The 57,671-nt window shown below is 40.7% G+C and carries 60 protein-coding genes and 1 other RNA gene (1 of these 61 running past the window's edge); 15 read left to right on the plus strand and 46 right to left on the minus strand.

Translation table 11 applies throughout. From position 1 onward, the window contains the following. Positions 1-81: 81 nt before the first annotated feature. The 13 genes from FFM66_RS07470 to FFM66_RS07530 all read right to left on the minus strand — a co-directional run bounded on the left by FFM66_RS07470 (position 82) and on the right by FFM66_RS07530 (position 11,788). The gene (locus FFM66_RS07470; protein WP_137605500.1) at positions 82-273 is read right to left on the minus strand and encodes a hypothetical protein; all 192 of its coding nucleotides are present in this window, start codon (positions 271-273) and stop codon (positions 82-84) included. Positions 274-361: 88 nt separating this feature from the next. Then, on the minus strand, positions 362-982 hold the full coding sequence (locus FFM66_RS07475; RefSeq protein WP_137605501.1) for a GyrI-like domain-containing protein: 621 nt from the start codon (positions 980-982) through the stop codon (positions 362-364). A 42-nt stretch (positions 983-1,024) separates the two neighbouring features. After that, positions 1,025-2,689 carry a phosphoenolpyruvate carboxykinase (ATP) gene (locus tag FFM66_RS07480; RefSeq protein ID WP_137605502.1) on the minus strand — a complete coding sequence of 555 codons (1,665 nt, stop codon included), beginning with the start codon at positions 2,687-2,689 and terminating at the stop codon, positions 1,025-1,027. A 98-nt stretch (positions 2,690-2,787) separates the two neighbouring features. After that, positions 2,788-3,288: a methylated-DNA--[protein]-cysteine S-methyltransferase gene (locus FFM66_RS07485; RefSeq protein WP_137605503.1), complete on the minus strand. Its 501-nt coding sequence runs from the start codon at positions 3,286-3,288 to the stop codon at positions 2,788-2,790. Positions 3,289-3,439: 151 nt separating this feature from the next. Continuing rightward, on the minus strand, positions 3,440-4,906 hold the full coding sequence (locus FFM66_RS07490) for a PH domain-containing protein (protein ID WP_137605504.1): 1,467 nt from the start codon (positions 4,904-4,906) through the stop codon (positions 3,440-3,442). Continuing rightward, positions 4,899-5,390 (minus strand): PH domain-containing protein, encoded by a 492-nt coding sequence (locus FFM66_RS07495; protein WP_048604178.1) that lies wholly within the window; start codon positions 5,388-5,390, stop codon positions 4,899-4,901. The genes FFM66_RS07490 and FFM66_RS07495 overlap by 8 nt, the downstream gene beginning before the upstream one ends. A 130-nt stretch (positions 5,391-5,520) precedes the next feature. After that, the gene (gene dtd / locus FFM66_RS07500) at positions 5,521-5,964 is read right to left on the minus strand and encodes a D-aminoacyl-tRNA deacylase (protein ID WP_137605505.1); all 444 of its coding nucleotides are present in this window, start codon (positions 5,962-5,964) and stop codon (positions 5,521-5,523) included. 6 nt (positions 5,965-5,970) lie between these two features. Continuing rightward, positions 5,971-8,175, minus strand: a complete 2,205-nt coding sequence (locus FFM66_RS07505; protein WP_048603799.1) for a RelA/SpoT family protein — start codon at positions 8,173-8,175, stop codon at positions 5,971-5,973. Positions 8,176-8,273: 98 nt separating this feature from the next. After that, positions 8,274-8,933, minus strand: a complete 660-nt coding sequence (locus FFM66_RS07510; protein ID WP_137605506.1) for a beta/alpha barrel domain-containing protein — start codon at positions 8,931-8,933, stop codon at positions 8,274-8,276. Between the two features lie 5 nt (positions 8,934-8,938). Then, complete coding sequence (locus FFM66_RS07515; protein WP_137605507.1) at positions 8,939-9,691, minus strand: 16S rRNA (uracil(1498)-N(3))-methyltransferase; 753 nt, start codon at positions 9,689-9,691, stop codon at positions 8,939-8,941. 2 nt (positions 9,692-9,693) lie between these two features. Next, the gene (gene prmA, locus FFM66_RS07520; protein ID WP_137605508.1) at positions 9,694-10,638 is read right to left on the minus strand and encodes a 50S ribosomal protein L11 methyltransferase; all 945 of its coding nucleotides are present in this window, start codon (positions 10,636-10,638) and stop codon (positions 9,694-9,696) included. 45 nt (positions 10,639-10,683) lie between these two features. Next, positions 10,684-11,166, minus strand: coding sequence for a DUF3013 family protein (locus FFM66_RS07525; RefSeq protein WP_048603795.1), 483 nt, complete (start codon positions 11,164-11,166; stop codon positions 10,684-10,686). Beyond that, a complete protein-coding gene (locus tag FFM66_RS07530; protein ID WP_137605509.1) occupies positions 11,159-11,788 on the minus strand; it encodes a DNA-3-methyladenine glycosylase in 630 nt (209 codons plus the stop codon). The genes FFM66_RS07525 and FFM66_RS07530 overlap by 8 nt, the downstream gene beginning before the upstream one ends. A gap of 162 nt (positions 11,789-11,950) precedes the next feature. On the opposite strand from FFM66_RS07530, the gene FFM66_RS07535 reads away from it, so the two are divergent. From FFM66_RS07535 to FFM66_RS07555, 5 genes are all read left to right on the plus strand, one after another. Then, positions 11,951-13,249, plus strand: a complete 1,299-nt coding sequence (locus FFM66_RS07535; RefSeq protein ID WP_137605510.1) for a replication-associated recombination protein A — start codon at positions 11,951-11,953, stop codon at positions 13,247-13,249. Between the two features lie 75 nt (positions 13,250-13,324). After that, positions 13,325-13,519, plus strand: a non-coding RNA gene (ssrS, locus tag FFM66_RS07540) — 6S RNA. Positions 13,520-13,661: 142 nt separating this feature from the next. Continuing rightward, the gene (locus FFM66_RS07545) at positions 13,662-13,934 is read left to right on the plus strand and encodes a hypothetical protein (RefSeq protein ID WP_048603792.1); all 273 of its coding nucleotides are present in this window, start codon (positions 13,662-13,664) and stop codon (positions 13,932-13,934) included. A 72-nt stretch (positions 13,935-14,006) separates the two neighbouring features. Beyond that, positions 14,007-14,477, plus strand: a complete 471-nt coding sequence (locus FFM66_RS07550) for a universal stress protein (protein ID WP_048603791.1) — start codon at positions 14,007-14,009, stop codon at positions 14,475-14,477. A gap of 148 nt (positions 14,478-14,625) precedes the next feature. Then, on the plus strand, positions 14,626-15,147 hold the full coding sequence (locus FFM66_RS07555) for a GNAT family N-acetyltransferase (protein ID WP_048603790.1): 522 nt from the start codon (positions 14,626-14,628) through the stop codon (positions 15,145-15,147). Positions 15,148-15,468: 321 nt separating this feature from the next. Here the strand turns inward: FFM66_RS07555 and FFM66_RS07560 are convergent, their stop codons facing one another. Next, the gene (locus tag FFM66_RS07560; protein WP_137605511.1) at positions 15,469-16,929 is read right to left on the minus strand and encodes a peptide MFS transporter; all 1,461 of its coding nucleotides are present in this window, start codon (positions 16,927-16,929) and stop codon (positions 15,469-15,471) included. Between the two features lie 321 nt (positions 16,930-17,250). Next, the gene (locus FFM66_RS07565) at positions 17,251-17,598 is read right to left on the minus strand and encodes a DUF6054 family protein (protein WP_137605512.1); all 348 of its coding nucleotides are present in this window, start codon (positions 17,596-17,598) and stop codon (positions 17,251-17,253) included. Positions 17,599-17,787: 189 nt separating this feature from the next. Between FFM66_RS07565 and FFM66_RS07570 the strand changes: the two genes are divergently transcribed. The 3 genes from FFM66_RS07570 (at position 17,788) to FFM66_RS07580 (ending at position 20,830) form a co-directional block, all read left to right on the plus strand. Further along, positions 17,788-19,401 carry an FAD-dependent oxidoreductase gene (locus FFM66_RS07570; protein ID WP_137605513.1) on the plus strand — a complete coding sequence of 538 codons (1,614 nt, stop codon included), beginning with the start codon at positions 17,788-17,790 and terminating at the stop codon, positions 19,399-19,401. Between the two features lie 99 nt (positions 19,402-19,500). After that, positions 19,501-20,010 (plus strand): type 1 glutamine amidotransferase domain-containing protein, encoded by a 510-nt coding sequence (locus FFM66_RS07575; protein ID WP_137605514.1) that lies wholly within the window; start codon positions 19,501-19,503, stop codon positions 20,008-20,010. Positions 20,011-20,140: 130 nt separating this feature from the next. After that, entirely contained in the window at positions 20,141-20,830 is a 690-nt protein-coding gene (locus FFM66_RS07580) for a YoaK family protein (protein WP_048603785.1), read from the plus strand. A gap of 54 nt (positions 20,831-20,884) precedes the next feature. On the opposite strand, the gene FFM66_RS07585 is transcribed toward FFM66_RS07580, so the two are convergent. The 8 genes from FFM66_RS07585 to FFM66_RS07620 all read right to left on the minus strand — a co-directional run bounded on the left by FFM66_RS07585 (position 20,885) and on the right by FFM66_RS07620 (position 28,175). Next, on the minus strand, positions 20,885-22,102 hold the full coding sequence (locus FFM66_RS07585; RefSeq protein WP_137605515.1) for a DUF1015 domain-containing protein: 1,218 nt from the start codon (positions 22,100-22,102) through the stop codon (positions 20,885-20,887). Next, a complete protein-coding gene (locus FFM66_RS07590; RefSeq protein WP_137605516.1) occupies positions 22,102-23,283 on the minus strand; it encodes a phosphoglycerate dehydrogenase in 1,182 nt (393 codons plus the stop codon). The genes FFM66_RS07585 and FFM66_RS07590 overlap by 1 nt, the downstream gene beginning before the upstream one ends. Further along, positions 23,270-24,358: a 3-phosphoserine/phosphohydroxythreonine transaminase gene (serC, locus tag FFM66_RS07595; protein ID WP_137605517.1), complete on the minus strand. Its 1,089-nt coding sequence runs from the start codon at positions 24,356-24,358 to the stop codon at positions 23,270-23,272. Before serC ends, FFM66_RS07590 begins: the two co-directional genes overlap by 14 nt. 174 nt (positions 24,359-24,532) lie before the next feature. Beyond that, positions 24,533-24,835, minus strand: coding sequence for a hypothetical protein (locus FFM66_RS07600; protein WP_048603777.1), 303 nt, complete (start codon positions 24,833-24,835; stop codon positions 24,533-24,535). 14 nt (positions 24,836-24,849) lie between these two features. Further along, entirely contained in the window at positions 24,850-26,376 is a 1,527-nt protein-coding gene (locus FFM66_RS07605; protein ID WP_137605518.1) for an ABC-F family ATP-binding cassette domain-containing protein, read from the minus strand. Between the two features lie 296 nt (positions 26,377-26,672). After that, the gene (locus tag FFM66_RS07610; protein WP_048603775.1) at positions 26,673-26,972 is read right to left on the minus strand and encodes a hypothetical protein; all 300 of its coding nucleotides are present in this window, start codon (positions 26,970-26,972) and stop codon (positions 26,673-26,675) included. Positions 26,973-27,009: 37 nt separating this feature from the next. Beyond that, positions 27,010-27,582 carry a TMEM175 family protein gene (locus FFM66_RS07615; protein ID WP_048603774.1) on the minus strand — a complete coding sequence of 191 codons (573 nt, stop codon included), beginning with the start codon at positions 27,580-27,582 and terminating at the stop codon, positions 27,010-27,012. Between the two features lie 89 nt (positions 27,583-27,671). Then, entirely contained in the window at positions 27,672-28,175 is a 504-nt protein-coding gene (locus tag FFM66_RS07620; protein ID WP_137605519.1) for a GNAT family N-acetyltransferase, read from the minus strand. A 192-nt stretch (positions 28,176-28,367) separates the two neighbouring features. Here FFM66_RS07620 and FFM66_RS07625 point away from each other — a divergent pair, with 192 nt between their 5' ends. Next, positions 28,368-28,895 (plus strand): VanZ family protein, encoded by a 528-nt coding sequence (locus FFM66_RS07625; protein ID WP_048603772.1) that lies wholly within the window; start codon positions 28,368-28,370, stop codon positions 28,893-28,895. Between the two features lie 146 nt (positions 28,896-29,041). After that, complete coding sequence (locus tag FFM66_RS07630) at positions 29,042-29,452, plus strand: Ohr family peroxiredoxin (protein ID WP_048603771.1); 411 nt, start codon at positions 29,042-29,044, stop codon at positions 29,450-29,452. Between the two features lie 101 nt (positions 29,453-29,553). Here the strand turns inward: FFM66_RS07630 and FFM66_RS07635 are convergent, their stop codons facing one another. The 6 genes from FFM66_RS07635 to FFM66_RS07660 form a co-directional block, all read right to left on the minus strand. Then, positions 29,554-29,808: a hypothetical protein gene (locus FFM66_RS07635; protein WP_048603770.1), complete on the minus strand. Its 255-nt coding sequence runs from the start codon at positions 29,806-29,808 to the stop codon at positions 29,554-29,556. A gap of 156 nt (positions 29,809-29,964) precedes the next feature. Beyond that, positions 29,965-30,831, minus strand: coding sequence for an AraC family transcriptional regulator (locus tag FFM66_RS07640; protein WP_137605545.1), 867 nt, complete (start codon positions 30,829-30,831; stop codon positions 29,965-29,967). A gap of 78 nt (positions 30,832-30,909) precedes the next feature. Next, positions 30,910-32,280 carry a gluconokinase gene (locus tag FFM66_RS07645; RefSeq protein WP_137605520.1) on the minus strand — a complete coding sequence of 457 codons (1,371 nt, stop codon included), beginning with the start codon at positions 32,278-32,280 and terminating at the stop codon, positions 30,910-30,912. A 79-nt stretch (positions 32,281-32,359) separates the two neighbouring features. Next, the gene (locus FFM66_RS07650; RefSeq protein WP_137605521.1) at positions 32,360-33,778 is read right to left on the minus strand and encodes a glycoside hydrolase family 1 protein; all 1,419 of its coding nucleotides are present in this window, start codon (positions 33,776-33,778) and stop codon (positions 32,360-32,362) included. A 56-nt stretch (positions 33,779-33,834) separates the two neighbouring features. Beyond that, positions 33,835-35,142: a PTS sugar transporter subunit IIC gene (locus tag FFM66_RS07655; RefSeq protein ID WP_048603767.1), complete on the minus strand. Its 1,308-nt coding sequence runs from the start codon at positions 35,140-35,142 to the stop codon at positions 33,835-33,837. Between the two features lie 240 nt (positions 35,143-35,382). Then, positions 35,383-36,075 (minus strand): FadR/GntR family transcriptional regulator, encoded by a 693-nt coding sequence (locus FFM66_RS07660; RefSeq protein WP_082147256.1) that lies wholly within the window; start codon positions 36,073-36,075, stop codon positions 35,383-35,385. Between the two features lie 382 nt (positions 36,076-36,457). Here FFM66_RS07660 and FFM66_RS07665 point away from each other — a divergent pair, with 382 nt between their 5' ends. Both FFM66_RS07665 and FFM66_RS07670 read left to right on the plus strand, forming a co-directional pair. After that, positions 36,458-36,940, plus strand: a complete 483-nt coding sequence (locus FFM66_RS07665; protein WP_137605522.1) for a DUF2975 domain-containing protein — start codon at positions 36,458-36,460, stop codon at positions 36,938-36,940. A gap of 9 nt (positions 36,941-36,949) precedes the next feature. After that, the gene (locus tag FFM66_RS07670; protein WP_048603764.1) at positions 36,950-37,165 is read left to right on the plus strand and encodes a helix-turn-helix domain-containing protein; all 216 of its coding nucleotides are present in this window, start codon (positions 36,950-36,952) and stop codon (positions 37,163-37,165) included. A 45-nt stretch (positions 37,166-37,210) separates the two neighbouring features. On the opposite strand, the gene celB is transcribed toward FFM66_RS07670, so the two are convergent. The 15 genes from celB to FFM66_RS07745 all read right to left on the minus strand — a co-directional run bounded on the left by celB (position 37,211) and on the right by FFM66_RS07745 (position 52,655). Then, positions 37,211-38,467, minus strand: a complete 1,257-nt coding sequence (gene celB / locus FFM66_RS07675; protein ID WP_371851515.1) for a PTS cellobiose transporter subunit IIC — start codon at positions 38,465-38,467, stop codon at positions 37,211-37,213. Between the two features lie 268 nt (positions 38,468-38,735). Then, a complete protein-coding gene (locus tag FFM66_RS07680; protein ID WP_048603762.1) occupies positions 38,736-39,449 on the minus strand; it encodes a GntR family transcriptional regulator in 714 nt (237 codons plus the stop codon). Positions 39,450-39,575: 126 nt separating this feature from the next. Next, a complete protein-coding gene (locus FFM66_RS07685; protein WP_137605523.1) occupies positions 39,576-39,893 on the minus strand; it encodes a PTS lactose/cellobiose transporter subunit IIA in 318 nt (105 codons plus the stop codon). 5 nt (positions 39,894-39,898) lie between these two features. Further along, a complete protein-coding gene (locus FFM66_RS07690; protein ID WP_137605524.1) occupies positions 39,899-40,222 on the minus strand; it encodes a PTS sugar transporter subunit IIB in 324 nt (107 codons plus the stop codon). 14 nt (positions 40,223-40,236) lie between these two features. Further along, positions 40,237-41,655, minus strand: coding sequence for a glycoside hydrolase family 1 protein (locus FFM66_RS07695; protein ID WP_137605525.1), 1,419 nt, complete (start codon positions 41,653-41,655; stop codon positions 40,237-40,239). A gap of 214 nt (positions 41,656-41,869) precedes the next feature. Beyond that, on the minus strand, positions 41,870-42,517 hold the full coding sequence (locus FFM66_RS07700; protein WP_137605526.1) for a PepSY domain-containing protein: 648 nt from the start codon (positions 42,515-42,517) through the stop codon (positions 41,870-41,872). Between the two features lie 153 nt (positions 42,518-42,670). Further along, on the minus strand, positions 42,671-44,170 hold the full coding sequence (locus FFM66_RS07705) for a helix-turn-helix domain-containing protein (protein ID WP_048603757.1): 1,500 nt from the start codon (positions 44,168-44,170) through the stop codon (positions 42,671-42,673). Between the two features lie 175 nt (positions 44,171-44,345). Continuing rightward, positions 44,346-46,814 carry a hypothetical protein gene (locus tag FFM66_RS07710; RefSeq protein ID WP_246038429.1) on the minus strand — a complete coding sequence of 823 codons (2,469 nt, stop codon included), beginning with the start codon at positions 46,812-46,814 and terminating at the stop codon, positions 44,346-44,348. Then, entirely contained in the window at positions 46,789-47,121 is a 333-nt protein-coding gene (locus FFM66_RS07715; RefSeq protein WP_069959633.1) for an LPXTG cell wall anchor domain-containing protein, read from the minus strand. Before FFM66_RS07715 ends, FFM66_RS07710 begins: the two co-directional genes overlap by 26 nt. Positions 47,122-47,131: 10 nt before the next feature. After that, positions 47,132-48,163, minus strand: coding sequence for a WxLIP family cell surface protein (locus FFM66_RS07720; protein ID WP_137605546.1), 1,032 nt, complete (start codon positions 48,161-48,163; stop codon positions 47,132-47,134). A gap of 64 nt (positions 48,164-48,227) precedes the next feature. Beyond that, the gene (locus tag FFM66_RS07725; RefSeq protein WP_048603754.1) at positions 48,228-48,911 is read right to left on the minus strand and encodes a WxL domain-containing protein; all 684 of its coding nucleotides are present in this window, start codon (positions 48,909-48,911) and stop codon (positions 48,228-48,230) included. Positions 48,912-49,090: 179 nt separating this feature from the next. After that, positions 49,091-49,753: a tRNA (guanosine(46)-N7)-methyltransferase TrmB gene (gene trmB / locus FFM66_RS07730; protein WP_048603753.1), complete on the minus strand. Its 663-nt coding sequence runs from the start codon at positions 49,751-49,753 to the stop codon at positions 49,091-49,093. A 46-nt stretch (positions 49,754-49,799) separates the two neighbouring features. Beyond that, a complete protein-coding gene (locus tag FFM66_RS07735; protein ID WP_048603752.1) occupies positions 49,800-50,579 on the minus strand; it encodes a phosphotransferase family protein in 780 nt (259 codons plus the stop codon). Positions 50,580-50,707: 128 nt separating this feature from the next. Then, positions 50,708-51,919 (minus strand): ABC transporter permease, encoded by a 1,212-nt coding sequence (locus tag FFM66_RS07740; protein WP_137605527.1) that lies wholly within the window; start codon positions 51,917-51,919, stop codon positions 50,708-50,710. Continuing rightward, positions 51,912-52,655: an ABC transporter ATP-binding protein gene (locus tag FFM66_RS07745; protein ID WP_137605528.1), complete on the minus strand. Its 744-nt coding sequence runs from the start codon at positions 52,653-52,655 to the stop codon at positions 51,912-51,914. The genes FFM66_RS07740 and FFM66_RS07745 overlap by 8 nt, the downstream gene beginning before the upstream one ends. Positions 52,656-52,797: 142 nt before the next feature. Here FFM66_RS07745 and FFM66_RS07750 point away from each other — a divergent pair, with 142 nt between their 5' ends. The 3 genes from FFM66_RS07750 (at position 52,798) to FFM66_RS07760 (ending at position 54,720) form a co-directional block, all read left to right on the plus strand. Then, entirely contained in the window at positions 52,798-53,223 is a 426-nt protein-coding gene (locus FFM66_RS07750; protein WP_137605529.1) for an HIT family protein, read from the plus strand. Continuing rightward, entirely contained in the window at positions 53,224-53,598 is a 375-nt protein-coding gene (locus FFM66_RS07755; RefSeq protein ID WP_048603748.1) for a YtxH domain-containing protein, read from the plus strand. Positions 53,599-53,709: 111 nt separating this feature from the next. After that, the gene (locus FFM66_RS07760) at positions 53,710-54,720 is read left to right on the plus strand and encodes a peptidylprolyl isomerase (RefSeq protein ID WP_048603747.1); all 1,011 of its coding nucleotides are present in this window, start codon (positions 53,710-53,712) and stop codon (positions 54,718-54,720) included. A gap of 104 nt (positions 54,721-54,824) precedes the next feature. Here the strand turns inward: FFM66_RS07760 and FFM66_RS07765 are convergent, their stop codons facing one another. Together FFM66_RS07765 and FFM66_RS07770 are read right to left on the minus strand one after the other, a co-directional pair. Continuing rightward, entirely contained in the window at positions 54,825-57,371 is a 2,547-nt protein-coding gene (locus tag FFM66_RS07765) for a WxL domain-containing protein (protein ID WP_137605530.1), read from the minus strand. After that, positions 57,368-57,671: the 3' portion of a hypothetical protein gene (locus FFM66_RS07770; protein WP_137605531.1), read on the minus strand. It continues 44 nt past the right edge of the window; 304 of the gene's 348 nt are visible here — the last part of the coding sequence; its start codon lies off the right edge, out of view — the gene reads right to left on this strand; its stop codon occupies positions 57,368-57,370. The genes FFM66_RS07765 and FFM66_RS07770 overlap by 4 nt, the downstream gene beginning before the upstream one ends.

The following is a 57,671-nucleotide window of genomic DNA, read 5'->3' on the forward strand; positions in this document are numbered from 1 at the left end:
AATAACAAAAAAAGAGAACACCGGAATGCTCTCTTTTCCAGATTTAATTCAAAACAACACTATTTGACAAAGAGCCATTATTTATTGTTTCGGGCGTAATTGATCTGCAGCGGCAGCAGGCGTGTCCTCTAAGACATCTTCCAACATCGACTTATCCTCTGTTTCTTCGTCTAAATTCAGCTCTTTCTCCATCTCATCAATTTTATCAAACGGGTCTTCTTTTTTAGCTTGTTTGGCTAATCTTTCCAACTTATCATCTAAATCTTTTGGCATAGCGAAAGCGCCTCCTTTCCTTTATGATTTAAGCTTATCATGCTTCGCCAAAAGAAGCGAACCAGACACACTTTTCAAAAGGAGAAACTTATTTTGTAACGTCTACCCGCAAAATTGTTTTTAGTTTTTCTGGTGCGGTTTTTCGCGGGTCGCTCAAATAGATTTCTTTGTGGTCCTTTGAAAGTCGTCGATGACCAGATGCCGCAATAAATTCTTCCAATTGAGCGAAAGTTGCAGGTTCATCATCATAACTGCCGAGATGAAGGATTTGTGCCACTTCTTTTTCAGGAATCGTTTCAAAACGAATCAGCGGAAATAATTCCTCCGGGATTTTCGTTTTTGCCCGTGCTAACGCTTCTGCTGCAATTTCTGGCGTCACGAATGCCGGTTGTTTAATCATCATCGTGTAAGCAAAATGATCTTTCACCAACTGGGTTTCTCCATAATATTTTTCTTGGATCGTCCAGTGACCTTCCAAAGGATACACAGTGAAAAGCTGAAAATCAGGAATCTGCCAAGCATTTTTTTGACTCATGCGAATCGTATAAGCAACTGGATAAAGTGCGGCTACTCGTTGTTGAAAATCTTCTTTATTGGGATCACCGATGCCATCGATCATAAAATAATTTTGTGGGGGCAAGGTCAAAAGCTCTGGTTTTTTCTTTGCTTTATACCAAGGCTCTTTGCGCCATTCTAATTTTTCATCCATTTCTTCTTCCTCCAGTTGCCCTATCCTTGCCACGACAATCGATTAATTTTGCTGCAATGTTTCCAGCTCCATGATCAAATGTTGAATCAACAATGACGTTTCTTCCGGCAAGGCATTATAGCCTTCATTGGCTTCTTTTTGCGCCAAAATAAAGTCTAAGCGGCTTTCCATTCGTTTTTTCAATTGACTAATATAGTCCTTGTTTTCCAAGTCTACCTCATAACCTTCGATCGGTAAATAACACATCGCCGTCATTGGACCAAAATCACGAAAATCTGCAGTGCCTTCCACAATTTTTTCAATTGCTCCCAATGTAACCTGCGGTGTGACTTTTTTCGTACCAAAAAACCCGGTATTCAAAATATAGCAGGCAGTATCTTTTTTCGCAAACAAATCACGAAAATCTGCATAATCCTGCCCCAATGGATAACAGCGGAAAGGATTGGCAAACGGTTCGATTACCAATTGATCCAAGTTGACTTTGCCAACGATATTTTCTGCCGTTGAGCGTTTTGTCGCCAAGGTCAATCCAAAAACAGCAGCCAATACTGGATCGTCGATCTTCACAACAGGCGGTAAACTGTCATCCTTCATAATCCAAAAGATTGCGTCGATTTTTTCCGACAAATGATCCACCCGATTTGGCGTCACGTAGCGGGATTTTACCGTTCGTCCATTACCATTACGAATATCTTGGGTCACGATGACTTTTTTATTTTCTTCATCGACTGTCACTCCAACGTTTTGACAAGTCAAGAAATAATCGACTGCCTCATTGGTCAACGGATAATCTTGGGTTTTATCAAAATAAGCCGGCTCCAGCGCCGTGGTAGTGCCGCCCTCTTTACTAATGACAAACGCATCATCATGCAGCACATCTACCTTGTATTTGTCCCCATGTTTGGCAAGAGTAATGGTCGATTTCCCTGATCCTGATAAACCAAACGCCGCCATCGTATATTGTTTGTCTTCCAAATGGTACTGTTTCATCCCACCATGACAAGCGACAAAGCCATTGCGGTGGGCCGTTGCCCATGCCATTGTCAAGGTCGCTTTTTTTAATTCGCCAAAATAGCGCAACCCTAAAATCGCCGCTACATTATGTTCAGGATCAAATAGCGCCAACCCGTTTGGAAAATCTGGATGGGTCCAGTAAGGATCTGCGTAAAGATAAAGATCGTTTTCAGGATAAACATAAGAATTTTGGTAGACATCCATGATTTCCTGGGTAGCGATTTGAAAGTTCAACAAATAAGAGTAGAAATTCATTTCAAAGCCTTCAGGGACCATCAAGTGACTTTGAACCATAAACTCAGGATCCAAGCCTACCACCACGTTACTGGCATAAAATTTCCGATGCGTACCTTGATACAGCGCTTCTCGTAAAATTCCCTGATAATAGGTCGCATCAATTCCCGGTTGACCGATGATGCGGCGAGCCGCCGCTGTTCGTCCAACGATCTTTCCATCATTTGCCACTAACACTTTTGCATCTGTTGGCAAACCCAATTCTTTCGTGTGCAGAACCGGCATATCGGTAACGACCGTCCCCGGCGCTTGGCTTGCAAGCTGATACGCTTCTTGCAACTCACTGATTGTTTGCACATTATTGCCGTAAAAAGCCGATTCGATCATTGTCTTAAAACTTGAGAATAATGGATTTTTCGGTGAAATACTTGGTCTTGAAAATGTTTTGACAGTTGCCATGGTGTAGCCTCCAATCAAATAGTTTATTAAAATAAAAGCGCTTACTTAATGCATTCATTATAATACAATTGGAGAATTCTGTCTTGTATTCTCTCGAGCTACTCTTTGATTGTCGTTACTCCTTCATGGGCTAACAGACGTTTTTTCAGGGGAATTCCGCCACGATACCCAGTGAAGGTGCCGTTTTTTCCAACGATTCGATGACAAGGAACAACCACCATCAGCGGATTGCGACCCACTGCATTCGCCACTGCCCGCACTCCTTTTTCATTGCCGACTTTTTTTGCCAACTCGCTGTAGGTTTCCACTTTTCCAAAAGGGACCTGTACTAATTCCCGCCACACTTTTTGTTGAAAAGATGTACCGACAAAGTCGTAGATCAAATCAAAATTTTGGCGCTCTCCAGCAAAATACTCCGTTAATTGCTGAATTGCTGCTTGGCTGTGCCCCGCTTCTGGAATTGCTTGATAGCCTTTGAAAAATTGAGCCAATTCTGCGATATCTTCTTCCAGTCCAAGATAGGCTACGCCTTTTTCGGTGGAGGCCACGAGATAGTTTGTTTCCTCAATTGGAAATATTTCGTAAAATAATTTATTCATCCTGCTCTCCTTCTTCTATTGCCATCCGCTTTTTCTAAGAGGATAATTTTCTTCAATATGCTTGATTGATTCCATTATTATATACGAAAAAAAAGAAATTCGATTGAAAAGAGTACAAAAAAAACCGACAATCGCCGGTTTTTCAGATTTTTTAGTAACGATTAATCGATTTTTCCTTCAAAAAGAGTTGTTTCATTTCATCAATTGCTGACTTATCAAGAAAACTTAGGGAAACTTTTTCCGGTGCGGTTCCCGTTTTCAACCAGAAACTGACATGCCCGATTTTTTTCCGATACAGCCAACGAGTGGTTCGTTCGGAAAAGGCTTGGATTTTTCTTCGTTCCACAAAGGTTTGGGTTTTTGAAAAACCAGTAAAGGTCTGCACACACAAGCGGGTATCGGTTTGCAGCGCGTACCCTTGATAGTAGGCTTCCAGCCAAGCAATCAACAATAAAAATATTGCAAGCACTGTTCCTCCTACCGCAAACCAGCGATTAAAGTAGCTGCCGATTCCAATCGCCGGCACTGCCACCAATAAAATCCAGCGCCAAAAGTACCCTATTTTTCTACGGGAAACATATTGAATCTTTGGTGGGTTAAAAGCCCATTCCGGCAATAAGAAATCAAGACTGTCATACAGTTGTGCATCAGAAACAATCGGTAAGAAATAAAGTTTTTTACTGACATTGTTTTCCTCTTCCTGACCACCGGCCAACAACAATTCCACCGAGGAAATACCAAATAATCGCCGTAAAATTTGCTGCCGGATTTTGATTCCTTGGATTTTTTGCAAAGGAATTTTTTGAATCCGCCGCTCCAATAAGCCGCTTTCAATCGTCAGAGTCTTTCCCTGTCTGCTGACTTTAAAGTTGTAATACTGCAAAAAATTCTTGGCAATAGAAACCGCCGCCAACAACAATAAAAGAATCAGTGCCACTGCCAACAGTAAAATCCAGCCAGCCCGCAATAAACTTTCGGAGGTGGATACAGCTTGATTGATCCAATCATCGGGAATAAAATCATCCAGAAAAACAATCAAGGTTGCCGCCGCTGCTAAAATACTCAAATCAGTTAAACCGAACAAAAAGATTTGTCCATTGGTGATTTGATAGACGTAAGAAGGTGCCGGTTCTGCATTAACACTTGTTGGTTTTTCCCCTTCCGAAACGGAATCATCTCCTGCTTTTTCTCGAATACGATAGCCTTCGATTACGTGAACCAAGGATTCATTAACTGCCGGTAAGGAAGCTTCCGCTTTGCCGGCTTCTCCTCCCGCGGTTTCGATCAGCAGTTGAACTACATGAAAGGGCTGGAAAAAGAACCATTGCCGTTGCTTGACGGTTTGGATTCGATCATAGGGAATATCAATTTCGTGTTTCCGAAAAATTCCCTGATAAATTATGATTTTTTCCGAGGAGATTTGATAGGCTTGAGAAAAATAATTTGCCACAGCCGACCCAACGATCAACACCACCATTGCTGCTGCCGCCAATTTTCCATAAAGAGTAGAAATACCGCCGTTGATGACCAGCAAAACCAGTAAAAAGAACCACGTCCGGATTCCCTGCAACAAAAAAATCAGCAATGCCAGCGGATGAAATCTTTTTTTCTCAGACATCCTCTTTCGCCGCCTTTACTAACTCAATGATTTGCTGCCGCAAAGCCATTGCCTCTTCCACGTCCAAACCAGCGATATGATGGCTGGTTGCCGCCGTATGAATTACAATTTCCATTAGATTTTCCTGTCTCAAAAAAGGCCCCTGTTCAGTCTCCACATGTTGGATTCGATTCATAGGAACATAGGTGATTGAACGGAAAATAAATCCATTTTGAAAGGCAATGTCCTCTGTGGTGATCTCGTAGCGATGAAATGTATAACGATAAGGAATCAGCGCCATCAATAACGCAAAAATCAGTGCAAGGATAACAAAATAACCAAGGAGAATCCATCCGCCAACGCCTTTTAATTGATCAAACCAGACCAAAGCTGCAGCTCCTGCAATCCCCACGAAGAAAAAAATTCCCATTGTTACATAATTGCTTTTACGCCATACCGCTTTGATTCGCTGCGGCATTTGTTTCGGTAATAAAGGATAGTCCATCGTTTTTCCCACATTTCTTTTTTTCATTTTTATACTAATTTTCCCTTTGTTCATAGTACCGCGAAAAGGTTCCCATCGTCTACTCCCAAAAACAGAAAATGGAACCTCAAATGAAGTTCCATCGTTTTTTCTATTCCTTTGTGTCAATGATGATCGTCACCGGACCGTCATTGACCAATGCGACTTGCATGTCGCCACCGAATACCCCGGTAGAAATTGGGATACCCGCAGCGGCGATTCCTTGATTGAAGCGTTCGTATAACGGGATTGCCTGTTCTGGTCGTGCTGCCTGAATAAAGCTGGGGCGGTTGCCTTTTTTCGTTTCAGCAAACAGCGTAAATTGGGAGATACTCAAGACACTTCCTTGAACTGCAGCAAGATTCCGGTTCATTTTCCCTTCCCCATCTTCAAAGACCCGCAGCAAGGAAATTTTACGCACGAGATAATCTACATCGGCTTCGGTATCCGTTTCGTGAATGCCCAACAAAATAACGAATCCCTTTTTGATTTCGCCAACCACCTTCTCTTCAATACTTACACTGGCTTGGCTGACCCGTTGAATAACTGCTCGCACGTTTCTCTACCCCTTCATTCGTCGGACACTGTAAACTTCCGGTACTTGTTTGATTTTATCGACGATTGTTTTTAAGTGTTTGACATTTTGAATTCCAACCGTCAAACGAATCGTTGCCATTTTGTCTTTATTGGTTTTAGCTTCGACACTTTGCAGTTTTTTTGTCATGGAATTGACCGTTTGCAACACATCGTTCAACAAACCGGAACGATCGTAGCCGTAGATTTCCAAATCAGCATCGTATTCCTTCGATGAATTGGAAGTATCTTCCCATTCCACTTCAATCAACCGTTTTTCAGCATCCTCTGATTGAACATTTGGACAATCACTGCGGTGGATGGAAATCCCACGTCCTTTGGTAATATATCCAACAATTTTATCTCCGGGAATCGGATTACAGCAACGGCTGATGCGGATCAACAGGTTGTCCACCCCTTCGATCACAATTCCACCTTCATGACGAACCTTCATTTTTTCTTCTTTTTTCGGTTGGTTCATCAATTCTTTCACTTGCTGCTTTTGTTTTTCTAATTGTTTCTCTCGACGTTCTTCTTCTGTTAAACGATTTGCAACAGTCGTTGGACTGACTTCGCCAAAACCTACTGCTGCGTACAAATCATCTTCTGTTTGATAATTAAACCGTTCCAGTACCTCCGTCAATTTATTCTTCGTCAAAATATCTTTTGGAACAAAATCCATCTCCTGCAAACATTTATAAACAGAATCATGGCCTTTGTTGATATTTTCTTCCCGGTCTTGGGATTTAAAGAACCGTTTGATTTTATTTTTTGCTTTGCTGGTGGCCACCAGCTTCAACCAGTCACGGCTAGGTCCAAACGAATTTGGTGAGGTCATAATCTCAACGATATCGCCATTTTTTAATTTGTAATCCAGCTGTACCATTTTGCCGTTTATTTTAGCACCGGTTGTTTTATTTCCTACATCGGTATGGATACTATAAGCAAAATCTAGCGGTCCGGATCCTTGCGGCAGTTCGGTAACATCGCCTTTTGGGGTAAAAACATACACTTTGTCGCTGAAAATATCCCCTTTAACGCCTTCCATAAATTCGGAGGCATCATAGCTATCGTCCTGCAATTCTAAAATTTCTTTGAACCAGCCTACTTGCTGGGTCATTTTATCTGGTTTGACTTTTTCCGTCTTACCTTCTTTATAAGCCCAGTGTGCTGCAACCCCGAATTCGGCGATTTCATGCATTTCATGGGTCCGAATTTGAATTTCCACAGGATTGCCATAAGGGCCGATTACAGTAGTATGCAGGGATTGGTACATATTGGCTTTAGGCATGGCGATATAATCTTTAAAGCGACCAGGCATGGGTTTCCATTTGGTATGGATCGTTCCCAAAACCGCATAACAATCTTTGATAGAATCCACCAGCACTCGGATTGCCAGCAAATCATAAATTTCATTGAATTGCTTTTTTTGATCCTTCATTTTGCGGTAGATAGAATAAATATGTTTGGGGCGTCCATAGATTTCCGCAAAAATATCCAATTCTTCAGTAGCTAAACGAATTTCTTCTACTGCCGTTGAGATATAAGCTTCTCGCTCTTCCCGTTTAGACTGCATCAAATGAACGATACGGTAATATTGTTGCGGATTCAAATAACGCAATGCCGTGTCTTCCAGTTCCCACTTCACGCGACTGATCCCTAAACGATGGGCAAGAGGGGCATAGATTTCCAGCGTTTCTTTGGCGATACGGCGTTGCTTGTCTTCTCGCAGATGTTTCAATGTCCGCATATTGTGAAGACGATCTGCCAATTTAACCATGATTACCCGCAGATCCTGTGCCATTGCCAACAGCATTTTCCGGTGGTTTTCTGCTAATTGCTCTTCATGGGATTTGTATTTGATTTTTCCTAATTTTGTCACGCCATCTACCAGCATGGCCACGTCGCCGCCGAATTCTTCACTAAGATCCGCTAAGGTGACCTCCGTATCTTCCACAACATCATGCAAAAAACCCGTGGCAACAGTGTGCGGGTCCATGCGCAATTCAGCTAAAATCCCAGCAACTTGAATGGGATGGATAATATACGGCTCACCAGATTTTCGAAACTGGTCTTTGTGGGCCTCGGTTGCATAATCCAACGCTTTTTTTACAAATGCCACATGTTCGTCACTCATATAATGTCCGACCAATTTGATCACACCTGGTCCTGACATAATTACTTCTTTTGACATCCTGTAAGCCCCCTTTTGACAAGAAAAATAAAAGTACCACTAATCAGCGGTACTGCGCAAATTATTATCGTCATTATACAATAGTTTTACTTCATTTTTCAATGTTCCTCTGCTTTTTGAATGGCTAAAGACAAATCTGCTAAATCCATTTGGCGAACCCCGAAATAATCGATTCCTTGTTGAACTAATTCTGTGATTATCGCCGGATCTGCTTTTTCTACATTGATTTGAAGAATCAGTTGTTTGCCGCCATCGTATTCAAAAATTGTAGCATTATGCACCGCTTCTTCTATCGTGGAAGCTTCGCCAAGGACCACATACCGCCAGCCTAATTCCTTGATTCGTTGTGCACATTCAATCTTCGTCAATTCTTTCATTCCTGTCGTATCCAATTGCAGGCGAATTTCACCCCATGCTACGGCAAGTGCCCGCAACGCGTCAGACAATTCTTCCGCTTCTGCTCCCAATAAAATGACGGGGCTGATGGTCAATTCCAAAAAATCTGCACCATCCCGAAAAGCTTGCCCCACTTCAAAGGCTTTTTTGCCGGTCGTCCCGACACCAAGCGGGTAATCAATCACGGTACCGATTTTTATATCCGTAAAGGACAGCAATTGTTTGGCACGTCGCAAATAACTTGGCAAAACAACGATTTCTTTGATTTTTTCTTCCGAAAGCTGTAAAAGATAGTCTTTAAAATCCCAGTCGGTCATTGCAGCATCAAGAATCCGCAAGCTGATTCGTTCCCGTAAAAGCATTTTTTTCACTCCCTTGATAATAGTTCCAATTGATAACTGGCTGCACTCAATAAATACAATGGCGCTGTTTCGGTTCGTAAAATTCTCGGACCTAACCCACAAAGAATCCCGCCGGCTTCCGTTAATTTTTCAATTTCTTTCGGCAAAATTCCGCCTTCCGGTCCGAATACCGCTAACAATCGTTGTCCGGTTTTCATTTTTTGCAGCACTTGTGCCAAATGGGCTAGCTCGCCTTCTTTTGCGGCTTCTTCATAGGCAATCACGAGCACATCATACTCTCCAAGTGTAGCAAAAAAAGAGGACCGATCCATCAGCTCAACGCTTGGCAAAACTTGTCGTTGCGACTGCTCGGCGGCTTCTTGGGCAATCTTTTCTAAACGCTGCTGTTTTTTTTCACGTTTTTTTTGATCCCATTTCACCACAGAGGCTTCTGCGGGAAAACCGATAAATCCGGCTGCACCCAATTCTGTTCCTTTTTGAACGATCCATTCCAACTTATCTCCCTTCGGAAATCCGCTGGCGATGGTGATTGCAACGGGCAATTCTTTTTGCTGTTCTTCTTTGCGTTTTTCCTCAAGAAAAACCGAATTCTCGGTGATCTCGCTGATTTCAGCAACGATTGTCACTTGATTGCGAAAAACCAGATACACTTGATCTCCTGCCTGCATCCGCATCACTCGAACGATATGATGGTAGGGTTCCCCAGTCAATTCGATGGTAGCCATTGGGTACGTTTCATCTAAAATATATCGTTGCATGGCTATTCCTCGGTCTTCTTCAAGAGAATTGCATACCAATCTTTTTGAGAAAAGATTTGATCGACAAAAAAGCCGGCTTCCGTCATTTTATCAATCACTAATTGCTTCTTCTCTTCGATAATTCCAGAAACAATCAAGGTTCCCTCTGGTTTCAATAACCGATAAGCATCTGGGATCAACAGCAAAATAATATCGGCTAAAATATTGGCGACAATCACATCTGCCGACACAGTGATTCCTGCCAACAAGTTATTGGCGGACACAGTGGCATCTGCTGCAATCGGATTTAATGCCATATTTTCCTTCGCAGAACGGACAGCTACTTCATCCAAATCAAAAGCTTGAACCGTTTTTGCGCCGAATTGTTTACTGGCGATACTTAATACCCCCGAACCAGTTCCCACATCCAAGACGGTTTCTCCGCCTCGCAGTGCAACTTCCAACGCTTGCAACGTCAAGCGGGTCGTTGGGTGGGTTCCTGTTCCAAATGCCATTCCCGGATCAAGAGTGATAATTTTTTCATCCTTATGAACCGGTTGATATGTTTCCCAACTAGGCACAATCGTCAGATATCGGCTGATTCTCACTGGATGATAATATTTTTTCCAGGCAGTCGCCCAGTCTGTATCTGAAACTTCGCTGACCGTCACCTTATTTTTACCAATAGCCAACCCATAATTTGGGAGTTGACGGATGGTTTCCTTGATAGCGGGCAGAATCTCCGGTAAAAAAGTGGTCTCTGGAAAATATGCCTTTACCAGTGCCCCTTCCTCTAAACTCGTGTAGGTAGCCGGATCAAGAATTTCACCGTATGGATCGCTTTGAAAATTTGCGACGTCTAAGGCATCTTCAATGGCTACTCCGCTGGCACCAGCTTCCATTAGACAGTTGGCAACTGCCTCTACCGCCTCACTGGCAGTTTCCACTTTTACTTCATTCCATTTCATCGGTTTGCTCCCTTGTTCGTATTTAGTCTGCTTCTCATTTTTTTGTTAATAGCTAGGATAAGGAACGTATAGGGCTTGCTCCTGTGGGTATTTTTCGATTGCTTCAAGAAATTTTTCCTGCTCCCAAACCAATTCAAAAACCTCCTGGTCTTCGTCCGTTAAAAAGTCCAACAAATCACTTTGTCCTTGATCCAATACATCCTTCAAATAGGCAACCATTCCTTTTAATTGAGCCTTTGACGCACCTTTTTTCCCTTCATAAGGAATCACTGTCAAATACTCTTCCTCATCAACAATTGATTTTTTTGGATCATACAGTAAAATACCGTCTTCAAATTCAATGATTGCTTCTTCTGACGCCACGCCTTCTGCATCATCAATCGTCAAATGAGCAGGGTTTTCCGCAAAAAGCCGAATTACTAACTCAATCGTATGGTTTTTCATATCCCAATCCAGTGCCACCTCATAGTCATTCAAGTGTTTCGTCAACTGTTCGTTTAAATAATCCAACATAGTCAGTTTAGCCATTTTTCCATCCCCAATCCGTTTCGATTTGTGCTTTCTTTTGTTGTGAGATAAACGGATTGCCCTTGACGGCAAAACGCAGCGGCATCTCCGTCCAAATTCCTTTATTGGGAATCCCGATCCGAGGCAACGCCAAAATCTCTTTTGGTTCTTTTTTCTTTTCTGGTAAAAGATGTAAATCACTGGTAAAAATAGAACGTCCATAAAAATCGGGCGTGATTCCTAATGCCGCCACTAATTTCCCGGGACCGTTAGCAAGCTCTGCCCCTTGCCGTCCGCCTCGATTCTCACTCATTTGGAGCAACCCTTCGGCTGGTTCTAATCCTCGGATCATCACTCCTTGAGGTGTTCCTTCCGGTTGTGTAATCATGTTCAAAATTAAATGGGTGTGCATCGTATATAAATAAATCGTGCCGGGCTTTTCATACATCGCTCGAACTCGCGGTGTTCGACGCATGCCAAAACTATGGGCAGCTTGATCGTCTGGTCCAAGATAGGCTTCACAATCAACGATGTAGCCGCCGATTTTTCCTTGTGGCGTATCATGTTCCAAATACATCCCTAGCAAATAGCGGGCGATTTCCGGCGTTGATCTTGTATTAAACAGTTCAATCGTTTTTTTCATTTTCCTCACCCCATCTATTTTACACAATTGTAGCGGCAGTTGCTACGTCTGGCGCCTAATGTTAAGAAATAAGCACTCTTTTTTTGGCAATTGTGCTATGCTTGGTATAATGAAAACAAAAAACAATAGGAATTTTTAATCCATTAAACGAGGAGAAAAACCATGCAAAAACCACTTGCCTATCGTATGCGGCCACGAAATTTAGATGAAGTGGTCGGACAACAGCATTTAGTTGGACCAGGAAAAATCATTCGGCGAATGGTCGAAGCAAAAATGTTGTCCTCAATGATTCTTTACGGTCCACCGGGCACTGGAAAAACCAGTATCGCCAGTGCGATCGCCGGCTCTACAAAATATGCCTTTCGAATGCTGAATGCCGCAACCGATACAAAAAAAGATTTGCAGATTGTTGCCGAAGAAGCCAAAATGAGCGGTACCGTTATTTTATTATTGGATGAAGTTCATCGTCTGGATAAAACAAAACAAGATTTTTTGCTGCCTCACTTGGAAAGCGGCAGAATCATTTTGATTGGTGCCACCACCGAAAATCCCTACATCACTATCAGTCCTGCCATCCGCAGTCGAACCCAAATTTTTGAAGTAAAGCCGTTGGATGAAGAAGATATTTTGCACGCCATCGACTCTGCGTTAGCTGACAAAGAACGGGGATTAGGGGATAAACAAGTTGTCATCGATGAGAATGCCCGACTGCACCTTTCTCGAGCCACCAACGGAGATTTGCGCAGTGCCTTGAATGGGCTGGAATTGGCGGTTCGTTCCACCCCAAATGAGGACGGCGTGACTCACCTTACCCTGTCAATTATCGAAGAGTGCATCCAACGAAAAGCGCTGACCCATGACAAGGATGGCGATGCCCACTATGATGTAATCTCTGCCTTTCAAAAATCAATTCGCGGCAGTGACGTGGATGCAGCCTTACATTATTTAGGAAGATTAGTGGAAGCCGGAGATTTAGCAATTATTTGCCGTCGATTGATGGTGATTGGCTATGAAGACATTGGCTTGGCGAATCCTCCCGCAGCCGCTCGAACGGTGGATGCTGTACTGGCGGCAGAACGCTTAGGTTTGCCGGAAGCCCGTATTCCTTTAGCAAATTCTGTGGTGGACTTGTGTCTTTCGCCGAAATCTAATTCTGCGATGATGGCGCTGGATGATGCAATTGCTGATATCCGCAGCGGAAAAACCGGTGATGTGCCGGATCATCTGCGAGACAGCCATTACAAAGGCGCTGCTACATTGAATCGCGGTGTCGGCTATCAGTACCCCCACAACTTTGAACATGCGTGGGTAGACCAACAATATTTGCCGGATAAAATCAAACATGCTTCCTACTACCATCCAAAAGCAACCGGAAAATATGAACAAGCGTTAGGACAACAGTATCAACGAATCCAAGACTGGAAAAAGCAAGGCGGCAAGACACCAAAAATCGAGAAATAGCCGAGCGAGATAGCGGTTTCAAAAACACAATCATTCTTGTTGCTACTTTTTCTGTCACGTGCTATTATTGAGATGGGAATTCTGTGATGTACGAGTTATCCCTTTTGTGTGTTGACCGAACATTTTTATTGATATCTTGGGATCCGTCCTGTGTCAAAGTTGGTAACAAGCCTTTTCTTTTGGTAGTTCGAGACTTAGACCATGGAACCCACCTGCTAGAATTTGCGGGATCAATACTACGGGACGAATAACGGCATCAACGGATATTACCCCATTCTTCTTTTAGAATGTGCAACCTGTCTTTTGACAGGTTGTTTTTTTATGTTCTAAAAGAACTTTTCCGAGAAGCGTTTGCTATTATGACTCCCTTTCCTTATACTTTAGTTAGAAAAAAATGTAAGGAGCGTTTTTAATGATCACTGGATTGGTTCTCGTTGTTTCTTTGGTTTTATTTGCCGTCAGCTATTTTTTATTGAAAAAGCAGGAGGTCTTCTTTGCTTTAATCGAAGAAAAGGAAGAAAATCAAAGCTTTTTTCAAAGTTTTGGTCTGGCATACGGCTTTTTAGGATTGTTAGGGGTTTTTATCGCCTTTTTCAATCATACATTCGTTACGCTGATGTTTTTGTTAGTGATGCTGCTTTTGGCGGCAGTGTTTGGCATTGCTCTTGCGAAAAAGATGAAGTAGTCCTTGCCTAAATCCTTTCCCTTTTTTTCGAAGTGTTCTACAATAAAGAAAAGGGCAAGGAGAGTGATTTGTATGTTACAACAATATAAGACGATTATGGTTGCCGTTGATGGCTCTAGTGAAGCAGAACTGGCATTTAAAAAAGCGGTAAACGTCGCCAAACGTAACCAGGCAAAATTAGTGATCGCCCACGTTATCGACACGCGTGCCTTCCAAACCGTCTCATCCTTTGACGGTATGCTGGCAGAACAAGCAACAGAAATGGCTAAGAAAACACTGGATGATTACGTTAATTTCGCTAAAGGACAAGATTGTACCGATATTGACACAGTCATCGAATACGGTTCGCCAAAACCGATTATTGCCAAACAGTTGCCGAAAGAACACCATGTTGATTTAATTTTACTCGGTGCTACCGGCTTGAATGCTGTGGAACGATTATTCATCGGTTCCGTTTCAGAATACGTAATTCGCAATGCGGCGTGTGATGTATTGGTGGTACGGACAGATTTAAACAATAAGGTAGTAAAAGAAGACGAATAAAAGAAACCGAGTCGTCTCTGTCAAATAAATAAAAAATAAAAGCGGATGGATTATTAAAAGTAATCTAACCGCTTTTTTGTGTGCCTATGTTTGTACAAAAGGCATATGCTATAATTTAAAATAAAAAAATAAATATATGGAGTTAGACATGGAAACCGAACGTTTATTAATAAGACGATTTACACCTGATGACTGGCAGGATTTATACGCATATTTATCACAAGAAGTAGTAGTGAAATACGAGCCATATGAAGTCTTCACAGAAGCTTCCAGCAAGCAGGAAGCAATAAAACGGTCTGAAGATAACAACTTTTGGGCGGTATGTCTGAAGGATACCGAAAAACTGATTGGCAATCTATATTTATCCAACCAGAAATTTGATACATGGGAACTAGGCTATGTTTTCAATGCAGATTATCATGGAAAAGGTTATGCTGCGGAAGCTACGCGAGCAGTTGTTAATGATATCTTTAAAAATCATAACGCACGCCGAGTTATCGCCATGTGTAATCCTCTAAACAAAGCTTCATGGAAGTTGCTTGAAGGATTAGGAATGCGCAGGGAAGGACATTTGCACCAGAATATTTATTTCAAGAAAGATTCCGCTGGATGCCCTATCTGGCAGGACACATATGAATACGGCATATTAGCCGAAGAATGGTTTAAATAATTATGAATGCAAAACTATCTAAAAATCAGGGGGCTTAACTTACAAGAAAAAATATAGTTATGAAATGGCTATCGGTAGGTGTCCATTTCTTTTGAATTATTTGTGTCGCTGATTGCCATTAAGCACGAGTTTCCAACGAAGTAAAACCGACCAATACGGGACTGTTGTCTGAAATCTTCCTGATTATTATATCTTTTTCCTTTCGGACTGATTGCTTGATTTTTGTAGCATAAATAGGGTCCTCTTAAAGTAAACAGTTTTTTTATTTCCACTGTCTACTCTAAGAGGACCCTATCAAAATTTCAAAGATGCTTCTTTTTATTAATGAATATTTCCGATCAAACGACGGATCGGTTTTTTTGCGCTGTAAAGTAAAATCCCTACGACGACTGCGATGCCGCCGACAACAGCAAAATACATGCCTTCTGTGGAAGGTGTATAGAAACGTGCGATCTGGGCATTGATGGCTTGAGAAGATGCATCTGCCAATAACCAGATTGCTAAGGTTTGGGCTTCAAACGCTTTCGGTGCCAATTTGGTGGTGACCGATAAGCCCACCGGTGACAAACACATTTCTCCGGCAATCATGATGAAAAAGCTTGCCACTAACCAAATCGGGCTGACTTTTTGTCCGACACCAAACAACAGGCTTGGAAACATCAATAAGATAAAGGACAAGCCTGCTAAAACTAAACCAATAGCGAATTTCACTTCTGTCTTAGGCTGACGGGGTCCTAATTTAGTCCATAAACCCACAAAGACCGGTGTCAAAATCACGACAAATAATGGATTCAATGATTGGTACAAGCTGGCAGGAATCGTCAATCCAAATAAAGTGGATTGTGTTCGTTCTGCTGCAAACAAGGCTAAAATTGAAGAACCCTGCTCCTCCAATGACCAAAAAACGATACCGGCAAGAAAAAGTGGAATATAAGCCAATACTTTTTTCTTTTCATCCGGTGTAACATCTTTTGATCGCAACATTTTGGTAAAGTAATACACTGGCAATAAAATTCCTAAAACACTGATACTATTGATAAAGAAATTGACAGTCAGTTGATTCAAAACAGCGGCTCCGCCAAACAGGACGATCACAAAAATCAGACTTAATGTGATGCCGCGGAAAAATTTCTTTTTCTCAGCACCAACTAACGGATGCGTCGGTGCCTGACCGATATGTGCCAAGGTCGTTTTTCCTTGAATAACATATTGGACCAAACCGATAAACATCCCGATTGCCGCAATCGAAAAACCTAAGTGGTAATTGACATTTTGACCAAGCATTCCGACAATGATTGGTGCTAACAGCCCACCGATATTGATTCCCATATAAAAAATAGAGAAACCGGCGTCTCGCCGCAAATCTTCCGGTGCATACAAATGCCCTACCATTCCGGAAGCATTTGATTTTAACATCCCTGTTCCAATCACAATTAATATCATTGAAAGAAACAATGCCGGCAACCCAAGTGGTGTCGCCAACACGATATGTCCGATCATGATGAATACCCCGCCATAAAAAACGGTTTTGTGGGAACCCAACAGGCGGTCAGAAATCCAACCACCAACGATGCTGGACATATAGACCAGCGAACCATAAATCGACATAATTGCTACGGCAGTAGGTTTTGATAAACCCAATCCGCCATTCGTAACGGTATCATACATAAAGTATAAAAGAATCGCCCGCATACCATAATAACTAAATCGTTCCCACATTTCTGTAAAGAACAAAGTGGCTAACCCTCTTGGCTGCCCCATGAATGTTTTTTCTTGATTCATACAAGACTCCTTTGCTAAAAAAACTGAAAAATTTTCTGAAAATTCACAAAGGATAGTTTATTCTTATTTATTAGGAAATTCAAGAAAAAATCTCTGTGAGAAATATAATTATTAAAATCTATTTTTAATGTGCTCTTTTAAAAACACTGCTTATTTTCTAACGAAATCCCTCCCTTTTCTAGTCTTTGATAGCCTGCATACGAAAAACCTATTTAACGGTTTTCCTTAGAAAATTTGGTTATTTCTGAGCCTTCTTTCATTTTATAGCAAATAAAAAAACTGGCGTTTCCAGACGGACAGCACCAGCTTTTGTTGTAAGAATTAATTTTGAAGGGGGTATTGCTCATCAATTTTTTTCGTCAAAGTTTCCAAAAAGGCTTCTTCCCCAAAGGTATTCACTTTGAAAATCAAGGCTTCACTGCCGCCAGAGGTAATCGCCGTTAGAAAAATCCGATCTTCTTCACCTACCAGTGTCAGATTCAAACTGACACGATTGCCGCCAAAAGCACTGTACCGTTCATAAACCCGCACTGCAACGTTGATCGTACCAGCAGAAAAATCACTGCCGTCTTCATAACTGGCAGACATACTTCCCTCCATGATTGCTTTTTCGCAACTTTTCAATACCTCTTTAAATTTACCAATCAAATGCCGTTCATACTTTGCCATCTTCCATCCCACCTTTTTTTGATTATCATACCACGAAATTATTTTCTAAAATACCAGCTTTTTTCAAACGAGGAGTATAAATAGTTGCCGTCACCATGTTGCCATTGTACTATAAGCTAAAGCAGAGTGATTCGCTTACAAAAGGATGTTTGTTCCATTTATACCACGGAATATAAAGGAGGAAATAAAATGAAAGTTGTTGTTATCGGTGCAGTCGCTGGTGGTCCGTCTTTTGCGACCCGCTTGCGGCGTTTGGATGAAAATGCTGAAATTTTAATGATCGAACGGGGAGAAAATATTTCTTATGCCAGCTGCGCATTACCCTATTATTTGGGAGATGTGATTACTGATTTGGATTCTCTTATTGAGCGCACCCCAGCGATTTTGAAAAATAAAAATAATATCGATGTCCGTGTTCGTCATGAGGTAACTGCGATTGATCCTACGAATAAAGAAGTGACAATCAAAAATCTTGAAACACAGGAAAGTTACCAAGCACCCTATGATGTGCTGGTGATTTCATCCGGCTCGCGCGCTGTTTTACCTCCTATCAAAGGAATTAAAACAGCCAAAAATGGGTTTGTTTTACGCAATGTGACTGATGCAGCCGAAATCAAAGACTTCCTGATTGCCAAACAACCGCAAAAAGCCACGATTATCGGGGCAGGAGTTGCCGGTTTGGAAATTGCTGAAAATTTGCGTCACCGCAAGATTGATGTGACAGTCATTGACCAGTTACCAGAAGTTGCGTTTCCTTATGATTCGGAGATTGCTGAAATTATCCATCAACATCTGGAAAAAAATGGTGTCCATCTATTATTGGAGGAAACGGTTACTGAAATTCAGCAAGAAGGTAAACTCTTAGTTTTGGCAGACGGTTCTACACTAGAAACGGATCTGCTAATTTTTGCGGCTGGTGTCAAACCAAACAATGAATTAGCTGCCGCAGCAGGAATCCAATTAGCAGAAGATCAACATATTCTTGTGGATGAGCACTTAGCTACCAATGTACCTGATATTTATGCAATCGGGGATGTGATCGAGACAACAAGCTGGATCACCGGTTTATCTACCCCTAGCATGCTTTCCAGTGGAGCAAATCGTCAAGGGCATCTGCTAGCCGATATCATCAACGGAAATCCATTGACTTACCGCGGCTTTATTGGAGCGGGAGTTGCCAAAATTTTCGATTTGACAGCTAGTTTTGTCGGCTACACTGAACATACGCTGAAAGCTGCTGGAATCACGAATTACAAAACGATTTTCATTACGCCATTTGATCATGCGTATTTTTATCCTGATGCCAAACGATTGAATCTAAAACTGATTTTTGAAGAAACTACCGGAAAAATTTTAGGTGGACAAGCAGTTGGCGAAAATGGTGTGGATAAACGGATTGGTGAACTTTCCGTTGCGATTACCGGCAACCTGACGGTATTTGATTTGCCGGATTTGGAGTTGCCTTATTCTCCTCCTTACTCAACTACTCGTGATCCGCTGAATACGGCTGGTTATGTTGCCATCAATCAGTTGAACAGCACTATCGTCACGATTAAACGGGAAGACATCCCAAAAGAAGATTTCGAAACCGCCTTTTTCCTTGATGTTCGTGAAGCCGACAAGCCACTTTCAGGAACCGTTCCGGCGACAAAAAATATTCCCCTCAGCGTGTTGCGGGAACGTTTAGCAGAAGTCCCTACCAATCAAAAAGTGTATATCACTTTCCGTAAAGGATTGAATCCTTATAACGCAGCACGAATTCTAGCTGGCAAAGGTATCCAAGCCCTGTTAATTGAAGAGTAGGAAACAAAAAAGTCTTCTTTTTAGCACCTGCAATCAAATTTATTGCAATTTTCTCAGCCCTTCTCTACCATTAAAGATAACATCAGAGGAGGCGAAAAAATGAGCAAAGTAGCAGTAATTATGACCGATTTAGTTGAAGACATTGAGGTAACTTCACCAAAGGAAGCCCTTGAAAATGCCGGACATGATATAGTGATTATCAGTGAAAAAGACACAGTGACTGGTAAAAAAGGCACAAAATTTCCGGTAGACACTTCTATTGACGGCATTTCTTGGCAAGATTTTGACGCATTACTGATTCCCGGTGGTTTTTCTCCAGATCAACTACGAACCGATGAACGCTATGTTCAACTGACCAAAGATTTTTTAGAATCTAATCGACCAGTGTTTGCTATCTGTCACGGGCCACAGATTTTTATTCAAACCGAACTGCTCCCTAATCTTACGTTGACCGGCTACGAATCCATTTTGCCTGATTTGATGTATGCCGGTGCTACTGTCAGAGATCAACCTGTAGTCATTGATCACAATTTAATCACCAGCCGCAATCCCGGAGATTTAGAGGCCTTCAATGCCGCTATCGTCAATGCACTAAATGAACCAACCTAATACTGTTAAAAATTTTTACTGGCAAGCCCACTGTGGTTTGCCTTTTTTAGTGACAAATTCTTTTTTCTGCATTATTTTCAGAAAATATGTGGTAACATAGCTTCAGTATATAAATAAGTTGGTGACTACTGTGAAACAATCTTTTCATGAGGACCGCTTTGTTGGACTGCTCCTCACTTTTATCGGAGGTGCAATGGACGCCTACACATACATCCATTATGGCGCATTTGCTTCAGCACAAACCGGCAATATCGTTTTGGCGATTATTCAGGCCTTTGACGGCGATTGGTCCAACGTTGGTAAGAAAATCCTTTCAACATCTTTTTTCTTTTTAGGCATTTTGTTGACTAAGTTTTTGATCGATTATTTTCGAAAAAAAGAACTGCATTTTTGGCGATTATTTGTTTTATATTATGAAGCTTTGATTTTCTTTTTGGTCAGCTTTTCCGGGATCAATCATTCCCCTGCCCTTGTGACCATTCTGATTGCTTTTACTGCGGCGATTCAATGGATTGCTTTTGATAAAATTGATGGTCGTGCTTATACGAACTTGTTTACGACCGGTAATTTAAAGGGTGTGGCTACTAATCTTTATGACTATCTAAAAACCAAAGATACTCACGATTGGGACAATTTCATGCATTTTCTAAGAGTGGTGCTTGCCTTTATCGGTGGCGGAATCGTCTCTGTCGCTTTTTTCCACTGGTTTGGCTACAAATCTGTCCTGCTGATTACTGTCCTATTCCTTTTTTTAGCGATTTACGAATCAATTATGATTGCTCGGTTTTACCGGGACAACCGCTTTTTACCCCGCAAATAATTAAAAACTCGAAGGAATCGCTGACTAAAAGCTGTTCCTTCGAGTTTTTTCTATTCATCGCGTCTCCAATTCATGTAAAAACAAGCCGCTTAATAATTTTGGTTCGAACCATGTGGACTTTGGCGGCATAATTTCATTGGCATCTGCCACAGCCAATAAATCTTTCATCGTAGTGGGATAAAGAGAAAAAGCCAAATTCCACTCCTCCTGTTTAACTAAGCGTTCCAATTCCTCACTGCCACGAATGCCTCCAATAAAATCGATGCGGGGATCGGTACGAACATCCTGAATCCCAAAAATATTTTCAAAGACGTAGGTTTGCAACAAAGAAACATCCAAACTTTCGACTACGGAAGCTGGGATTTTTTCAGGCTTGATGGCTAGACGATACCATTCACTCTCCCAAAATAGTTGAAATTCTCCCGGTTTCTCCGGTTTTACTTTTTCGCTTTTTTCAACGACAAAATTTTCTTGAAGCTGTGAAAGAAAATCATCCGGGATGGTTACCTTCAATACCCGATTGTACTCCCAGATTGCCAGTTGATCATCCGGAAAAATAATCGATAAAAAAACATCACTTTCTGGGCTGCTGCCCTTTTTTTCTTTTCCAACTTTAACTGCCGACTCTGTCCGATGATGTCCATCAGCAATATAAAGTGCTGGCACATCCGCAAACAGCCCCACCAATTCGTCGATGGTTTTCTGATCATCCATTAACCAAACTGTATGAGTTACCTCATGGAAGCTGGTAAAGTCATAAAGAGGCGCATGAGCAGCTTGCCACTGATCAATGATCGATTGAATAGCGGTTTCTTTGCGGTAGCTTAAAAAAATCGGACTGGTATTGGCGTCACAGGCTTCAATATGACGAATGCGGTCCAGTTCTTTTTCTGGTCGGGTATATTCATGTTTTTTGATTTTTTTTGCCAAATAATCTTCAATTGACGTGCAGACCACCAATCCTGTTTGACTACGGGTCCCCATGGTTAATTGATAAAGATAAAAGACAGACTGTTCTTCTTTTATTAGCCAGTTTTTTCTTCGAAAGTCGGCAAAATTTTCGGCTGCTTTTTGATAAACTTGCTCGTCATAGGGATCAATGGTTTCCGGCAAATCAATTTCAGCTTTGTCGATATGAAAAAAACTGTAGGGATTCTCGGCAGCTAATTGCTCTGCCTCTTGACTGTTGACCACGTCATATGGCAATGCCGCAACTTTTTCTGCTAATTCAGCAGGCGGACGAACGCCGCGAAAGGGACGAATTTGAACCATCAGTATCCTCCTTCCGGTTGTTTAATAACGCGAACCCGCAAAATATCCGGATTTTCCCGTAATTTTCCAGCAACCTTTTCTGCTTTTTCTGGATTCGTTTCTTGAATATCGATCAGGGTATAGGCATAATCTTCCTGTCCACGGTTGACCATGTTATCAATATTGATACCCATTTCAGCAATCGTCGAAGAAATTTGACCAAGCATATTCGGTACATTGCGATTGATCACCGTTATCCGATAGGGAGATTGAAACGCCATTTCCACTGAAGGAAAATTCACTGAGCGTTTGATTGTTCCGGTTTCTAAAAATCGTTTCAATGTTCGAGCTGCCATTTTGGCACAGTTGACCTCGGCTTCTTCTGTTGAGGCACCTAAATGGGGCAGTACCAAAACTTTTTTATGATTCAATAATTTTTCATCGGCAAAATCTGTCGTAAAACCGGCAAGCTCACCTGCATCCAACGCTGTCAAAACAGCCGTGGTATCCACGATTTCTCCTCTAGAAAAATTAAACAGTTTAGCAGTAGGCTTCATTTGTGCCAGTTCTGCCGTGCTGATCAGATGATGGGTATTTTCCATCAAAGGTACATGAAGCGTGATAAAATCACAATTTTTGAAAATCTCGGACAAATCTGCCGCCCGTTTGACCCGTCTGGAAATGCTCCATGCTGTATCAACCGAAACGTAAGGATCGTAGCCCATGACTTCCATTCCTAAACGATAGGCATCGTTAGCAACCATCGCACCGATTGCCCCCAAGCCAATGATTCCTAATCGCTTTCCTTCCAATTCCGTACCGGCAAACTGACTTTTTTGTGCCTCGGCCTGTTCTTCAACATTTGGACCGGATAACGTTTGGACCCACTGAGCGCCTTGCAAAATAGGGCGCACGGAAAGCAGTAAGCTGGCAATCACCAATTCCTTGACTGCGTTGGCATTGGCACCGGGTGTATTAAACACCACGATTCCTTGCTGTGTGCAACGATCAACAGGAATGTTATTGGTGCCGGCTCCGGCTCTTGCAACGCCCACTACCGACTCGGGAAAGGCATAGTCGTGAAGTTTTTGACTGCGTAAAATAATTCCATCCGGGTTTTCACTTTCGTTAATCAAATAATTTTCGTCAAAACGACTCATACCTTCTGGGGCAATCGCATTAAATGTTTTAATCTGGAACATTGGCTTGTCTCCCTTCAAATTCTTTCATGCACTCAATCAACTTCAATACACCTGCTTCAGGAAAAGCATTGTATAAACTTGCCCGCATTCCCCCAACGGAACGGTGTCCTTTCAAATTGATCAAACCAGCTTCTTCTGCAAATCGAACAAACTGTTGATCCAAATCAGTGTTCCCCGTCACAAAAGGAATATTTGTGATCGAACGGCTCTCTTTTTCAACTGGATTAGAAAAGAGGGCTGAGTGTTCAATGGCTTCATAAAGAAGGGCTGCTTTTTTACGATCTGCTTCTAAAATTGCTGGTACGCCCCCTTTTTCCTTCAACCACTCAAAAACTAGCTTGGCAATATAGATACTATAGGTTGGTGGTGTATTATACAATGAGGCGTTATCTGCCTGTAATTTGTAATCCAGCATCGGGGCAAACACCCTTTGCTCCAACAAATCTTCCCGAACAATCACCACGGTCAAACCGGCTGGGCCAATATTTTTTTGCGCTCCTGCATAAATCAGTCCAAAATCTTCTACATTGTAGTCATTCGCCAAAATATTTGAAGACATATCTGCTACAATTGGAACTTTTCCAGCATTTGGAATTGTTTGATAGACTGTTCCGGCAATCGTATTATTGGTGGTAATATGCAAATAGGCTGCACGCTGATCGATTTGATCAATTGTTATTTCAGGAATGTAGCTGAAATTTCGATCTTCGCTGGAAGCGATGACTTCCACATCAACCTTTTCAATTGCTTTTGCGGCAGCGATTGCTTTTTTTGACCACACACCGGTATTGACATACAGGGCTTTTTTTCCTTGCGCAAGATTTAACGGTACCATTGTAAATTGCAGACTAGCGCCCCCTTGTAAAAATAAAACACGATAATTAGCAGGAATCGCCATCAATTCCCGTAAATTTTTTTCGGCAGTTTTAATAATCTGATCAAATAAGGAGGAACGATGACTCAACTCCATCACAGACATCCCGCTCATTTGATAATCTAGAAATTCGGATTGCGCTTTTGCCAGCACTTCTTTGGGTAATACGGCTGGGCCGGCTGAAAAGTTATAAATCGTCATACACTTCTGCTCCTTTTTAAAAATATTTTAAAAACCATTGTAGCAGATACCACCCTCAGACAAAAGCATAAACCGCAAAATGTTTTGTGAATTTTTTGACTATTCTGATTAAAATAACAAATATTTTTTGAAATACACACAAAAAAAGAACAGGAAAAAATCCCTGTTCGTTGTTTATTCTTTTGGTGGTAATTGAAATCCGTCAAAGGTCTCTCCATCGTAATATTTTAAAAGTTGGTCATAAGAAAGCAAAGAGGAGGTCATTTCTTCCGTTGGATTTTCTGCTTCTTGCATTTTTTTAGCCTCTAGATAGGCTTGATAGCCTTCTGCCAATTGCCGATACATCGCCTGTCGAGAAGTTCCTTCTCCATTGATCAGAGGTAACTCCCGTAAAAAACCGCGATAAACGGGTACATCATTTTCGATTTCAATCGGTAGTTCCACGACCGTCAAATTAACTTCTTCAAAAATATCCATCCCTTCATTTCCTCCTATTCTTCTCCCAGATTAATCACACGATCCACAAAAGGTTCATAAAATCCTTGTTCATGTGAAACAACAATTACGGTTCCCGCAAAGTTTTGAAAACTTTGTTGCAGATTTTCCTTCGTTTCTTGATCGATATGATTCGTCGGTTCATCCAAAATCAAAAAATTACTTTCCTTCATCGTCATTTGCGCAAATTTGACCTTGGCCTGTTCGCCACCACTCAATAAACGCAACGGTTCCTGTGCCAACTGATTGGCTAAGCCCGCCCGCGATAATTGCCGCCGCAATTCCTTTACTGTCGCTTTTGGAAACAGGTCGCTTAAATAATGCAGCGGGGTTTCCAAGGGGTTTTCCCAAAGAAGTTCCTGAGAAAAATAATTGAGCGTCGTATTTTCAGGAAAATGAAAAGTTCCGGATAAAGGCGTTCGTTCCCCCATCAATGTTTTTAACAAGGTTGATTTCCCGATCCCGTTGAAGCCACGAATCGCAACTTTTTCTCCATAGCGAATCGTCAAATTGATTGGTGACAACAATGGGCGATCATAGCCGATCACTAATTGATCTGTTTCCAGTGCAAAGGTCGTGACAATCTCACGATATGGAAAGACGATATGCGGTTTTGCCGTCCCTGTCGGTGGAGTCAAGCGCTCCACTTTATCCAGTTGTTTTTGCCGACTTTTTGCTATCGTAGAACGGGAACCGGCTTTGTATTTTCGAATGTAGGCTTCTGTTTTTTCAATCTGCCTTTTTTGGACGGCGTATTGCCGCAAATAAGATTCTCGATTGACTTCTTTTTGCTTCAATGCTTGGGTCAAATTACCCGTATATTTCGTTAATTTTCCAAACTCAATATCGGCAATGTGGGTCGTGATTTCATTCAAAAATTGCCGATCATGGGAAATCACTAAAAATGTGCCAGTGAATTCCTGTAAAAATTGCGTCAACCATTGAACATGGGTATCATCCAAATGGTTGGTGGGTTCATCCAAAACCAGCATCTCAGGCTTTTCCAGCAATAATTTTGCCAAAATTACTTTTGAACGTTGACCCCCACTAAGATTTTTCAGCAAAGTATCCAGTCCAAGCACATCGAGCCCTAATCCGGTCGCCATTTCTTGAATCAAGGTTTCCATTTGATAAAATTCTCCTTGGTCCAATTCCGTTTGCAGACGTCCGGCTTTTTCCAATAATTGATCCTGCAATGTTTCTGCATATTCCGTGTATAAAGCTGTAATTTTTTGTTCCTTATCCATATCTTCTTGAAAAGCCGTTTTTAAAAAGGCAAAGATTGTCAATTCCTCATCCACCCGAACATACTGATCCAAATAACCAATCTTACTGTTTTTCGGATAGTCTACTCGTCCATCATCTGGCAAAATCTCACCGGTGATGATTTTGATCAAGGTACTTTTTCCTGCACCGTTTTGTCCAATCAAGCCCACGTGTTCGCCACGGTTAATCTGTAAATTTAATTGTTCATACAATACTTTGTCCCCAAATTGTTGGGTGATATTTGTTAATTGCAGCATTTTTTTCACTTCCTTTATAAATTAAAAAGGCTGTAGACAACATCGTCTACAGCCAACTATGCCATCGAGACCATCTTTTAGCCATGCCAAAAAAGCCTGTCTATTAGACGGTTTCGATGAAGAATGAGCCTATGCTCAATAGTATCGCTTCTAACAATGCTTCATCTAGTTCATTTGTCAGAAGCTGTGTCTCTAATAAATTTTAAATAATAGTTGAAAATCATCACTCTCAGCCTTTCCTAAGCGCTACAAAGTGTACCATCATAGGAAACAAATGTCAAAATTGATCCCTTATCTTACAGTTGTTCATCCGTGTCGATTTCTGCACGATACTCTGCATTGCCATAGCAAAGGCGGGTGGAAATCGTTGCTTCTTGATCTTCCGAGTATAATTCCTTCGTAAAAGGAAAGACAACTTCTTTTCCGGTCAATGATGCCGCTGGAGATAATCGAAAATAAAGGGAAGGTTTGCTTTTTGCCAACTGATCATTTAGCTGTTCCATGACTTCTGCCACGATTTCTTTTTCTGCTTTTGGATTTTTTGCTGCCTTTTTATAATCCGCTAAAAATACTGCCTGTCCTTCAAATAATTCCATTTTCTTCGCCTCCTAAATAGGTTAAAAACACTTTCACTCAATGGATTTTTTCAACTTTTTTTTCAGGGATAAACCACAGCAACAGCATCACGCCATTTACCACCAGTACACTGACAGGATGAATCAGCCAACCGGCTAAAAGAGCCACGACATTCAATCCCAGCGTGATATACATTTTTGAATAGTTCGCAAATAATCGTCCCACTGGTGAATCTTTGCCATTGACCCGAACCAAGGTTAACCCAACGACCAAATAGGCAAGATCCGTTCCCAAAAGAATCAGTCCATACAATAATTGCGGTGCCAACGAGGTGGGGTGATCTCCTACCCAAGCTGTGGCAAAAGGGAACAAGGTCATCATCAAAATCAATAAATTATTCGCCCACAAGACCCAACCATCCACGCGACGAACGATATGAAACATGTGGTGATGGTTATTCCAGTAAATCGCCAGTGAAATGAAACTCATCAGATAAATCACGAATTGATGCCACGTTCCTTCAAAAGCAGCCCAAGTGTCGCCTTCCGGGGTATGCAGTTCCAAAACTAAAATCGTCATTACAATGGCAATCACCGCATCCGTAAAGGCTTCGATCCGTGTTTTCGGCATGACTTTTTTCCTCCAATTTAAATAAGTAGTGAAGGTATTATCGTACGTTTTAGAGACTTTCGTCAATTGATTTGTCTCTTCCTTCTCCTTTAGTGAAGTGCCAGTCTGCCCGTAACATTTTTTAAGCTGCCCGGTATCAGTTCTCTCCCCAAAACAAATTGGTCGGGAACTTCGCTGTGGTTTTCTAAACCGAACATTTTTACCTGTTGAAAACCGTGTCGTGCATAGTATTCAGAATTTCCTACTAGAAAAACTGCCTGCTTTTCTAATTGGACCGCTTGATCCAGTGCTGTTGCCAATAATTTTCCACCAATGCCTTGGTTGCGATAGGCAAAAGCCACACACAAAGGCGCTAACAATAACCCACTGACATCCTCTTGGTCAACTGACTGCTCTGTCAGCATGACATGCCCGATCAATTCTCCATTTTCTTCTGCGACAAATTCCAACTCTGGAAGAAATGTATCCCGTTGTCGCAATTCTGTAACGAAATCTTGTTCCTTCCCATCAGAAACTTGTGCGGTTTTAAACGCTTGCTTTACCAATGCATAAATTTCCGGATAATCCTCCGTGGTCGCTTGCCGAATCATCATTTTTCTTCATTCCTCTTTTCTGATTCCAGTATACCAGATTCTGCAGAATTTCTCGTTTTTCAACTGGAGGTTCTGACTTCCATCGCTTTCCACAGACTTTGTTTTTTTCTTATAATTTTTTTCATTCGTTGACTTGCCTTCTGCCTTCCAGTACAGTCGTATACAACCCTTGGAATGATTGGAGGTTTTCTTATGAAAACAACTACCTGGAGCAAAATTTTCGTCGTAGGTTATCTTCTTGTTTTGATTTGGATTTTATTATTTAAATTCTCTCTTTCTTTTGAAAGTCTTCTTCAGGAATCGGATATCCTGAAACGCAACATCAACTTGATTCCTTTTGGTCAGTCAACGATTATCAATGGACAAGTAGATTTTAAAGAAGCCATCTATAACGGAGTGATTTTTCTTCCCTTTGGCGTTTTTTTGGGAATTGCGTTCAAAAAACATTTTTTTGCCAACAGCCTTTTTCTCTTGCTGTTCAGCGTGAGCATCGAGGGCTTGCAGTACTTGCTGGCCTTGGGGGCAACTGATATTACCGATGTAATTATGAATACCGGTGGCGGGATTGCAGGTCTGTTGCTGTACCAGCTACTCCACAAAATTTTTCCTGAGAAAAAATTGGATACATTACTGTTGTCACTAGGAACGATTATGCTGCTGCTTTCCCTTTCCTTCATCCTGTTTATGCTTCTCAGCGGAAGAGTTCGTTATTCGGTGTAGCACTAAAAATGAACAGATGGAATAAAAATGAGACCTCCAGCTTGTTGGAGGTCTTTTCTTCAATGACCTTGCTAGGCATATAATTTCAAGTAAGGGCGGTTTTCTCGTATAATAATTCTGTAATCAAATAAGAGAGGATGATTTAAATGGTTAAAAAATTATCAGTAGCAACAGTGGTCAATGAAGGCGGACGTGAAGGCGAAAGCAAATCCGTTACAGGTTACCTGAACGTCAAAACAACAATGACTAAAAAAGAAGGATACACCAATCCTGAAGAATTGTTCGCTGCTGGCTTCTCTGCTTGCTTCAACGGCGCTATGTCCTTCCCATTGGAACGTGACGGCTTAGGCGACAAATCCCGCAGTGTTCGGGCAGAAGTAAGCTTGCTTGGTGACATGAGCGATACAACCAGCCTGCATATCGCAGTAAATATTATTGGACATATCGATGGCCTTTCAAAAGAAGACATCGAAAAATATATGGAAGAAACATCTCACATCTGCCCCTATTCAAAAGCAGTTGATGGCAATATCGATGTCACTTACCAAGCAGAATAATCACCAGATACAACGCGAAAAAGCAGCTCGTGCTGCTTTTTTTGTATTTATATGGAAAATTTTTTCGACTAGTTTAAAAAATCAGAAAGTCAAACCCTCGTCTACTTCATACCAACTTTTCCAGCTTCTGCCAAATATTGTTCTACTTGCGGTTGGTAGCCATGAGCTTTTAAGAAATCTATGATCTCTTGCAGTTCATTTGCTGCAAATGCCGTTTTTTGACAATACACAACATTTCGAAAAGGGAACCCCTTTTTTCGTGTTTGATAGACATAACAAAGTTCGCTTGCTACTTCGATAGGAACGACTTTCTCACAGTTCCCCTCCACAAGCGCAAAAAGCGTCTGCCAATCCAATTTCTACACTTCCTTTTTCATCAATTAGAGATGATTATAGTCGAAGCAGAGAGAAAAGACCAGCAACTTCTTCTTAGTTAAGAAATTATTTAGAATCCTCTCTTCCGCTCATCACTCGTGTAAAAAAAGTGGGTTACTTTTTTCGAAATCAGCAGCTTACTCCGCCGTTTTTTTGACCGCCACCCAAATTTCACTGTAGGTATTTTCCCGTGGGTCATCATACCGGGTAAAAGAAATTCCCGGTGCTTCGATCAACTCATAGCCTGAAGACGGCAACCATTCACTGTAGATTGCGGCCCAGGTTCCTTGCAAGGTTTCTGGAAAAGGTCCTTGATTTGGAAAAATAGCCCATGTCAATGAGGGAACAGCCAACTGTTCCAAATCTTCATAAGGATTTTCTTTCGAAGTAGCAAAGCCGATAAATTGTGTTAACTCGCCTTTTTCCTGCAACCAGCCTTCGTCAAAATCATAGGATACTTGCAGGACCTGTTGTGGATACAAATCTCCTAAGCTGTGCATCTCTTCCCGTTGTTGGGGCGTGATACTTTGTGCCAACTCAGCAATTGCCGGATTTTCTCCTTCAAATTGGATAGGCACGCGTTTACTGACCCCAACCAAATGAAAAGCGTCTTTTTGTTCAATTTTAAATTCCATTGATGTTCCTCCTTTTATTGTGAGAGCAAAGGTAAATTTAGGAAATGATTTTTGAATCGCATTTTTCGCTACAGCAGACGGTGAAAACCCGCTCCATTCTTTAAAGGCGCGGGAAAAACCTTCCACCGATTGGTACCCGAACGTAAAAGCAACCTCTGTCACGGAACTTCCAGTCACCAACGCTTGATTCGCCAGTGATAGACGTCGATTTTTGATGTACTCATTTAGCGGCATGCCAGCCAGATAAGCAAACATACGGCGAAACTGATAGGCAGAAACAGCGGCTCGTTTCGCAATTTCTTCATCATTGATCGTATCTGTCAACTGTTCATCAATATAATTCATGACCTGATTAAATGCATGGATCATCATTTCTCACCTCTCGTCCCTTACTTTACGCAAAAAAAGGCATTCGGACTTGATAATCGGCAGTCGCCTTTCATCAATTCACTCAAAATATGTGGGATAAATCTGCTCGTACTGCTGTTTTGCTGCCTCATCACCACTGATTTTTTTCATTTTAGCAGGTTTGACTTCTTCTGGGTAGAGCAAATAATACAGCCCAAAAATCGGCTCGTTTGCATCGGCTAGCCAGCAATCTGCCGCTAAAATTTCCGCGGTGAGCTGTTGTAAAATCTCCGTCTTGAAAAATCCGCCGCTGATGGAAAGCTTTGTTCCGATACCGACTGTTTTGGCTAGAAGTTTGAGATTCATCAGTGTTCCCTCAATGATTCCCCGTAAAATATCCGCTTTCGTGTGATGAATGGACAGATATTTCAATTCTGCAGTTTGGTCGTTCCGCCAATAAGGCGCTCGTTCGCCATTAATATAGGGATGGAATCGTATCCCATTTCCACCAATCGGCGATTCTTGGATCATCGTCAATTGTTCCAGAAGTTTTTCATCAGCAAACAATTGATTTTTTGCCCACTCCAGCACACACCCACCGTTATTTGAAGGCGCGCCGACCACATAAAATTCCTCATTTAGGTAATAACAAAAATTTTGCTTTTCACTATCAACGTAAGGTGTTTGCGTGATTCTTCGGATTGCGGCGCTGGTACCGATCGTCAAACTGTCGGGAATCCCAGTAGTCAAATAACTGGCATACGCAGCGAGACAACCATCACTGGCGCCGGCAAGCACCTTGATGTTTTTTGGCAGCGCTAATTCTTTGGCAAGAGAGCTCAAAATCGGAAACGTCTCTGTGGGTTCAACGACTTTTGCTAATTGCTTCTCAGTGATTCCCAAATAATGGAGAATTTCTTGGTCCCAGACCAACTCTTGGCTGTGAAAAAGTCCCGTTGCCGATGCGGTCGAACGATCGATCAAAAATTCTCCGACAAATTGTTGCAGCACTAATTCCTTTAAACCGTAATAAACTGTTTCAGGTGGATACTCTCCTGTTTCTTGAAAATGCAAAATTTTCGCAAATGGTGACATTGCATGAATCGGCGTTCCAGTCTTTTGATAAAAACGTTTGGCTTCCGGTGTTTCTCGAAAGGCTTCAATCGTTTCCTCCCCCTGATTGTCTGACCAGATAAATATGCGATCATAGGTCTCTTCAACGACAGGCAAGCAACTGTGCATAGCTGTGCTAAAGCCGATATACTGCAATTCTTTTCGTAATGAGTGAGGAATTACCCGAACCCCGTCAGCAATACCTGCCAGAATTTCTTCTGCCTTTTGATATTTTTGCTTGTCTTCATAATAAGTTGTTACAGGTACACTGGTTTTAAACAGCAGTTTTCCCTGTTCAATCACACCAAATTTGATGGCGGTCGTCCCAACGTCGATCCCCAAAAATAAATTTTTCATCTTCTCGCATCCTTTTCTCGCAACATTCACCTAAAAAAGGGCAGGGCACCGATCATCGATCCAGCCCCGCCCTTCATGACTATCTATTGAATTGTTCGTCTGGCGTTTCCAATACCCGTTCATCTATCAGAGAACGATACCAGTAAGCCGATTTTTTCAATGAACGTGTCCGTTCTTCATTTAATTCGATTCGTACCAAGCCATAGCGATTCTTGAAGGCATTCATCGGTGAAACACAATCAGTAAAGGCCCAAAGCATGTAGCCTTCACAATTGGCACCCTCAGCAACTGCTTGGAGCAAGTAACGTAAGTGTTGACCAATGAAATCAACCCGATAGCTGTCATTAACGACACCTTGATCATCTTGATAGGCTTCTTCATTTTCACGTCCCATGCCGTTTTCAGTAACCAGCCAAGGAATATTGCCATAATTATTTTTCAGGTACATTGCCATATCGTACATGATTTTTGGATAAATTTCCCAACCGCGGGAATTGTTCATTTGTTTTCCTGGCAAATCAAAGACTTCGTAAAACATTTCCGGATGAAACGGTGTTTGTTCGTTCCATTGGTATCGGGGAGCCTTAACCCGTTTTGGATAATATTGGTTCACTCCTAAAAAATCTACCGTATTGGCTTTGATGATGGCTAATTCTTCTGGTGTAGCATCAAAAGAAATATCGTATTGTTCGCAAAGCGCCAATAATTCTTGTGGATATTCCCCTTTTACCATCGGATCAAAATACACACGGTTAAAGAATAAATCATACATTGCAGCTGCTTTTAAATCTTCTGCTGAATTTGAACGAGGATAAACCATTTCCGGATTCAAGACACAACCGATTCGACCGCCATAATTTCCTTCATGGTAGGCAGCAATCGCTTTGGCTGTTGCTAAAACTTTATGATAGTTCCAAAGCATCCATTTTTTCGTGTTTTGCTCATGAGGCCAGCGAACGGCATCCAAATAGCAACGTGTTTGCACAACGATTGGTTCATTGAAAGTAAACCAGTGTTTTACCCGGTCACCATAACGTTCAAACGCGATTTTTGCGTATTCTGTATATAATTCAACCACTTTTTTGGAAGACCAGCCGTCGTATTTTTCCATCAGATAGGTCGGCACTTCATAATGCTCTAAGCAAAGCATCGGTTCTACTCCCGCTTCAATCAACGCATCCACCACATCACTGATATGTTGCGCATAGTCTTCGTCCACTACTAAATTGTCATAATCGGTGAAAAAACGCGACCAGTTGATGGATGTCCGATAATGAGTCAAATGGATTTCTTTCATTAAATCGACATCTTCTTGGTACTGTTCCATAAAATTCGTGGCAACTGCTGGACCATATCCATTATGCCAAACGAAGGATTCTTCTTTGTACCAACTATCTAAAAAGGAATCTTGTCCTTCTTTTTTTCCTTTCCAGCCTTCTGTTTGCCATGCTGACGATGCAGCACCGATAATAAAATCTTTAGGAATTTGGGTTTTCATTATTTTCTCCTTTTCATAAATCAACTTTTCTTAAACAAAGGGTTCTTGTCGTTTTATTAAGCCACTTCATTGCGGGTCCGGTTCATTACTTTTACAAATGGCAAGTAGATCAAAATGGAGACCGCGATACAAACGATTTGAGTGATAACTGCGCCGATGTCTCCGGCTGTTGCTAAATACGCATTAACGATTGGTGGCATTGGCCATGGAACCATCACAACTGCTTTTGCCGCAAACCCAAGAGTGGTTGCAACATAGCCGATTGTACCGGTAACCAACGGTGTCAAGATAAAAGGAATCGCAAGAATTGGGTTCAACATGATTGGCATACCGAAAATCACTGGTTCATTAATATTAAAGATTCCGGGTGCTAAAGATAATTTTGTGATTTGGCGCATATCTTCTCGTTTGCCCACCAATAAAATGGCAATCAACAAACCAATTGTAACACCAGATCCACCCATACTCATATACATATCCCAAAACGGCATTGTAATAATGTTAGGAATTTCTTTTCCAGCTTCAAACGCTTCTGTATTAACCGCAATTGCAGCCAACAACAAAGGTTCGCGAATTGGTTTGATCATTTGATTTCCGTGAATCCCGATAACCCAGAAAACTTGGGAAATAAACATCAACAATAGAATACCTGGTAAGCCTTGAACAACACCTTCCAGTGGACGTTGCACAACGTTGTAAATAATATCATAAGCATACAAGCCAGTGATTGCTTTGATAGCAAATCCGGCTGTTGCAATAATGGTAACGGTTAAAATAGTTGGAAACAAAGCAGAAAAACTAGATGCTACGTTGGTTGGTACCGTATCCGGCATTTTTAACTGCAATTTTTCTTGGCGACCTAACCAGCAGTACAGTTCAATAGAAATAATGGCAACAAACATTCCTAGGAATAATCCTTTTGTATCCGTGTATTGTTTTGCCAAAACATTTTCTGCAATAACTGCTTTGTCATCACTTAAAAATTCAAAGACCGTTGGATTCACCGACAGATAAGACATGACTGCGATGATTCCTGGAAAAATTCCTTTGACATTGTTTAACTTGGCTAATTCGATCCCAATCAAAAATACTGCGTAGATCGTCAAAAAGCTTAAGGTGACATAACTGATGGCTGAAGAAATCGGTTTCAATTCCGCTAAGAAACCTAATCCGTTGATCTGTGCCAATCCATTTTCATTGTCAAAAACCATCGCTGAAAACAACGTACCAAACGCCCCAGTGATGATTACTGGAATCAAGGCTGCAAAAGCATTCTTGATGACTTTGATATAGCGTAGGTTATTGATTTTCATTGCGACACTACCTAAAACATTTGCTAATTTATCCATGAAACTTGTTCCCATTTACTTTTCCTCCTTTTGACCTAAACAACATCCATTTTCCGAAAAGTTCTCCTAGTTGAGAATTTTTCTACAGCGCTTACAACTTGTTTTGCAAAAAAAAGAATGAAATAAGTGCAAGAGGACTGCGTTGTCACCAACAAGCGAATCTTCACGAGATTTCTTTTTACAAAGACAAGTCATCTGATGTATTCATTCTAAAATACATCAGATGACTTGTCAATATTTTTGTTGTAATCGGTCTCATTTTTTTTGATGGACGATGGCTTTCAGTTCTTTACGGTTATTCGCCATGTGGATAGTCATGGCATCCAGCGCTGCAATCTCATCGCGATTTTCAATTGCTTCGGTGATATCCTTGTGCATGTCGATCGTTTCGATCTTCAAATGCTTGATATTGTAATTTTTATTGAACAGCCCAATGGATTCATTAATGATTGGAATAATATGAAACAGTGCTACGTTGCCGCTTGCCGCCGCAATCGTCGTGTGAAAATCAATGTCCAGTGTGACGTGACGAGAATCATTTTTATAAAAAGAATCCTCAATTTCCACCCGCAGACGATTCAGTTTATCGATTTGTTCCTGTGTTGCGTATTTAGCTGCCAACGCTGCCATTTTCGGCTCCAGCAAATACCGCAATTCAAACAAATCCTGAATCATTTTGTCTTGGTCCTTCACCAGCGAAAAACCTAGCGGATCATTGGCGATTCCCCGTTTATCACTGATAAATGTTCCTGCTCCTTGGCGAACTTCCAGCACATTACGAGAAGTTAGCGCTCGTACTGCTTCCCGCAAGGTACTGCGGCCAACGTCCAGCTGTTGGGACAATTCGTACTCATTCGGTAGCTTCATGCCAATTTCCAACTCATTTTTCGTGATGTAGTCTAAAATTTTATCGGTGGTCCGTTCCACCAATGTCTGATTTTCCATGATACTACTCCTTTCATTAATCATCTGATGTATTTAACTATAATCGGTCCATGTACAAAACACAATCAGCAGATGACTTTAGAAAATAAGACAACCAACAATGGCCGCTTTATTTCTACAAAAATTTCTTTACGACACTTGCCAATAATTGGAAATCTTGTTTCATTGAAGCATCTCTTTATACACCAAGCAGTCCTCTTCCTTCAACTCTTCTTTCATAATACAAAAGAAAATTTGCAATTTCCAATGTTTCTCGCAATGTCTTCTGAAAAAATGCAGATATTTTTTCTTTAGAAAAAAACAAACCGTTAAACGAATAATTTTTATTGATATTCGATAAATATCATGCTACACTTTTTTTATTCTTTAAGAAAGTGAGTAGTAAATGATGAAAACAAAAACCTTATTTCTAAAAGCATCTTTACTTTTTATCAGTTTGTTGGTTTTACTTTTTAGTTTGTTTATCTTTCCAAAATTCCCTCACGCGATGCAGCAGGAATATCCGCGAATCACTTATGAGAACTGGGCCTTTATTGGTGGACTTTATCTCTCGGAGCTCTGTTTCTATTTTGCTGTTTTTCAAGCCTTTCGCGTACTGCGGCAGGTGGATCACAATCAAGCTTTCTCCCAAGAAACGCTACTGGCCGTCACCCGTTTAAAACAGGGATTGTTTGGCATGGGAGGCAGTTATCTGACCTTTTTGCCGTTTCTCTATGTAATGGCAGATGTGGAAGATGCTCCAGGACTGATTTTTGTCGGCTTAGGAGTGATTGCCGTTCCCTTTATCGCGGCCGTCTTTGTGGCGATTTTACAAAAACTGCTGGAAAATGTTCTTTTGATAAAAACAGAAAATGAATTGACAATTTGAGGTGAGAAAATGGCAATAATCGTAAACATTGATGTCATGCTGGCAAAACGCAAAATGTCTGTTACCGAATTGACCGAAAAAGTCGGAATCACAATGGCTAATCTTTCGATTTTAAAAAACGGAAAAGCCAAGGCGATTCGCTTCTCCACCTTAGAAAAAATTTGCGAGGCTTTGGATTGCCAACCGGGAGACATTTTAGCCTTTCAGTCCGATCAGGAAAATTAAATCGACAAAAAAACTGGTCGCCTTTTCGGAGCGACCAGTTTTTCTTTAATTTTCTGGATTTGGTTGACGATCCAAAGCCTTCATGAATGGGAACCAGATTACTGCCACGATCACAAAGTCGATAACTTGCAGTAGTCCTCCCAACCAAGAATTCGTAGCTAAAATTCCGCTAGCGATAATCGGTACCGTCCATGGCACAGACACACCGGTTGGCGCTGGAACAATTCCGGCGGCCATCACTAAGTAGTTCAACGTTGTAACAACTAATGGTGCAAGCACCCAAGGAATCAAAATTGTTGCGTTCAAAACGATTGGCAGACCAAAGATTACGGGTTCGTTCACATTGAATAGACCAGGTCCTAAAGCCAAACGACCAATATCTTTGTATTGTTTTTTCTTCATGAAGAAAACCAGGATAACAACAACGGCCAAGGTCATACCAGAACCGCCAAGACCTACCGTGAAGGTTTCCATAAATGGTTTCGTAATGATATGAGGTAATTTTTCTCCTGCTTTATAAGCATCCAAATTGTCCAACATCAACGTGTTCCAAATAGGGTCCATCACTGAATTGACAATGATTTGTCCATGTAAACCAAAGAACCATAAGAATTGAACAAAGAACAAAGCAATCAAGGTTGCCGGCAAACTGCTGCCTAAACCAGTTAAAGGTTTTTGAATCACGTCATAAATCACATCATGCAAGTTGACATCAAACACACCAGTTACGATTGCATTGATGAATAAGAACACACTTAACGTAATGATTGCTGGAATCAATGCAGCAAATGATTTGGTTACTGCTGGTGGTACACCATCAGGCATTTTGATTTGCCAGCCGCGTTTTGTCACACGACAATAAATTTCTCCTGCTAAAAAGGCTGCGATCATACCGATAAACATCCCTTTTGCACCTAGGCGATCCAAGCTCAGCACATTGCTGACTGTTTCGCCGCCTTCAGTTACGGTAAAGAATGGTGTTAAAATCAAAAAGCTGGCAAAGGAGACAGCTCCACCAAAAATACCTTCTACATCATAAGATTTAGATAAATAATAGCCAATACCAAATGTTACAAACACGGTCATGATACTCATTGTGGCATTTTGTCCACTACCAAACAATGTTCCCAAGGTTCCTTTTGTGTCATCGCTGAAAAATGGCAAGTTATTAATAACGACAACAATTGATCCAAACATTGTTAACGGAAACGCTAACATAAATGCGTCACGTAAAACCGTCAGATACCGATTTTGTCCCAGCCAATTCGCAAGGGGCATAATCTTTTCACTGATTTTATCCATCATAAAAATCATTCCTCATTCCTTTTTAGTAATCGATTACAAAACCTATCTTAGCACGACTCTTCAAATAAGTCTATACTTTATTTGAAAAAGTATATTTCTATAACTGTCGTTAACTAGCCTACACAACGAATTTGCAGAATAGTCGAGCTACCTTCTGTTTTCTTATGGATTTACATTTTTACATTCAAGATAATATAACAAAATATTTTTCTTTATTATAAAAAATACCCTCTTTATTATTAGAGGGCATCTGATAAAGACTATTTTAATTTCGTGTTAAAATCATTTCTGTAATAAATCGATCGTAGCGATGGACCGAAATCGAATATTCAAACGCAGCTCCGGTAGCCAAGTATCCGATTTGCTCCGCAACCCCCACCGGATCTCCTTTTTCTAAGAAAAGCTGTTCTGCTTCAAAATCTGTCGCTTTGCGAACGGTAATAGTTCTATGACCACTTTGAATTTTAAGATGCAATTCTTCTTCAATGTATTCATAAATTGAGGCTTCCAGTGTTTCTTTCTTTAATCCGGGAATCACATCGATAGGCATGTGAGTTTCCTCGATTACTGCTGGACTGCCATCCAAGTACCGTACTCGATAAATGTGATAAACAAAATCTCCCTCTGAAATGTTCAATTTACTTTGAATCAACGGTGAAGCTTTAATGACTGAAAAATCGAGGACTTTACTAGTTACTTTTTTGTCCGGATTTTCTGCGGTCTTTCCGCGAAATTGATTGACGATTGCAATTCGATCGATTTCATTCTTCGATAAATCTTTGACAAACGTTCCCGAGCCTCGACGTTTAATGATTAAGCCCTCTGATACCAAAATATCCAACGCCTGCTTGACCGTCATCTTGCTTGCTTCATAAAAAAGCCCCAGTTCTTTTTCTGAAGGTAATTTATCATTGGATTGGTATTCTCCAGCCAAAATTTTATTTCGTAAATCTCCTGAAATATGGATATATTTTTTCACAACTACTCACCTCTTTTGTGAACACACAGTTTCTCCTCTAAATAATAACTTATTTCAGGTGAAAAAGTCTATCTTATTCCTTGTAAAAGAAAAGAACTCAGAACCGTCGCTCTGAGTTCACTTTGCTTATTTCGTTGCCATTTTTTTATAGAGAGCAATGATTTCCTTCGCCAAGTCGGTAAAAGCAATGGCAGTCATCAAATGGTCTTGACTATGGACTGTCAGCAGTGTGACTTCCATGTGATTGCCTTGCGCTTCTTGCGTCAACATATTGGTTTGGGAATGGTGTGCTTCGACCAAAGATTTTTCTGCGTCTTTGATTTTTTCTTCCGCTTCCTCAAAATTGCCGGTTTTGGCAGCTTGGATCGCTTCCATCGCATCGCTTTTTGCATTGCCGCCGTACATAATCAAGCCCATGATGGCTTCTAGATTTTTTTCATCCATGTGTCTTACTTCCCTTCAATCAATTTTTCTGCTTGTGCCAAGACCTTTTTACCGTCCATCATGCCATAATCTGCCATATTGATGACATCAAAGGGAATACCTTTTGGCGCTAATTTTTCAGCAAATTGGGTTTTCATGAAGCGTACTTGTGGACCCAGTAGTAAAACATCCACCGGTTTTGTTGCCAAATGATTGTCTGCATCTGAAGCAGCAACGGCGAAAATATCTGCTTCCATCCCTTTTTTTTCTGCGGCTTTTTGCATTTTTGTCACTAATAAACTGGTACTCATGCCTGCCGAACAAACCAGCATAATTGTTTTCTTTGCCATGTTTTCCACCTCAACTAATTTTCAATGATTGTATCTTCCAAAAAGACCTGATTTGTCTCTGCGACATTTTTGATCCAATACCCGGATTTTTTGATGGTTTTTACTTGGGTGTGAATCTCATTTGAAATAAAGCCATACCGATTGCGGTACGCATTTTTCCACGACCAGCAATCGATGGGGGTCCATAAGTGATAGCCGAAACAATTCGAGCCTTCCACCATTGCTTGATTCAACCAATATAGATGTTCTTGGATAAATTGAATACGATAATCGTCTTCAATCAATCCATCTGCGTTCAAGTAGCGTTCTTCTCGGGAAACACCCATACCGTTTTCCGAAACGAACCAATCGATATTTCCATAATTATCGCGAATATTGATGCCGATATCATACAAGGCTTTAGGGTAGATTTCCCAGCCTTTATCAACATTCATCCGTCGTCCTGGCATTTCATATTCATCAAAATATTTTTCCGGCAGCCAATCCACAGTCAAGCTATTTGGTGAAACTGCCGGTGCTTGTACCCGGTGAGGATGATAGTAGTTGACACCTAAATAATCGATGGTATTTTCTTTGATGATCGCCAATTCTTCGGCAGAAGCTTCCCATAAAACCTTGTCTTTTGCCAACACAGCCACTAATTTTTCGGGAAATTCTCCCAGTGTAGAAGCATTCATAAAGAGTTGATTCAACCATAAATCAGCAAATTCTGAAGCGGCTTGATCCGCAGGTCCGTCGGTTGCTGGATATGGAGGAGTCAGATTCAAAATAATCCCGATCCGTCCATTTGGATTTTGATTCAGCTTTCGAAAACGAGCAATCGTTTTGCTGGATGCTAATTGAATATTGTAGGCTACTTGCACAGCTTTTTTACCGTCCACTATATTTGGATAATGGAATTGATGCAGGTATTCTCCTTCAACAATCACCATCGGTTCATTAAACGTGAACCAATCCACCACACGATCGCTGAATAATTCAAAACATTTTTCCGCAAATTTTACAAAAAGATCCACGACATGTTTTGATTCCCAGCCACCATATTGGTGATACAATTCAACGGGTAAATCAAAGTGATGCAGATTGATCACTGGACGAATACCGTTTTTAATGAATTCATTGATAACATCATTATAAAAACGTACCCCGTCTTCATTAACACTTCCAGTTTCCAGATCATCAATCAATCGACTCCATTGAATAGAGGTGCGGATTGAATTTAAGCCGATTTCTTTCATTAAACGAATATCTTCACGAAAACTATTGTAGAAATTCGATGCAGTGTCTGGTCCTACTTGCTGATAAAATTCTTCTGGGGCAATTTCATACCAGTAATCAAACATGTTGGCATGTTGTTTGTTAAAACGTCCTTCTGACTGAGGACCGGAAGTTGCGGCACCCCACCAGAAATTTTTAGGAAATTCTAGATTCATTTTTCTACTCCTCCAATTTCATTCGCAGAATCAAGTTGTTTCTTTGGTCATGTGATACCGTTGTCATTGAAACGCTTACGAAATTTTTTCTTACTTTTCTTTATCATACAGCGAAAAGATTAAAATGTCTATACTTTAAAAGGATATAAAATATACTTTTATCCAAAAATAAAAAAGCCGGATTTCTCCAGCTTTCACCTCTAGTATTTACCGCTTAATCATCGATTTCGGTTTCTATGACTTCTCCTGATTGAGCGTTTAATTTTACATTGGTCTCTTGATTTCCATCCACCACGGTCACTTCCCAGTAGGTGATGTTCAATTCTTTGTCCAGATCCCAATCCGTCGCTTCTCCAGCGCCCACCGTTGTTTCTGCGATTTCAGCCGCTTTTTCAATACTCAATAAATTGGCAAGATTTAATTTCTCTTCCCGTTTTACCCCGTTTCGATCGTCTGCATCCAACATTTCTTCTCGTTCTTTTTCTACTTTTTTCGTTGCACCATCAATGCGAATTTCAACTTCCTTTTCGTCATTGACTCCTTCGACTTTATAAAAGTAGTTGCCAAAAGAAGTATCTAGTTCTAGTGAAGTAATATCTGCATCAGAATAAGTCTCTTGAAAAATTTTGATTGCTTCATCAACCGATACCTTCAGACCGCTAATTCCTTGCCCACTGCTAGACTGAGTCGTTTCAGTCATGCTGGTGCTGGTAGTTTTTGATTGCGCTGTTGATTGCGCTGTTGTTTGTGCTTGTTCTGTACTTGATTGACTAGACTGATTCGGCGTATCTCCTGTTGAGCAGCCCGCAAGCAAGCCCAAGGTAAGCAGGCTCATTCCTAAAACAAATCCTTTTGTTCTCATGATATCCCCTCCACTCTCCATCTTAGCAGTTTTCTCAGAGAAATCACAAGGCGAATCCGCCAAATAAATCGTATTTTATTCAATTTTACAACGAATTTTAATTTATTTTGACAAAATTCAAAAAATTAGTTGTTTCACAGAAAAGCTCTGTTTTCATGACTTCATCCCCGAATTTATTTTTTGCAGGTAACACTCTTTTAAAAATTCACCCAGATAAGGAAAATCAAAATCGTATTCATTGCTCAGCATCACAAAAATTCGAGCATTTTTTTGTAATGGGTAGTCTTTGACCTGACTTGTCAAAATAACATCGTATTGCTGATTCTTTTGATAGTTAACCAAATCTAATTTGACTGCTTGCGGCATTCGTTCCCGAATCATTTCGATGACAATATCTGCCATCACCCGTTCATAAGGAAAATCACATGCAACTTGTAAACGCAGTTCAACCTCTTTAAAAATTAACTGCAAAATGGAGGCATAGCGCCCAAAAAGTTCAAACTGAGAATTTTTTTTGTCACTTTCAGAGATATCTAAAATACCTAACGACTGCTGCGTCAAACTTTGACAAAGTGCCAGCAATTGTTTTTCCTCAATTTCTGAAAGGCGCTGCTGCAATCCTTGATGTCCAAAGACACTGATCCATCCTCGGAAATAAACCAAACGAAAATGATTTTGCATCACTGTTAGAGCAATTTTTTCCGAAAAATCTTCTGAAAAAGAGTAGAAAGAAAAATGCTCTTGCAGGGTTTCTTTGAATGTTTCATTGAGTTTGTCGACTAATTTGTCCTTATGTTTTTCCTGTATCAAAAATTTTCGCACATAATCATTATGGGTATCTAGGGTAAAGTTGCAGATCATAAACAAATAGAAGATCAAGGTTTCATTTTGATTCCAACCAAAAGCAGATTGAAAGAAATAACGAGACAGAAATTTCTGCAACGAGAGCAGGAAACCGCTTGTCTGCAATAGCTCACTCGGCAATTCAGAATAATCCGGCATACTTTTTTTGCTAGCCCGCAGCCTTTTTTTCATAATATATAACCAAATTTGAAATTTGATTTCTCCATCTTCCGTAAAAGGAAAACTAAATTCATTTTTCATCAATACTAAAAAGCCCTCTGCAGCAGCCTCAGAAAATTCTTTTAGATTTACTAAATAAGGTCGACCAAACCACAACAGTTGAAAATAAAAATAACGAATTTGGATTTCCGAACCATATAAATGACCATTTTTTATCTGTAAATGAAATTCAACCAGCAGCAGATTCAACTCTTTGATACGACGGGTCAAGGTGGCAGTACTAATATTCAACTGTGTTAAAAATTTCTGCCGTTCAAAACTGCCATTTTCTAATAGATACATCAAGATTTGATATTTGATGGATTCCTTTAAGTAGGAATAATACACATCAGAAGTGGATAGATTCCCCAAACGACGTAAGGCTATTTTTCCTTCCCGTTGAGTAAAGGACAATTCATCAAACGCTTTCAAATGTTGCTCTAACAGAACAATATCTTCTTTGAAAGTCGCCCGGTCCACCGATAGCTTCACGAGTATTTCATTGACCGACAGTTCGCTCCGTTCTAATAAAAGCTGAAAAATTTTGATTTGACGCTGCTCGTTTTTTTCAAGCAAACTGAACAGTTCCAAGTCCTTCTCCTCCTAACATCAGTGAATTCATACAGCTGATGCAAGCAGATTTAGAAAAGTACCTTCTCTATTTTTTCAGCTTTTTCAAAACTTTCTGAATTCGTCAAAATAGAAAAAGAACTTCAACTCAAAATAGGCTATTTGAGTTGAAGTAACTATCTAATGTCCCACATTTTTATTCGGTAGGACCTGTTGACAATTCCCAGGTAATGGTTCCTTGATAGGTTTTGTCTACTTGTGCATCTGTGCCGCTGTTCACCTCTAAGAGTAAACCATCGTTAGGAAGAAAGTCAACGGGAATATCTCCCTTTTTTGAACCATCATTTTGATAGATTGGTGTACTCTGATCTTTCGGGATAAGAATATTTTTTCCCTCATGATTGAAATACAAATTAACCTGACTTAATTCTCTTCCTTCTGTATTTTTGAAAGGAGTAGATAGTTTCCCAGTAATCTGCCACGAAGCATCTGAACTTGGTAAACGGGTGTCCCGTACGGCAAATGAAAAATCACCTTTTGCTTTGTAATATGCTGTTTGTGTTGGCAATAGAAGATCACTGCCAAAGGTAAAATCGGCGGGGGCATCTACCAAAGCTAATTCTTGCTTAGGAATCTGGATCAGATTGGTATCTGTCTTGACTTCAGTAAAGGGTAATTTTGTTCCGTCAGATAACGCAATATTTCCTGATAATACAGCCGGTTTGGTCGGCAGATCGATGGCATTTGTCGTTGCAGTAATCGGATTTATTTTATATTTATAGGTGATCGTCACTTTATCTCCAGCTTTTGCTAAATATTGTGTAGGTATACTGATTCCATTTTGGATATCATCATCAGGAATCACCGTCCCATTCAGCGACAAACTTCCCTTTTCATAGGTAACATTTTCCGGAAGCGCAACGCTTACTTTTTTATCTGCTAAAGAATCCCCCATTTTATCTAAGGTAAACGTACTATTTTCTTGAACAATGTCCCCAGCCAAAGCAATCAAAGGTTTTCCAGTCTCTGGCGTTCGACTAAGATTTTTCAAATAACTTTCTTTAGAAATCGCTGGAAAACCAGCCACCGTGATGGCTTTCAAATTAGAGATACCCGTTTGTTCTGACTGCCATTTATAGGCAAGATTTGGATAAGCTTTTGAAAGGGTATCGTCAATCAATTTGTAGTCAAAATAATATTGACCGGAAGCAAGCGCCGGCAGTGTTGTGGTTGCTGAATTATCACCACCATTATTTGTTGAAATCGTTTGAAATAATTTGTCTTCAAAAGTCCCCACTAATTTTTGTGTTGTTTTATTGTACAGCCGGTAATGAATGGCCCCTGCTGTTAAATCGCTCGCTCGCCAGACCGCGTTCACTTGATAGGGGGTACTAGTAAGTAATTTTCCCCATTGGCTATCTGGTTCCAAGTTTGTTGGCTTGACTGTGCCATCTACAGCATATTTTTCAAGTACCTTTAAGGTGACAGGTGACAACGCAGTTCCCCCGGCATCTTTTCCTGTATATAAAATACTTGTTTGCTGATTCAATCCGAGTGTTTGTGTCGGCGTATGGGTCAATGTTGCCCCAGTCGTTTCATTCTTTCCAGTAAAAAAATTCACCACTCGATTAAAACGATTTGTTGGTTGTTGAGCAAAACTTCCTTCTGAGAGTCCCATTGTCAAGGTTCGGTTGTTGGTTGTTCCAGGAAGATTCAGGTTGTTGCTGTCAACATACTCAGTTTTATCAGCAAAACTATTGTACTTATTCGTCGTATCCCATGGAGAGATGTAGCTGTTCCAAGTTGGTAATTGGAAAGTTGATGTTTTTGCGTATGCTGCCGGATTCATTGCCCCATTCGTTAGTTTAGGATAAAACCGTCCACCTGGTGGAGAAATAATTGAATTGAATATACGATCTTGCACAACGTTATTCGAATCATAGAAATCTACAGAAAAATCGGCTAGTTTTGTAGTAGAAGGTTGCAGTTTGCCTTTTGTTAGTACTTTGTTTGGGCTGATGTCATCTTTTTCGCCGCTTGCAGTCATCTTTGCAACATCGACGGTAATATCAAAAACAATCGGAATATTCCCAGCATTGAATCCAGGCTGAGTGATGATATTGAAAATTGAACCTACAATATTTCCATTGTCCCATGAACCCATACCAAATCGCAGTGTATGGTTCCCTGCGGACATTAGACCACCTTCCGTTAGTTTAATATTTGCCCCATTAATTTTTAAGTAAGCATTGTTCCAGTCGATTGCCTTTAAAACGTCCTCACTTGAAACATATTTAGGTAAATTGATGATCGCCACAAAAGCAAACCCTTGAGCAGGAATATTTATGACATCTAAATAGTTCGTCAATTCCACATGGCTTTCCCAATGAAACCCAATTTTTCCGCCCTTCCAAGGATCATTGGAGCCATCGTTTGTGTAGGTAACATTTAATTTGGGTAATTGATCGGCTCCAGTTAACTGCACAATTTTCCCTCCAGAAATACCACCGTTTGTACCATTTTTTGGTGTGATATTTTCATACGTATCTGGATCATATTCACCCACTGCTTCGGCTTGTCTGCCTAATCCAATAGTTCCCACAGTAAGAAGCGCCACCAGAAGAAGAAGTTTAAAAAGATTAATCCCTTGACGTAATTTGTTCATCCTCTTCTTCCTCCTTTCGCCGTTTCCAGATAAGAATCCATACAAGAAGAATCAATTCGCTCCCGATAATCATGTAAAGAAAGCTAATTGGTTTTTCATTGGTTTTTGGTAATGTTTGATTTGCCGGTTTCTTGATGGGAGGATTTGTTGCTTGTCCTCCCCCATTAGTCGGTGGATTAGGTGTCGGTGTGCGGTCATAAAAAACAATGGACGCATTACTGGCAGCATCTTCGCTTGCATAGGCCGGCTGCCACCCGCTAAACAATAAACCAACGCTCAATCCCCCCAATAAAAGCCATTTTTTCACTACAATCACCTCATTCCTCTGATTCTTTTCCCTTCCGTTTTTTCCAAACAATAAATAGTAAAATAAACAAAAGCACTGCGAGAACGATCAACAGAATGTAAAGCCATGGGAAACTCTTTTCTTTCACTGCAAAGACAGAATTCTTGTTGACTTCTTCGGCTTCTGATTTTTTAATGGTAAAGTTTTGTGTGAAATGCCATTCATATTCCCCAGATTTTGCCACGATATCTGCGCGATATTTTCCTGGTTTTGCCCGATCACCCGCTAAATCCAGATTCAAATGAAAGTTTGAGCTTGGGGCCACTAAAAATTCATTGGAGGTATTTTCAATATACAGTTGATCTTCATAATAAATTTTACTAGTAAAAATCAAGCTACTGATAATCGTCGGTTGGGGATTTTGGAAAAACAATTGGACGGTTGGGCTGGCATTGACAGCCACTAAATCGCCAGACAAGAGTTTCAAATCCGGCTCTATTTTTTCCTTACTCTCCTGCAATACGATAGCAAGATTATAAGCAATACGATTTTTTATTTGTACGCCATTTTCATCAGAGGATTTTTCTTCATTTTCCTCCTTAGGAATCACGTGAATTCCCGCAAGTACCCGTCCTTTAAATTCATCCGTAGGAATCTTTATTTTGATTGGTACAGTTATTGTGGCTTTTCCTGCCACTTCATATTCTTTTTTCTCAATAGTAACGACTTCCCGTACATCAAACGGAAGGCTCTCATCCAATCGAGGTTTTTCTTGCCCATAATCGATAGTACCACCATCACTTGTAACGGCTGGATTGATCGAAACTTCAAAAGTTCGTGCTTTCTCCGCAGAATTAGTCAGCTCAATTGCTACTGTCTGCTCTTGTTTAGGAGTCACCAACAAATCAAAATAACCGATTGCTTTGTCTAATTGATTCTCTGGAAAAACTGGTTTCACACCAAAATCCCCCGAAGCATCGGCGGCGTGACTGATTATCGGAAACCCGAAAAACATCCCTAAAACAGTAAAAAATACAAAGAGCAATCGTTTTCTTTGATTCACCATTGACCACTATCCTTTCAAAAGGGGAGCGGATTATGCTCCCCACATTTTCAAATTATTACTTTTACAGTGCTGGTCCTGCTGTCAAATCCCAAGTCAGATCAGCCGTAAATGTTCCTGTAGCAGCTTCTGGAACCGTTAGTGTGATATTTGCTGGGTCATAAACAGAAAGCCAGGTTCCAAGACCTTGGTCCTTAGAAGCTGTAAAAATCGCAGAGGCAGAATCAGTACTGTCTAATTTGGAAACAGCTTTATTTGTAGGACTTGTAGCTGCATTTGTAGGAACAGTTTTAATAACAGATGTACCAAAATTCAGTTCTGCACCCTCTAGTTTTTGCTCACCATTTTTAAAATCTGATACTGAAACAGTCACATTCCATCCTTGAGCTTGTCCATCAGTACCAACACCGCGACGATCCGAAACTTGAATGTAGGGGGTATCATTTTGTGTCGCATCAACAGAATAACTTTTTGTTCCACTTTCAATCTCATGTGAGCCAAATGGCAGATTAGGAACAACATCCAAGGTCAATGGTCCCGCTTGACCGGTTCCTGGATTTTCAGGATCAACCGGATCAACTGGCTTTGTCGGGTCGGTTGGATCAACTGGATCAACACTCCCTGTTGGTTCAGTAAATGTGATATCACCTTTTGTTGTCGCTGGTTCTGCAGCAAATGCTGGTGTAGCTGCCAAACCGCTAAGTACTACTGTTGAAAGTAACAATGTGCCAATAATTTTCTTTTTCATGATAATCTCTCCTTTGTTTTTTGTACCTTTAGTATAAATGGAAAGGTTCTCAAAAAATCATCATCTTTTCACAGAGCGACAGGAGTTTTTGAGCAAAAAAAGAAACGACCCACTAAAAAAGCGGGTCGTTTCCATCTTTATTTATTTCAAAAAAAGCTTAGCAAGTAGTATAGCCAAATTTATTCTGGCAAGTGTTTCCGCTTATCCGCAAACCGAGCCTCCACCCGATAGATTCGTTGCCCTCGTGAGGAAAATTTTTCTTCGTATTCGGTCATAATATTTCCTTCATAGGTACTGTGATGCAAATCAAGCCAGACTTGTTGCAGAGTCATACCATATTTTGAAAAGCTGGCTAAGGAGTATTCAAATAAGCCTTGGTTATCTGTTTTAAAATGGATTTCTCCTTTAGGACGGAGAATTTTTTCGTCCACTGCCAAAAAGCCGGCAGAAGTCAAACGGCGTTTTTCGTGGCGGGTTTTTGGCCAAGGATCAGAAAAATTCAAATAGATCTGATCGACTTCACTATCTGCAAAATAATCTGTCAAGGCCGAACCATCAACATGCAAGAGCTGTACATTCGCTAGTTCCTTTTCAAGGACCTTATCCAACGCAAAGGAAACCACGCTGACTTGCATTTCTACACCGATATAATTAATTTGAGGATTGGTTCGTGCCATTTCCGTGATGAACCGTCCTTTTCCCATACCAATCTCAATATGGATCGGGTGATCGTTGCCAAAGCGTTCCTGCCACTTGCCTTTCCATGCAGTCGGTTCAGCAACCACGATTTCTGGATGTGCTGCCAGCATTTCCTCTGCTCCGTTACGTTTTCTTACTCTCATAATTTCCTCGCTTTCTCCAATAGAAAAGCTGAAGGCTTCCCTTCAGCTATCCGCTAAATACTCGTTTTAATTGCAAAATTTCTTCATTCATCGTTTTGTATTCGCCACGATGATAATATTTTTTTATTTCCTGTAAAATCGACATCAACGCGTACCAATACACCCGCTCTAAATTATCTGAAGTCGCTTGTACCCCATAACTGATCAACCAATGGCTCCATGACGAAATCGGCAAATAATGTCCTAAAATCGTACCGATATCCACCGCAGGGTCCGCAAACATAATCGAATCCCAGTCTACAAGATACAAATAGTGCTGACACACCAACCAATTTCGATAATTGACATCTCCATGCACCACGGCTTTTCGTTCAGGATAAAAGGTTGGAATATTTTTTTGCAGATATTCGATGACCAATTTTAAAAAACGATTTTGTAAAATCGCCGACGGTAGATCCGCTTCATAATTTTCCAACATCATCTTTGGGGTAATTACCCGGCTATCGATTCGTTCTAGCATTTGCTTCAATGATTTTGAATGATGCAACTGATACAAGACATCCATTACATCGTTTCGCTGCCCGATTTCTTCCGGATCAAGGATATGCCCTTCCAACCACTCTTGAGCAGTCAGCGTGTCCCCGTTCCCCGTTCGTTTTGTCCAAACTAATTTGGGAGTAATGCCTTCTCTGGATAGAGCAGCCAGCATCGGGGTGGTATTTCGTTTGATAAAGACTTTTTCTTTTTTTCGCAAACCGACATACGCTTTGCCGGTATCCCCTTTGATTGGGCGCATACGCCATTCATGGTCCAACTGAATTTCCATCCGAGTCTTCCTTTCAACATTCTCCACAGTACCATTTATTCTAGCGGCTCAACAGGCACTCGTCAAGCGGATATACGTTCGTTTTTTCAAAGAAACGCTGGATAAATCAAGTTTCTTGCGAAGTTTTTCTACTTTTCATTCATTTTTTTCAAACGTGACGGCAAATACAAATAAATAAAGCCCCCTACAACAAGTCCATAGCCCAAAATAATGATTCCTCGATCGCCCCATGTTGGCAGACGAAAAGCAGCGACACCAGCAAAAACAACAGCGGCAAAAATCAAAAGTACCAGTAACAACCGCTGCAAAGCGATACTCTGCTGTTTGGCAGAAACTGGATACAGATGGGTCAAAACCATATAACGAAATTGCGTGTACAAAGGCATTAATTGAAAACCAATCAGATACAAAAAGAGGCCTCCAATTCCCAAACTAAACCATCGATCGTGAATGAAATATAGCAACAATCCACCGATCAAGACCAAACGCATGTATAAACCGCTGTATTCGGAGCCGCGAACCATTCGGCGGGCATACAGATAAAGATACGTATTTTCCTGTTTTGCAGTGATTTTTTTCAACAAACCGTCCAGATACTTCCGCCGTTTGACACTTGCAGTGATTTCCGGCACATCCGTAAATAAATTAATAAACTGATAGATACGGTGCAAACGATTGGTTTCTGATTGAATCATTTTTTCCCAATGTAAGGTCAAGGTCGGCTGCTGCCACAAGAAATAGTGATATCCCCCTGCCACAACCAGACTGCCCAGCAGACCAATGATTGGTGAGAGATACAGACTCGTCGCCAACAAAGCACCACTAAGCAGCAACCACGGCCAATAATAGCGATGCGTTTTGCTTTCAAAAAATAAACTGTACCGTTGCCAGTACAAATGAGCAATTTTCAACAGCCAGAGTGTTGGTAGAATCAAAAAAAATTCTCCAAAGGATGCGCCCGTCGCTACCACAGCAAGGGGCATCGTAATTCCGGCAATCAATCCAATCACCACAAAGGGTAAAAAGCAGGAATAGCGCAAACCTTGTTGCAGGTATCCTCGCATCTGTTTTTCCTTTGGCAATAAAAACACCAGATCAGCGGCTTTCGTTAAACTGACAAACTTACCAAAATGCAAAACAATCAGCCAGACAAGTAAGACCAGTAAGCCAAAAATTTTTGACTGTTTTGGCAAAGTTTTCAATAAATCAGAATAATATAACCCTAATCCTCCCAATAAAAAGGTACAGACTAAGACAAAATGATCGTTAAAGACATACCGCAGATACTTCATCATTTGTTTTTGGTGCAACTGCAGCCGTTTTTGAAATAAATCAGACATCGGCAGCCACCTGCTCTTTGGTCAATGCAATATAGATTTCGTCCAGTGATGCATCATAAAGTTGAAATTCATTTCGCAATTCCTCAATCGTTCCTTGCGCACGAATTTTCCCATTGTGCAGTACAACAAACCGGTCACAATATTTTTCAGCGGTCGCCAAAATATGTGTAGACATCAAAATCGATGCGCCTGCTTTCTTCATTTGATCCATCAGTTCCAATAACGCATGGATTGCCAACGGGTCTAAACCTAAAAAAGGTTCATCAATGATATACAGACTAGGTTCAATCAAAAAAGCACATAAAACCATCACCTTTTGCTTCATTCCTTTAGAAAAATTAGCCGGAAACCAATCCAACTTATTTTCTAAACGAAACGTCTTCAATAAACTTTCCGCCCGACGAAAGGCTTCTTCTTGGGGAATATCATAAGCCATCGCCGTAATTTCAATGTGTTCCCGCAACGTCAATTCTTCATATAACGAAGGGGTTTCCGGAATATAACCAATTTGTTTCCGATAAGCTTCCGGCTCTTTTTTTAACATCAGTCCATTTAAGGTGATTGTACCTTTTTGCGGTTGCAATAAGCCGATAATTTCTTTAATGGTCGTACTTTTCCCAGCACCATTCAAACCAATCAAGCCCACTAATTCCCCATCATGGATGGTAAAATCGATATCTTTTAAAACCGGCAGCTGACTGTAGCCTCCCGTTAAATTTCTCACTTCAAGTGTCATTCATTTTTTCCTCCGATTATTACTGTTCTCATTATACCAAAAATAGCCGGGAATTTTTGTGTTTTTCCTGCTTGTTTTCTTACAATCCTTAAAAGTTATGGTAAAGTAGGGCTAAGGAAAAATTTTGAAAGGATGACTTCCTATGACAGACTGTATTTTTTGTAAAATAATCAATCAAGAAATTCCCAGCTACAAAGTATATGAAGACGACAAAGTGTATGCCTTTTTGGACCTTTCCCAAGTAACGGAAGGCCATACGTTGGTCGTTCCAAAAAAACACGTGACAGATATTTTTGACTATGATGAACCCTTGGCAGCAGAGGTTTTTAGCCGTATTCCCAAAATCGCCAAAGCAATTGAAAAAGCCTTTCCGGAAATCAAAGGAATGAACATTGTCAACAACAACAAGGAACTGGCCTATCAGTCGGTTTTCCATTCCCACTTTCATTTGATTCCCCGTTACAGCAAAGAAGATGATTTCTCGATGCATTTTGGCAATCACATGGATCAATACACACCGGAAGAAATGACGGCTATTGCCGAAAAAATCAAAAAGCAGGTGAAATAAATGCTGAAAAATTTTATTAAAGGACTTTTATTCGGCTCTTCTGTCGGCGCAGTAGGTGGTTTACTGTTGGCTCCCCGCAGCGGGAATGAAACCCGCAAAAAGCTGGCAAAAGAATTGGAAGAAGCCACCGATTCCACTCTTGAATTAAACGAAAGCCTGCAACATTTCCAACGGGCTGTAGTTGAAACCAAACGAACGGCAATGGAAACTTTACCGGTTTTACAAAATGCGCTGCAAAAAGATATCGAAGCATACAAATTCCAAGCTGAACCGCGAATCAAGCAGATTCAACAGCAGGTAGCCAAGCTGAATGGTCATGTCACCCAATTCACAGAAACCCTGTCGGAACCATCTGAATCAGGCGATAAAAAGTGATGAAAGTGTGAATTTTCTCGGAAACATCATTGGAATTCTACCACTTCAAATTAGAGTGTGTTATAGTTATACTTGTGAAAAATTTAAGTAGATTACAGGAGTGCTAAACGAATGAAGAAAAAAATACTATTGGCTGCTGTTGGCGCGATGAGCGTTTTTGCTTTAGCCGCATGTTCAAGTAAAGGCAACGAAGAAATTGCTTCAATGAAGGGCAGCAAAATCACGGTAGCAGATTTTTATGAGGAAGCGAAAAATGAATCTGCAAACCAAAACCTTGTACGTAATATGATCATTTACAAAGCCTTTGATGATAAATATGGCGACAAAGTAAGTGATAAAGCGGTTGACAAAGAATACAACAAACAAAAAGACAGTATGGGCGACGCTTTCGAACAACAATTAGAAGCTGCAGGCTATACCACAAAGACATTTAAAGAATACTTGCGTCAAAATCTTGTGTTGGAAGCTGGCTTAAAAGCGAATATCAAATTGACAGATGCTGACAAAAAAGCAGCTTGGGAATCTTTCCATCCAGAAGTTGAAGCACAAATCATCGCTTTAGCCAGTGAAGATGAAGCCAAAGACGTTTTAGAAAAAGCGAAAGAAAAAGATGCCGACTTTGCGAAATTGGCAAAAGAAAATTCTACGGACACTGCAACCAGTGAAGACGGTGGCACCATCAAATTCGATTCACAATCAACAACACCACCAGCTGAAGTCAAAACAGCAGCTTTTGAATTAAAGGATGGCGAAGTTTCTGACGTGATCACTGCTACAGATGCTACTACTTACCAAACCAGCTATTATGTAGTGAAAATGGTGAAAAACAAAGACAAAGGCAACGACATGGAACCTTATAAAGATGAAATCAAAGAAATCGCAGAACAAACAAAACTAAGCGATTCTGCCTTTACTTCAAAAATCATCGGTCAAACCTTGAAAGATGCAAATGTGAAAATCAAAGATGATTCCTTCAAAGATATCTTGTCTTCTTATATTGACGCAGCAGATACAAGCAGCTCAACTGCTGAAAGCACAGAAGAAAGCAGCGCAGCCTCTTCTACAGCAGATAGCTCAGCAGCAGAATCCACAACTGAAAGTTCAACTGCTGATTCTGAATAAGCCAATTTAAAAGCTCCCATCGATTTGAATTCTATCAAATCAATGGGAGCTTTTTTGTAGTTTGAATTTTGAGGGACCTACTTATTTCTTACCAAAATTATCTTTTAGCTTGGTGCATTGGATAAGCTCCAAGTTAAGGTAGCTTGGTAGGTGCCGGCTTCTAGGGAAGAGCCGCCGATGTAGAGGGCGGAGTTGTCAGTAACCGTTGCCTCAATTTCTTTGTTGCTTAGTTCTATTGGATTTTTGATTGCAAATTTCCGAGAGGTCTCAGTTAGGTTTTCTCCAAAAAAATTGAATCCTTCATTCGTACCTAGCTGATAATTATTCCCTAAAACTCTAATCGTATTTGTATAAGGTGAAACACCACCATTATTTATGATAGTCAACTCTAGAACGACCGGTACATCGGAGGTAATTATCTTTTTATCATCCATGTTTTTAAAGCTGCCAAGAGATACTTTCAAAGAATAATCTCCATCCGGACGCGTATCTGTCACTCGAATCAACCCTTTGGAATTTCCATCATAGGCTTCCTTTTCATAATTCGAAATGACTGAATCCGTAAGAGAAAGTTTTAAGTAGCTATCTGGTTCTGTTCGTTGACCAAAAGCCTTCTTTGTTAATTCACCAGAATTCAATATTTTAACTTTGTCTTTACTGGAGATTTCCTCATATTTTTCTCCAAAAACTAAATTTGGGACAGCATCCAAGGTCAGAAACCCACTGTCTTGTACCACGATTTCCATAGAATCAGCGATTATCTGTGGACTAGAAGTAATTTCTTTTCCAGTCGTTTTGTCAATCCAACTATTGATCGTTGCAGTAAGCTGATACTTTCCCTTTGTTAAAGAAAGATTTTCTGGAAATCCAACGTTCTTAGGTAATGCCCCACCAAGAATAGATTCAAAAGTTTGTGACCACTCCTTTATCATCGTCTCATCACTTAAGTTTTCAAGTTTAAAATCAATGGTATAAGCCTTCCCTGGACCAGTTACTTTCAGAGTTGCTTTGGGTGTCTCTCCAATATTTGCATAAACTGTTTTTTCCGTAAATTTCAACCCATTAAGAAGTTCCGTCGTATCAGGCAGATTTTCAGAGTCAAAAAAACTCCCAAAAGCCTTTGCTTTTGTAATCGTCGTATCAAGCCTTATATCTCCACCCGAAATCAAGCCTCCCCAGAAACTTGTACCGGAATTCGAGCTTGGAAAATTAATATTACCGTAAGGAACAAGAATCGTGCCGGCAAAAGGATTGGAAGAGCCCGACCTACCAGAAATAGAAGCTGTTGTGCCACTAGGAATATCAGGATAATTGTGCAGAATATGACTACCCATAGTTTGATAAAAAGGACCATCATTTTCACTCACAGCATCAGCCGATTCGCCATTTATTGTAAATGTCAATTCTGCACCGTAGCTGTCAGACCATTCAAAGGTTTTCCAATTTTCCCAGTTAAATATAACGAAGGGTAAATTTTTATTGGCTACACTGGAATCTTCTCCAGAATCAGTCACATAATTTTGGGGATCCTCTCCTTCTGGTAATTCAATATTGATAGTAAGATGATGATAATAATTTTTGTACTCGTTATAATCAAGATTAACTACCACCGTTCCTGTAGTATCTAACGCATCTTTGCTTAACGGAATATCCAACCTTAATGAATTAGCCCCCGTCCAGCCACCATCTTTTTTGACTAGCTTAGCCTCATCTGTTACTGCTTCATTTTTGACAAGGACTGTTTTGCTTGTCAAGTTACTATAATAATTACTTACTGTAGCTAACTGTAATTTCGCTTGATCAAAGTAACTTTCTGTGGCGGATAACGTACCAAAATTATCTTTAAAATCAGCTATGTTTGATAATTTTACCGGTGTGGCTTGCTCTGCGGTATCGGTTGCGTTGACTTGATCAAACAGACGATTTACCCCATCCAATTTGTTTTCTATCAAATAATAATAACGATGCTTGTCACCACTGGCATGAAAATTATTGCTGTCGTCCAAAACCCCTATTGTATTGGCGGCATTGCTTGCCAATACACTTTCTCCCAGCAAGGTTACTTTTTTATTAACTATTTTTTCTTCATTGTTTTCACTCAACGTGTCTGCATAAGTAATCGGATAATCATCATTATCAGGAACAGCATCTTGAAAATAAGTACCGCCCCATTTTGTCTCCATGTTGATTGTTTTTCCACCAAATGTTCCATCGTAGTTTTTTCCAGAAGTTCCAAATGTTAACCCTCCAGCAGCAAAAACGGTAAAATCGGTCGCAATTCCTAGAGGATATTTTTCCAATAATTTTTCCTGAAAAAGCGTTAAATCGGTTGGATCATTGACGACGGCCGGAGTATCTGCAAGTATCCGCGCGCTTTTTTGTGGGGTACTATCTTGTTCTTTTGGGGAAGCAGTGGTTGATTCGACAGTTGGTGTGGCTGATTTCGACTCAGAAGTGCTTGTTTGCATTACTTGTTCCGTGGAAGAAGTCTCACCAGTTGTTCCCTCTGAAGTCTCCTCTTTTGTGCTACTCGTTGCTTCTGTTGTGCTTGTCGCAGTCGTCGTTTCTTCACCAAACGCTGAAACTCCATTGACACTCGATGAAATCAGCAGAAAGAGTGCCATAAAGGCAACAATTTTTTTATTTTTCACAAAAATTCACTTTCCTTCCTTGTAGCTGATTCGTGTCTCCGGTTTCTTTCAAAGTATAAGATAATTCCTGCTAAAAGCAAACATTCGCTACCAATAACTACCTCTAAAAAAGTTTTCGCTTCTGCCGTTTTTGGTAATTTTTTCGCTTTTGTTTTCTGGGTACTTACATAGGTTTGTGACGGACTTTCTGGTAAAGAAAGCCCGTCACCGTTTCTTGTAGGAACAACAGTAAATTCTGCTGTTGAGGTTTTTGACGTTGCTTTGGCAATGTCCGGTACAAGAAACAAAACTTGTCCCAAT

Source organism: Enterococcus songbeiensis, from assembly GCF_005405265.1.
Classification (GTDB): domain Bacteria; phylum Bacillota; class Bacilli; order Lactobacillales; family Enterococcaceae; genus Enterococcus_C; species Enterococcus_C songbeiensis.

Bases quoted from the DNA above. Each gene is read 5' to 3' on its own strand.
- FFM66_RS07470 (WP_137605500.1), bottom strand. From the start codon at position 273: ATGCCAAAAGATTTAGATGATAAGTTGGAAAGATTAGCCAAACAAGCT.
- FFM66_RS07475 (WP_137605501.1), bottom strand. From the start codon at position 982: ATGGATGAAAAATTAGAATGGCGCAAAGAGCCTTGGTATAAAGCAAAG.
- FFM66_RS07480 (WP_137605502.1), bottom strand. From the start codon at position 2,689: ATGGCAACTGTCAAAACATTTTCAAGACCAAGTATTTCACCGAAAAAT.
- FFM66_RS07485 (WP_137605503.1), bottom strand. From the start codon at position 3,288: ATGAATAAATTATTTTACGAAATATTTCCAATTGAGGAAACAAACTAT.
- FFM66_RS07490 (WP_137605504.1), bottom strand. From the start codon at position 4,906: ATGTCTGAGAAAAAAAGATTTCATCCGCTGGCATTGCTGATTTTTTTG.
- FFM66_RS07495 (WP_048604178.1), bottom strand. From the start codon at position 5,390: ATGGACTATCCTTTATTACCGAAACAAATGCCGCAGCGAATCAAAGCG.
- FFM66_RS07505 (WP_048603799.1), bottom strand. From the start codon at position 8,175: ATGTCAAAAGAAGTAATTATGTCAGGACCAGGTGTGATCAAATTGGTC.
- FFM66_RS07510 (WP_137605506.1), bottom strand. From the start codon at position 8,933: ATGCTTTTACGGGAACGAATCAGCTTGCGGATTCTTGATGCTGCAATG.
- FFM66_RS07515 (WP_137605507.1), bottom strand. From the start codon at position 9,691: ATGCAACGATATATTTTAGATGAAACGTACCCAATGGCTACCATCGAA.
- prmA (WP_137605508.1), bottom strand. From the start codon at position 10,638: ATGAAATGGAATGAAGTAAAAGTGGAAACTGCCAGTGAGGCGGTAGAG.
- FFM66_RS07525 (WP_048603795.1), bottom strand. From the start codon at position 11,166: ATGGCTAAACTGACTATGTTGGATTATTTAAACGAACAGTTGACGAAA.
- FFM66_RS07530 (WP_137605509.1), bottom strand. From the start codon at position 11,788: ATGAAAAAAACGATTGAACTGTTTAATACAAGATCAACGCCGGAAATC.
- FFM66_RS07535 (WP_137605510.1), top strand. From the start codon at position 11,951: ATGCAAAAACCACTTGCCTATCGTATGCGGCCACGAAATTTAGATGAA.
- FFM66_RS07545 (WP_048603792.1), top strand. From the start codon at position 13,662: ATGATCACTGGATTGGTTCTCGTTGTTTCTTTGGTTTTATTTGCCGTC.
- FFM66_RS07550 (WP_048603791.1), top strand. From the start codon at position 14,007: ATGTTACAACAATATAAGACGATTATGGTTGCCGTTGATGGCTCTAGT.
- FFM66_RS07555 (WP_048603790.1), top strand. From the start codon at position 14,626: ATGGAAACCGAACGTTTATTAATAAGACGATTTACACCTGATGACTGG.
- FFM66_RS07560 (WP_137605511.1), bottom strand. From the start codon at position 16,929: ATGAATCAAGAAAAAACATTCATGGGGCAGCCAAGAGGGTTAGCCACT.
- FFM66_RS07565 (WP_137605512.1), bottom strand. From the start codon at position 17,598: ATGGCAAAGTATGAACGGCATTTGATTGGTAAATTTAAAGAGGTATTG.
- FFM66_RS07570 (WP_137605513.1), top strand. From the start codon at position 17,788: ATGAAAGTTGTTGTTATCGGTGCAGTCGCTGGTGGTCCGTCTTTTGCG.
- FFM66_RS07575 (WP_137605514.1), top strand. From the start codon at position 19,501: ATGAGCAAAGTAGCAGTAATTATGACCGATTTAGTTGAAGACATTGAG.
- FFM66_RS07585 (WP_137605515.1), bottom strand. From the start codon at position 22,102: ATGGTTCAAATTCGTCCCTTTCGCGGCGTTCGTCCGCCTGCTGAATTA.
- FFM66_RS07590 (WP_137605516.1), bottom strand. From the start codon at position 23,283: ATGTTCCAGATTAAAACATTTAATGCGATTGCCCCAGAAGGTATGAGT.
- serC (WP_137605517.1), bottom strand. From the start codon at position 24,358: ATGACGATTTATAACTTTTCAGCCGGCCCAGCCGTATTACCCAAAGAA.
- FFM66_RS07600 (WP_048603777.1), bottom strand. From the start codon at position 24,835: ATGGATATTTTTGAAGAAGTTAATTTGACGGTCGTGGAACTACCGATT.
- FFM66_RS07605 (WP_137605518.1), bottom strand. From the start codon at position 26,376: ATGCTGCAATTAACAAATATCACCCAACAATTTGGGGACAAAGTATTG.
- FFM66_RS07610 (WP_048603775.1), bottom strand. From the start codon at position 26,972: ATGGAATTATTTGAAGGACAGGCAGTATTTTTAGCGGATTATAAAAAG.
- FFM66_RS07615 (WP_048603774.1), bottom strand. From the start codon at position 27,582: ATGCCGAAAACACGGATCGAAGCCTTTACGGATGCGGTGATTGCCATT.
- FFM66_RS07620 (WP_137605519.1), bottom strand. From the start codon at position 28,175: ATGATGATTCGGCAAGCGACCACGGAGGATTATCCGGAAATTTATGCA.
- FFM66_RS07625 (WP_048603772.1), top strand. From the start codon at position 28,368: ATGAAAACAACTACCTGGAGCAAAATTTTCGTCGTAGGTTATCTTCTT.
- FFM66_RS07630 (WP_048603771.1), top strand. From the start codon at position 29,042: ATGGTTAAAAAATTATCAGTAGCAACAGTGGTCAATGAAGGCGGACGT.
- FFM66_RS07640 (WP_137605545.1), bottom strand. From the start codon at position 30,831: ATGATCCATGCATTTAATCAGGTCATGAATTATATTGATGAACAGTTG.
- FFM66_RS07645 (WP_137605520.1), bottom strand. From the start codon at position 32,280: ATGAAAAATTTATTTTTGGGGATCGACGTTGGGACGACCGCCATCAAA.
- FFM66_RS07650 (WP_137605521.1), bottom strand. From the start codon at position 33,778: ATGAAAACCCAAATTCCTAAAGATTTTATTATCGGTGCTGCATCGTCA.
- FFM66_RS07655 (WP_048603767.1), bottom strand. From the start codon at position 35,142: ATGGGAACAAGTTTCATGGATAAATTAGCAAATGTTTTAGGTAGTGTC.
- FFM66_RS07665 (WP_137605522.1), top strand. From the start codon at position 36,458: ATGATGAAAACAAAAACCTTATTTCTAAAAGCATCTTTACTTTTTATC.
- FFM66_RS07670 (WP_048603764.1), top strand. From the start codon at position 36,950: ATGGCAATAATCGTAAACATTGATGTCATGCTGGCAAAACGCAAAATG.
- celB (WP_371851515.1), bottom strand. From the start codon at position 38,467: ATGGATAAAATCAGTGAAAAGATTATGCCCCTTGCGAATTGGCTGGGA.
- FFM66_RS07685 (WP_137605523.1), bottom strand. From the start codon at position 39,893: ATGGATGAAAAAAATCTAGAAGCCATCATGGGCTTGATTATGTACGGC.
- FFM66_RS07690 (WP_137605524.1), bottom strand. From the start codon at position 40,222: ATGGCAAAGAAAACAATTATGCTGGTTTGTTCGGCAGGCATGAGTACC.
- FFM66_RS07695 (WP_137605525.1), bottom strand. From the start codon at position 41,655: ATGAATCTAGAATTTCCTAAAAATTTCTGGTGGGGTGCCGCAACTTCC.
- FFM66_RS07700 (WP_137605526.1), bottom strand. From the start codon at position 42,517: ATGAGAACAAAAGGATTTGTTTTAGGAATGAGCCTGCTTACCTTGGGC.
- FFM66_RS07710 (WP_246038429.1), bottom strand. From the start codon at position 46,814: ATGAACAAATTACGTCAAGGGATTAATCTTTTTAAACTTCTTCTTCTG.
- FFM66_RS07725 (WP_048603754.1), bottom strand. From the start codon at position 48,911: ATGAAAAAGAAAATTATTGGCACATTGTTACTTTCAACAGTAGTACTT.
- trmB (WP_048603753.1), bottom strand. From the start codon at position 49,753: ATGAGAGTAAGAAAACGTAACGGAGCAGAGGAAATGCTGGCAGCACAT.
- FFM66_RS07735 (WP_048603752.1), bottom strand. From the start codon at position 50,579: ATGGAAATTCAGTTGGACCATGAATGGCGTATGCGCCCAATCAAAGGG.
- FFM66_RS07740 (WP_137605527.1), bottom strand. From the start codon at position 51,919: ATGTCTGATTTATTTCAAAAACGGCTGCAGTTGCACCAAAAACAAATG.
- FFM66_RS07745 (WP_137605528.1), bottom strand. From the start codon at position 52,655: ATGACACTTGAAGTGAGAAATTTAACGGGAGGCTACAGTCAGCTGCCG.
- FFM66_RS07750 (WP_137605529.1), top strand. From the start codon at position 52,798: ATGACAGACTGTATTTTTTGTAAAATAATCAATCAAGAAATTCCCAGC.
- FFM66_RS07755 (WP_048603748.1), top strand. From the start codon at position 53,224: ATGCTGAAAAATTTTATTAAAGGACTTTTATTCGGCTCTTCTGTCGGC.
- FFM66_RS07760 (WP_048603747.1), top strand. From the start codon at position 53,710: ATGAAGAAAAAAATACTATTGGCTGCTGTTGGCGCGATGAGCGTTTTT.